The 55,221-nt window shown below is 71.6% G+C and carries 53 protein-coding genes and 2 tRNA genes (1 of these 55 cut by a window edge); 14 read left to right on the forward strand and 41 right to left on the reverse strand.

Annotated elements, in window-relative coordinates; genetic code table 11:
- Positions 1 to 18: 18 nt before the first annotated feature.
- The 3 genes from AB0J42_RS17285 to AB0J42_RS17295 all read right to left on the reverse strand — a co-directional run bounded on the left by AB0J42_RS17285 (position 19) and on the right by AB0J42_RS17295 (position 2,164).
- The gene (locus AB0J42_RS17285) at positions 19 to 1,182 is read right to left on the reverse strand and encodes an MFS transporter (RefSeq protein WP_364295241.1); all 1,164 of its coding nucleotides are present in this window, start codon (positions 1,180 to 1,182) and stop codon (positions 19 to 21) included.
- A complete protein-coding gene (locus tag AB0J42_RS17290; RefSeq protein ID WP_364295054.1) occupies positions 1,092 to 1,307 on the reverse strand; it encodes a hypothetical protein in 216 nt (71 codons plus the stop codon). Before AB0J42_RS17290 ends, AB0J42_RS17285 begins: the two co-directional genes overlap by 91 nt.
- Before the next feature lie 212 nt (positions 1,308 to 1,519).
- Positions 1,520 to 2,164: a TetR/AcrR family transcriptional regulator gene (locus tag AB0J42_RS17295; protein WP_364295057.1), complete on the reverse strand. Its 645-nt coding sequence runs from the start codon at positions 2,162 to 2,164 to the stop codon at positions 1,520 to 1,522.
- A 69-nt stretch (positions 2,165 to 2,233) separates the two neighbouring features.
- Here AB0J42_RS17295 and AB0J42_RS17300 point away from each other — a divergent pair, with 69 nt between their 5' ends.
- Positions 2,234 to 3,613: a DHA2 family efflux MFS transporter permease subunit gene (locus AB0J42_RS17300; RefSeq protein ID WP_364295059.1), complete on the forward strand. Its 1,380-nt coding sequence runs from the start codon at positions 2,234 to 2,236 to the stop codon at positions 3,611 to 3,613.
- Between the two features lie 45 nt (positions 3,614 to 3,658).
- Here the strand turns inward: AB0J42_RS17300 and araA are convergent, their stop codons facing one another.
- The 12 genes from araA to AB0J42_RS17360 form a co-directional block, all read right to left on the reverse strand.
- Positions 3,659 to 5,113, reverse strand: coding sequence for an L-arabinose isomerase (gene araA / locus AB0J42_RS17305; protein ID WP_364295062.1), 1,455 nt, complete (start codon positions 5,111 to 5,113; stop codon positions 3,659 to 3,661).
- Positions 5,110 to 5,757: an L-ribulose-5-phosphate 4-epimerase gene (locus AB0J42_RS17310; protein ID WP_364295065.1), complete on the reverse strand. Its 648-nt coding sequence runs from the start codon at positions 5,755 to 5,757 to the stop codon at positions 5,110 to 5,112. Before AB0J42_RS17310 ends, araA begins: the two co-directional genes overlap by 4 nt.
- Positions 5,754 to 7,463, reverse strand: coding sequence for a ribulokinase (araB, locus tag AB0J42_RS17315; protein ID WP_364295068.1), 1,710 nt, complete (start codon positions 7,461 to 7,463; stop codon positions 5,754 to 5,756). Before araB ends, AB0J42_RS17310 begins: the two co-directional genes overlap by 4 nt.
- A gap of 6 nt (positions 7,464 to 7,469) precedes the next feature.
- Positions 7,470 to 8,462, reverse strand: a complete 993-nt coding sequence (locus AB0J42_RS17320) for a LacI family DNA-binding transcriptional regulator (RefSeq protein ID WP_364295244.1) — start codon at positions 8,460 to 8,462, stop codon at positions 7,470 to 7,472.
- A gap of 82 nt (positions 8,463 to 8,544) precedes the next feature.
- The gene (mmsB, locus tag AB0J42_RS17325) at positions 8,545 to 9,807 is read right to left on the reverse strand and encodes a multiple monosaccharide ABC transporter permease (protein WP_364295071.1); all 1,263 of its coding nucleotides are present in this window, start codon (positions 9,805 to 9,807) and stop codon (positions 8,545 to 8,547) included.
- A gap of 6 nt (positions 9,808 to 9,813) precedes the next feature.
- Positions 9,814 to 11,355, reverse strand: a complete 1,542-nt coding sequence (mmsA, locus tag AB0J42_RS17330; RefSeq protein ID WP_364295074.1) for a multiple monosaccharide ABC transporter ATP-binding protein — start codon at positions 11,353 to 11,355, stop codon at positions 9,814 to 9,816.
- 59 nt (positions 11,356 to 11,414) lie between these two features.
- Positions 11,415 to 12,527: a multiple monosaccharide ABC transporter substrate-binding protein gene (gene chvE, locus AB0J42_RS17335; protein WP_364295077.1), complete on the reverse strand. Its 1,113-nt coding sequence runs from the start codon at positions 12,525 to 12,527 to the stop codon at positions 11,415 to 11,417.
- 197 nt (positions 12,528 to 12,724) lie between these two features.
- Complete coding sequence (gene yjfF, locus AB0J42_RS17340) at positions 12,725 to 13,711, reverse strand: galactofuranose ABC transporter, permease protein YjfF (protein WP_364295080.1); 987 nt, start codon at positions 13,709 to 13,711, stop codon at positions 12,725 to 12,727.
- Positions 13,708 to 14,721, reverse strand: a complete 1,014-nt coding sequence (locus AB0J42_RS17345) for an ABC transporter permease (protein WP_364295083.1) — start codon at positions 14,719 to 14,721, stop codon at positions 13,708 to 13,710. Before AB0J42_RS17345 ends, yjfF begins: the two co-directional genes overlap by 4 nt.
- Positions 14,721 to 16,229, reverse strand: coding sequence for a sugar ABC transporter ATP-binding protein (locus tag AB0J42_RS17350; RefSeq protein WP_364295086.1), 1,509 nt, complete (start codon positions 16,227 to 16,229; stop codon positions 14,721 to 14,723). The genes AB0J42_RS17345 and AB0J42_RS17350 overlap by 1 nt, the downstream gene beginning before the upstream one ends.
- Before the next feature lie 58 nt (positions 16,230 to 16,287).
- Positions 16,288 to 17,286, reverse strand: coding sequence for an ABC transporter substrate-binding protein (locus AB0J42_RS17355; RefSeq protein ID WP_364295089.1), 999 nt, complete (start codon positions 17,284 to 17,286; stop codon positions 16,288 to 16,290).
- A 73-nt stretch (positions 17,287 to 17,359) separates the two neighbouring features.
- Positions 17,360 to 18,343, reverse strand: a complete 984-nt coding sequence (locus AB0J42_RS17360; RefSeq protein WP_364295247.1) for a LacI family DNA-binding transcriptional regulator — start codon at positions 18,341 to 18,343, stop codon at positions 17,360 to 17,362.
- Between the two features lie 218 nt (positions 18,344 to 18,561).
- On the opposite strand from AB0J42_RS17360, the gene AB0J42_RS17365 reads away from it, so the two are divergent.
- Positions 18,562 to 19,119, forward strand: coding sequence for a hypothetical protein (locus tag AB0J42_RS17365; protein ID WP_364295092.1), 558 nt, complete (start codon positions 18,562 to 18,564; stop codon positions 19,117 to 19,119).
- Complete coding sequence (locus tag AB0J42_RS17370) at positions 19,032 to 21,278, forward strand: alpha-L-arabinofuranosidase C-terminal domain-containing protein (RefSeq protein WP_364295095.1); 2,247 nt, start codon at positions 19,032 to 19,034, stop codon at positions 21,276 to 21,278. The genes AB0J42_RS17365 and AB0J42_RS17370 overlap by 88 nt, the downstream gene beginning before the upstream one ends.
- A 41-nt stretch (positions 21,279 to 21,319) precedes the next feature.
- Here the strand turns inward: AB0J42_RS17370 and AB0J42_RS17375 are convergent, their stop codons facing one another.
- Positions 21,320 to 22,324: a LacI family DNA-binding transcriptional regulator gene (locus AB0J42_RS17375; RefSeq protein ID WP_364295098.1), complete on the reverse strand. Its 1,005-nt coding sequence runs from the start codon at positions 22,322 to 22,324 to the stop codon at positions 21,320 to 21,322.
- A gap of 274 nt (positions 22,325 to 22,598) precedes the next feature.
- On the opposite strand from AB0J42_RS17375, the gene AB0J42_RS17380 reads away from it, so the two are divergent.
- The 4 genes from AB0J42_RS17380 to AB0J42_RS17395 all read left to right on the forward strand — a co-directional run bounded on the left by AB0J42_RS17380 (position 22,599) and on the right by AB0J42_RS17395 (position 25,744).
- Positions 22,599 to 22,784: a hypothetical protein gene (locus AB0J42_RS17380; protein WP_364295100.1), complete on the forward strand. Its 186-nt coding sequence runs from the start codon at positions 22,599 to 22,601 to the stop codon at positions 22,782 to 22,784.
- Between the two features lie 270 nt (positions 22,785 to 23,054).
- Complete coding sequence (locus AB0J42_RS17385) at positions 23,055 to 23,198, forward strand: hypothetical protein (RefSeq protein ID WP_364295102.1); 144 nt, start codon at positions 23,055 to 23,057, stop codon at positions 23,196 to 23,198.
- Positions 23,191 to 25,026 carry a beta-L-arabinofuranosidase domain-containing protein gene (locus AB0J42_RS17390; protein WP_364295105.1) on the forward strand — a complete coding sequence of 612 codons (1,836 nt, stop codon included), beginning with the start codon at positions 23,191 to 23,193 and terminating at the stop codon, positions 25,024 to 25,026. The genes AB0J42_RS17385 and AB0J42_RS17390 overlap by 8 nt, the downstream gene beginning before the upstream one ends.
- A 97-nt stretch (positions 25,027 to 25,123) precedes the next feature.
- A complete protein-coding gene (locus AB0J42_RS17395; protein WP_364295108.1) occupies positions 25,124 to 25,744 on the forward strand; it encodes a hypothetical protein in 621 nt (206 codons plus the stop codon).
- Positions 25,745 to 25,748: 4 nt separating this feature from the next.
- Here AB0J42_RS17395 and AB0J42_RS17400 read toward each other — a convergent pair whose 3' ends face one another.
- From AB0J42_RS17400 to AB0J42_RS17415, 4 genes are all read right to left on the reverse strand, one after another.
- Positions 25,749 to 26,147 carry a TMEM175 family protein gene (locus AB0J42_RS17400; RefSeq protein ID WP_364295111.1) on the reverse strand — a complete coding sequence of 133 codons (399 nt, stop codon included), beginning with the start codon at positions 26,145 to 26,147 and terminating at the stop codon, positions 25,749 to 25,751.
- A gap of 60 nt (positions 26,148 to 26,207) precedes the next feature.
- Positions 26,208 to 27,560 (reverse strand): hypothetical protein, encoded by a 1,353-nt coding sequence (locus AB0J42_RS17405; RefSeq protein ID WP_364295114.1) that lies wholly within the window; start codon positions 27,558 to 27,560, stop codon positions 26,208 to 26,210.
- Between the two features lie 456 nt (positions 27,561 to 28,016).
- Positions 28,017 to 28,089 (reverse strand) — tRNA-Ala (locus AB0J42_RS17410).
- Between the two features lie 58 nt (positions 28,090 to 28,147).
- Complete coding sequence (locus AB0J42_RS17415) at positions 28,148 to 28,567, reverse strand: MarR family transcriptional regulator (RefSeq protein ID WP_364295117.1); 420 nt, start codon at positions 28,565 to 28,567, stop codon at positions 28,148 to 28,150.
- 46 nt (positions 28,568 to 28,613) lie between these two features.
- Between AB0J42_RS17415 and AB0J42_RS17420 the strand changes: the two genes are divergently transcribed.
- Positions 28,614 to 29,357 carry a dienelactone hydrolase family protein gene (locus AB0J42_RS17420; protein ID WP_364295120.1) on the forward strand — a complete coding sequence of 248 codons (744 nt, stop codon included), beginning with the start codon at positions 28,614 to 28,616 and terminating at the stop codon, positions 29,355 to 29,357.
- 153 nt (positions 29,358 to 29,510) lie between these two features.
- Here AB0J42_RS17420 and AB0J42_RS17425 read toward each other — a convergent pair whose 3' ends face one another.
- The 4 genes from AB0J42_RS17425 to AB0J42_RS17440 all read right to left on the reverse strand — a co-directional run bounded on the left by AB0J42_RS17425 (position 29,511) and on the right by AB0J42_RS17440 (position 32,281).
- Positions 29,511 to 30,731: an MFS transporter gene (locus AB0J42_RS17425; protein ID WP_364295123.1), complete on the reverse strand. Its 1,221-nt coding sequence runs from the start codon at positions 30,729 to 30,731 to the stop codon at positions 29,511 to 29,513.
- 170 nt (positions 30,732 to 30,901) lie between these two features.
- Positions 30,902 to 31,513, reverse strand: coding sequence for an SRPBCC family protein (locus AB0J42_RS17430; RefSeq protein WP_364295126.1), 612 nt, complete (start codon positions 31,511 to 31,513; stop codon positions 30,902 to 30,904).
- Positions 31,514 to 31,544: 31 nt separating this feature from the next.
- Positions 31,545 to 31,919: a hypothetical protein gene (locus tag AB0J42_RS17435; RefSeq protein WP_364295129.1), complete on the reverse strand. Its 375-nt coding sequence runs from the start codon at positions 31,917 to 31,919 to the stop codon at positions 31,545 to 31,547.
- Positions 31,916 to 32,281 (reverse strand): hypothetical protein, encoded by a 366-nt coding sequence (locus tag AB0J42_RS17440; protein WP_364295132.1) that lies wholly within the window; start codon positions 32,279 to 32,281, stop codon positions 31,916 to 31,918. Before AB0J42_RS17440 ends, AB0J42_RS17435 begins: the two co-directional genes overlap by 4 nt.
- Positions 32,282 to 32,343: 62 nt before the next feature.
- On the opposite strand from AB0J42_RS17440, the gene AB0J42_RS17445 reads away from it, so the two are divergent.
- Positions 32,344 to 32,838: a DUF523 domain-containing protein gene (locus AB0J42_RS17445; protein WP_364295134.1), complete on the forward strand. Its 495-nt coding sequence runs from the start codon at positions 32,344 to 32,346 to the stop codon at positions 32,836 to 32,838.
- 48 nt (positions 32,839 to 32,886) lie between these two features.
- Here the strand turns inward: AB0J42_RS17445 and AB0J42_RS17450 are convergent, their stop codons facing one another.
- The 3 genes from AB0J42_RS17450 to AB0J42_RS17460 form a co-directional block, all read right to left on the reverse strand.
- A complete protein-coding gene (locus AB0J42_RS17450; protein ID WP_364295136.1) occupies positions 32,887 to 34,455 on the reverse strand; it encodes a M28 family metallopeptidase in 1,569 nt (522 codons plus the stop codon).
- Positions 34,456 to 34,515: 60 nt separating this feature from the next.
- Positions 34,516 to 36,072: a M28 family metallopeptidase gene (locus tag AB0J42_RS17455; protein WP_364295139.1), complete on the reverse strand. Its 1,557-nt coding sequence runs from the start codon at positions 36,070 to 36,072 to the stop codon at positions 34,516 to 34,518.
- 107 nt (positions 36,073 to 36,179) lie between these two features.
- A complete protein-coding gene (locus AB0J42_RS17460; RefSeq protein ID WP_364295142.1) occupies positions 36,180 to 37,190 on the reverse strand; it encodes an ABC transporter substrate-binding protein in 1,011 nt (336 codons plus the stop codon).
- Positions 37,191 to 37,311: 121 nt separating this feature from the next.
- On the opposite strand from AB0J42_RS17460, the gene nhaA reads away from it, so the two are divergent.
- Both nhaA and AB0J42_RS17470 read left to right on the forward strand, forming a co-directional pair.
- Positions 37,312 to 39,135 (forward strand): Na+/H+ antiporter NhaA, encoded by a 1,824-nt coding sequence (gene nhaA / locus AB0J42_RS17465; protein ID WP_364295145.1) that lies wholly within the window; start codon positions 37,312 to 37,314, stop codon positions 39,133 to 39,135.
- A 20-nt stretch (positions 39,136 to 39,155) separates the two neighbouring features.
- Positions 39,156 to 39,575: a hypothetical protein gene (locus tag AB0J42_RS17470; protein ID WP_364295148.1), complete on the forward strand. Its 420-nt coding sequence runs from the start codon at positions 39,156 to 39,158 to the stop codon at positions 39,573 to 39,575.
- Here AB0J42_RS17470 and AB0J42_RS17475 read toward each other — a convergent pair.
- Positions 39,560 to 40,327 carry an NAD(P)H-binding protein gene (locus tag AB0J42_RS17475; RefSeq protein WP_364295151.1) on the reverse strand — a complete coding sequence of 256 codons (768 nt, stop codon included), beginning with the start codon at positions 40,325 to 40,327 and terminating at the stop codon, positions 39,560 to 39,562. The two genes, AB0J42_RS17470 and AB0J42_RS17475, sit on opposite strands and share 16 nt — an antisense overlap.
- 79 nt (positions 40,328 to 40,406) lie before the next feature.
- Between AB0J42_RS17475 and AB0J42_RS17480 the strand changes: the two genes are divergently transcribed.
- Positions 40,407 to 40,727, forward strand: coding sequence for a hypothetical protein (locus tag AB0J42_RS17480; protein ID WP_364295154.1), 321 nt, complete (start codon positions 40,407 to 40,409; stop codon positions 40,725 to 40,727).
- On the opposite strand, the gene AB0J42_RS17485 is transcribed toward AB0J42_RS17480, so the two are convergent.
- The 5 genes from AB0J42_RS17485 to nadD form a co-directional block, all read right to left on the reverse strand.
- Positions 40,724 to 41,653 carry a GNAT family N-acetyltransferase gene (locus AB0J42_RS17485; protein ID WP_364295157.1) on the reverse strand — a complete coding sequence of 310 codons (930 nt, stop codon included), beginning with the start codon at positions 41,651 to 41,653 and terminating at the stop codon, positions 40,724 to 40,726. The genes AB0J42_RS17480 and AB0J42_RS17485 overlap by 4 nt on opposite strands.
- 35 nt (positions 41,654 to 41,688) lie before the next feature.
- Positions 41,689 to 41,761 (reverse strand) — tRNA-Ala (locus AB0J42_RS17490).
- A gap of 55 nt (positions 41,762 to 41,816) precedes the next feature.
- Positions 41,817 to 42,473: a histidine phosphatase family protein gene (locus AB0J42_RS17495; RefSeq protein ID WP_364295160.1), complete on the reverse strand. Its 657-nt coding sequence runs from the start codon at positions 42,471 to 42,473 to the stop codon at positions 41,817 to 41,819.
- Positions 42,470 to 42,865: a ribosome silencing factor gene (rsfS, locus tag AB0J42_RS17500; RefSeq protein WP_364295163.1), complete on the reverse strand. Its 396-nt coding sequence runs from the start codon at positions 42,863 to 42,865 to the stop codon at positions 42,470 to 42,472. The genes AB0J42_RS17495 and rsfS overlap by 4 nt, the downstream gene beginning before the upstream one ends.
- Positions 42,866 to 43,000: 135 nt before the next feature.
- Positions 43,001 to 43,600 carry a nicotinate-nucleotide adenylyltransferase gene (gene nadD / locus AB0J42_RS17505; protein ID WP_364295166.1) on the reverse strand — a complete coding sequence of 200 codons (600 nt, stop codon included), beginning with the start codon at positions 43,598 to 43,600 and terminating at the stop codon, positions 43,001 to 43,003.
- 114 nt (positions 43,601 to 43,714) lie between these two features.
- Here nadD and AB0J42_RS17510 point away from each other — a divergent pair, with 114 nt between their 5' ends.
- Positions 43,715 to 44,728, forward strand: a complete 1,014-nt coding sequence (locus AB0J42_RS17510; RefSeq protein WP_364295169.1) for a M48 family metallopeptidase — start codon at positions 43,715 to 43,717, stop codon at positions 44,726 to 44,728.
- Between the two features lie 3 nt (positions 44,729 to 44,731).
- Here AB0J42_RS17510 and AB0J42_RS17515 read toward each other — a convergent pair whose 3' ends face one another.
- Together AB0J42_RS17515 and AB0J42_RS17520 are read right to left on the reverse strand one after the other, a co-directional pair.
- Positions 44,732 to 46,699, reverse strand: a complete 1,968-nt coding sequence (locus tag AB0J42_RS17515; RefSeq protein WP_364295172.1) for a protein kinase — start codon at positions 46,697 to 46,699, stop codon at positions 44,732 to 44,734.
- A gap of 100 nt (positions 46,700 to 46,799) precedes the next feature.
- Positions 46,800 to 46,961, reverse strand: coding sequence for a hypothetical protein (locus AB0J42_RS17520; RefSeq protein WP_364295175.1), 162 nt, complete (start codon positions 46,959 to 46,961; stop codon positions 46,800 to 46,802).
- A 229-nt stretch (positions 46,962 to 47,190) separates the two neighbouring features.
- On the opposite strand from AB0J42_RS17520, the gene AB0J42_RS17525 reads away from it, so the two are divergent.
- Positions 47,191 to 47,796 (forward strand): methyltransferase domain-containing protein, encoded by a 606-nt coding sequence (locus tag AB0J42_RS17525; protein WP_364295178.1) that lies wholly within the window; start codon positions 47,191 to 47,193, stop codon positions 47,794 to 47,796.
- A gap of 6 nt (positions 47,797 to 47,802) precedes the next feature.
- Here the strand turns inward: AB0J42_RS17525 and AB0J42_RS17530 are convergent, their stop codons facing one another.
- The 6 genes from AB0J42_RS17530 to AB0J42_RS17555 all read right to left on the reverse strand — a co-directional run.
- A complete protein-coding gene (locus AB0J42_RS17530; protein ID WP_364295181.1) occupies positions 47,803 to 49,083 on the reverse strand; it encodes a glutamate-5-semialdehyde dehydrogenase in 1,281 nt (426 codons plus the stop codon).
- 20 nt (positions 49,084 to 49,103) lie between these two features.
- Positions 49,104 to 50,219, reverse strand: coding sequence for a glutamate 5-kinase (gene proB / locus AB0J42_RS17535; RefSeq protein WP_364295184.1), 1,116 nt, complete (start codon positions 50,217 to 50,219; stop codon positions 49,104 to 49,106).
- Between the two features lie 30 nt (positions 50,220 to 50,249).
- On the reverse strand, positions 50,250 to 51,602 hold the full coding sequence (gene obgE, locus AB0J42_RS17540) for a GTPase ObgE (protein ID WP_364295187.1): 1,353 nt from the start codon (positions 51,600 to 51,602) through the stop codon (positions 50,250 to 50,252).
- 130 nt (positions 51,603 to 51,732) lie between these two features.
- Positions 51,733 to 51,990 carry a 50S ribosomal protein L27 gene (rpmA, locus tag AB0J42_RS17545; RefSeq protein WP_364295190.1) on the reverse strand — a complete coding sequence of 86 codons (258 nt, stop codon included), beginning with the start codon at positions 51,988 to 51,990 and terminating at the stop codon, positions 51,733 to 51,735.
- A 15-nt stretch (positions 51,991 to 52,005) separates the two neighbouring features.
- Entirely contained in the window at positions 52,006 to 52,308 is a 303-nt protein-coding gene (gene rplU / locus AB0J42_RS17550; RefSeq protein ID WP_364295193.1) for a 50S ribosomal protein L21, read from the reverse strand.
- Positions 52,309 to 52,528: 220 nt separating this feature from the next.
- Positions 52,529 to 55,221: the 3' portion of an Rne/Rng family ribonuclease gene (locus AB0J42_RS17555; RefSeq protein ID WP_364295196.1), read on the reverse strand. The gene runs 391 nt beyond the window's last position; the window shows 2,693 of its 3,084 coding nt (coding positions 392-3,084); its start codon lies beyond the right edge, outside the window — the gene reads right to left on this strand; its stop codon occupies positions 52,529 to 52,531.

Genomic DNA, 55,221 nt, shown 5'->3' on the forward strand with positions numbered 1-55,221 from the left:
TCCGTACAAAGGAGCCGTTCACGCGGAAGCCTTGGGAACGCGCAGGAAGCAGGCGACGAGCAGCCCCGCCACAACGGCGGCGGCGGCGTTGACGCCGATCGCGAAGCGGAGCCCGGGCAGCAGCGTCGTGGCCGCCCAGCCCGTGGCCAGCGCGGACATGACGGGGGTGCCGAGGGTGATGCCGACCTGCTGGCTCATCGTGACCAGCCCGGTGGCCAGTCCCTGCTGCTCGCCCGGGACGCCCGCGGTGGACGTCACGGTGTAGCCGACGATCGCGACGAGGTTCGCCACACCGCCGGCGAAGGTGACGATCAGCAGAGGCACGAGCCAGCCGCGGCTGTCACCGGCGAAGGCGAGGGGAAAGGTGGCGGCAGCCTGAACGACGAACCCGGCGACGATCGCGGCCTTCGCGCCGACCCTGCCGATGATCTTCGGTGCGACCAGGCCGCCGAGGACGGTCCCGGCCCCGAGGACGGCGAGGATCAGCCCGGCGGCCACCGCGGTGTAGCCGAGGATCTCCTGCAGATAGAGGGTCAGCAGGAACACCAGCGAAGTCTCGGTCGCGAAGGCCAGCAGCCCGGCGATGTTGCCCCAGGCGACGTTGCGCCGTTTGAGCAGGGCCGGCGCGATGAGGGGTGCCACGACCCGGGACTCGACGCCCCAGAAGACCGCGAACAGGACGATCGCCGCCAGGATCGGCCCCCAGGCCCCGACGCGGGTCCAGCCGCTGTGGCCGGCGGTGTCGATGCCGAGCACGAGGGCGGCCAGGGCCAGGGTGACGGTGATCGCGCCGAGGGCGTCGAGCTTCGGTCTGCGTCCGGCGGGTGGCTCGCGCAGCACGAACGGGGCGACGGCGAGCACGGCGGCGGCGATGACGACGTTGATGAAGAACGCCCACCGCCAGCTCACCGTGCCGGTGAGGACGCCGCCCAGCACGGCTCCCGTGGTGAATCCCGCGGCCATGAGGGCGCCGTTGAGGCCGAGTGCCCGGGAGCGGGCCGGGCCTTCCGGGAACATCGTGGTCATCAGCGACAGCGCGGCCGGGGTGACCATGACGGTGGCGATGCCCTGGCCGGCGCGGGCGGCCAGCATCAGGGCCGGTTCCTGGGCGAGCCCGCCGGCGAGTGAGGAGACGCCGAGCAGGACGACGCCGGCCAGGAAGAGCCGCCTGCGTCCGAACAGGTCGGCGGCGCGACGAACTCGGTCAGCCCGATCCCGAACCCGCCGACGCTGAGCGCGACCAACGCAGCCCTCCGATGACCGGCCGGCCGCTCCTCGATGTCCGCGCCCTCGATCCCCACAGTCATCGCCCTGCCTTCTCCTTCACTCGGGGTGGTCGGACTTGCCCGTCCACACTCCGCCCCGAGCGATACGGCAGCCAGCACTCTGCGCTGCCTAGCCTCGGCAGGGACACCCACGACAACGCGGAAACCCGTGCTCGCCCGGCTGGATCGCATGGAGTCTCATCTGAAGCAGATCCTGGCCGTCCTCGGCAGCACGCCGAACTAAAGGGCGCTTATCACCCGGCTCCATGGGGGCCGGGTTTTTCCGTGCCCACACCGTACGCGCGGAGGAAGGTGTCCACAGCGGCGTCGGCGATCCCGGCGAGGTCGTCGTCCGGCGGGGCGACCAAGGGCCAGCGCAGGTCGGCGGGGCCGGTGAGCAGGGCGAGGAGTTGCTCGGCCGCCACCGAGGGGTCGGCCGGGCGCAGGCGGCCGGCGAGGGCGAGGCGGGCCAGGCGGTCGGCGAGGGCTTCGGTGACGCGGTGGCCGGAGGGGCCGTGTACGAGAGAGAGCAGGTCCGGGAAGCGGGCCGCCTCGGCCGAGAGGAGGCGGCGGACGGCGCGGGCGCGTTCGTCGCAGTGGCAGCGGAGCAGGTCGAGCGCCACCTCCCGCAGGACGGGCTGGAGGTCGTCGCCGGGGTCGGTGAGGCGGTCGAGGGTGGCCAGGTGACGCCCGATGGCGGTGCGGGCGGCGGCGGTCATGGCCTCGCGGAACAGGGTGGCCTTATCGGTGAGGTGGTTGTAGACGGTGGGTTTGGCGACCCGGGCCTCGTCGGCGATTTCCTGGACGCAGGCCTGGTCGTAGCCGCGCCGGGCGAACACGGTGATCGCCGCGTCGAGGATGGCCTGCCGTTTGTCGATGCGGCCGCGAGGGGTGGGCATGGGCGCCATCCTACGTGGCTACTGAACTCGCCAGTTCAGTCTTACGGATCAGTACGTTAAGTTGAACCTATGAGTTCACTTTCCCGGTTAGTCGGAGTGGTCCTGCTGGGCGGGATGCTCGGCATCCTCAACAGCACGATGGTCGCCGTCGGGATCGACACCCTCGCCGCCGCTTTCGGCACGTCGCTCAGCGCGGCCGGCTGGATGTCGACCGGGTTCCTGCTGGCGGTGACCGCCGCCATCCCGGTCACCTCCTGGGCGGTCGACCGGTTCGGCGCCCGGCGGCTGTGGCTGTCCGGGCTGCTGGTGTTCCTCGCCGGGTCGCTCGGCGCGGGATCGGCCTGGGACGCGGGCAGCCTCGTCGGCTTCCGGGTGGTTCAGGGGCTGGGCACGGGTGTGCTGGATCCGCTGGTGCTCGTACTGCTCGCCCGCGCGGCCGGGCCGCGGCGGGCCGGGCGGGTGATGGGGCTGATGGGGGTGGTGCTCTCGCTGGGCCCGGTGCTCGGGCCCCTGGCCGGCGGGGCGCTGCTGGAGGCGTTCTCCTGGCGGTGGATGTTCCTGCTGAACGTGCCGGTCGGGGTGGTGGCCTACGCGCTGGCGCTGCGGGTGGTCCCGGACGATCCGCCGGACGGGCGGCGGGCGCGACTGGACATGATCGGCCTGGCGCTGCTCGCGCCGGGGTTCGCGGCGCTGGTGCTGGCGCTGTCGCAGGCGGCCGAGCAGGCCGCGTTCGGGGCGTGGCCGGTGCTCGTGCCGCTGGCGGCGGGGGTGGCGCTGCTGGCGGGGTACGGTCTGCACGCGCGGCGGGGGGAGCCGCTGATCGATCCGCGGCTGTTCGCCCGGCGCTCGTTCAGCGCGGCCGTGGTGGTCATGGGGCTGGTCGGGCTGGCCACGTTCGCCACCCTGTTCGCGCTGCCGCTGTTCTTCCGGCAGGTGCACGGAGTGGGCGAGCTGGCCGCCGGGATGCTGGTGGCGCCGGTGGGCGCGGGCGCGGCGGTGGCGATGCCGCTGGCCGGGCGGCTGTCGGACCGGCTCGGCGCGCGGGGCCTGGCGCTGGGCGGCGCGGTGGTGGCGGCGCTGGGCGGGGTCGCCTTCACGCAGGTCGGTCCCGGGACGGGGGTGGGGTGGCCGGTGCTGGCGGGCTGTGTCATGGGGCTCGGGCTGGGCTCCGTCGGCGCTCCGACGATGGGCTCGCTCTACCGGCTGCTGCCCGCGCCGCTGATCCCGCAGGGCAGCGCGGTGCTGTACATGCTGAACCAGCTCGGCGCGGCGCTGGGCATCGCGGTGGTCACGCTGATCGTGCAGAGGGCGGGCGATCCGGTGGGCGGGTTGCGCGGTGTCTTCTGGTTCGCCCTGGCGATGGTCGCGGTGATCCTGGCGGCGGCGCCACTGTTGCCCGGCCGCCCGGCTCCGGAGGCGCGGGCGGTCTCAGAAGACAGGGTGGGTTGAAAGGCGGGTCCCGGTGGCCGGCGGGCGGCCACCGGGACGGCCGGGTCAGAGACCCTGGGCCAGGCGGTAGTACGCCTGGTTCCAGCGGATCTCCTTGGCGAACTGGCGCGGGGTGGTGTCGGCGTCGATGACGAGGAGTTCGACGCCGAGCATCTCCGACAGGTCCGTCAGTTCCTCGACCCCGACGGCGGTGGTGAGCACCGTGTGGTGGGGGGCGCCCGCGGTGAGCCAGGACTCGGCCGAGGTGCGCAGGTTCGGGCGGGGCCGCCAGACGGCGCGGGCGACCGGGAGGCGCGGCAGCGGCTGCGGCGGCGCCACGACGTCGATCTCGTTGGCGACCAGCCGGAACCGGTCGCCCATGTCCGCCAGGCCGACGACGACCGCCGGCCCCGGTGCGGCGTCGAACACCAGCCGGACGGGGTCCTCGCGGTTGCCGATGCCGAGCGGGTGGATCTCGCACGACGGCGTCCCGGAGGCGATGGTCGGGCACACTTCGAGCATGTGCGCGCCGAGGATGAGTTCTTCGCCGGGCGTCAGGTGGTAGGTGTAGTCCTCCATGAACGAGGTGCCGCCGGGCGCCATCGCCTTGAGGGTGCGCAGCAGCACCGACGTCTTCCAGTCGCCTTCGCCGCCGAAGCCGTAGCCGTCGGCCATGAGCCGCTGCACGGCCAGGCCGGGGAGCTGGCGCAGCCCGCCGAGGTCCTCGAAGTTGGTGGTGAAGGCCTTGAAGCCGCCGCCCTCGAGGAAGTGGCGCAGGCCCAGCTCGATCCGGGCCGCGTAGCGCAGCGACTCGCGCCGTTCGCCGAGCAGCTCGGGCGCCACCCGGTAGAGCTCCTCGTACTCCTTGACCAGTTCGTCCACGTCGGAGTCGGCGGCGGCGTCGACGGCCTCGACCAGGTCGTTGACGCCGTAGGTGTTGACGGAGACGCCGAAGCGGAGCTGGGCCTCCACCTTGTCGCCCTCGGTGACGGCGACGTCGCGCATGTTGTCGCCGAACCGGGCCAGCTTGAGGGTCCGCAGCTCGGCCAGGCCGGTGGCGGCGCGCACCCAGGCGAGCACGCGCTCGGCCACGGCCGGGTCGCTGACGTGCCCGGCCACGGTCTTGCGGGCCACGCCGAGCCGGGTCTGGGCGTACCCGAACTCACGGTCGCCGTGGGCGGCCTGGTTGAGGTTCATGAAGTCCATGTCGATGGTCGCCCACGGCAGCTCCTGGTTGGCCTGCGTGTGCAGGTGGAGCAGCGGCTTGCGGAGCGCGTCCAGCCCGGCGATCCACATCTTGGCCGGGGAGAACGTGTGCATCCAGGCGATGACGCCGGCGCAGGTGTCGTCGGCGTTGGCCTCCAGCATGATCCGCCGGATGGCGGCGGCGTCCGTCAGGACCGGCTTCCACACCACGGGCATCGGCAGCGCCCCGGCGATGCGCTGCGACTGCTCGGCCACCTGCCGCAGCGTGTCCTCCCCGTACAGCCCTTGGCTGCCGGTCAGAAACCAGATGTTCAACGCGGGCTCCTCTGTCCGTAGACGTTCTGGTAGCGGTCGTAGAGGTGGTCGATGTGCTCCGGCTTGATCGGCAGGGGTTCGCCGAGCTGCCGGGCGACGTGGACGGTACGGGCGACGTCCTCGCACATCACGGCGGCCTTGACGGCGGCCTTGGGGTCCTTGCCGATGGTGAAGACGCCGTGGTTCTGCATGAGGACGGCGGGTGAGCGGTGCCCCTCGAGGGTGGCGACGATGCCCTGGCCGATGGAGTCGTCGCCGATCAGCGCGAACGGCCCCACCGGGATCTCGCCGCCGAACTCGTCGGCCATCGCGGTGAGCACGCACGGGATGGGCTCGCCGCGGGCCGCCCAGGCGGAGGCGTAGGTGGAGTGGGTGTGCACGACGCCGCCGACCTCGGGCATGTGGCGGTAGACGTAAGCGTGGGCGGCGGTGTCGCTGGAGGGGGCGTGGTCGCCTTCGACGAGGTTGCCGTCGAGGTCGCAGACGACCATGTTCTCCGGGGTCAGTTCGTCGTAGGCGACGCCGGAGGGCTTGATGACGAAGAGGTCCTCGCCGGGGATGCGGCCGGAGATGTTCCCGGCCGTCCAGGCGACGAGGTTGTAGCGGACCAGTTCCGCGTGGAGGGTCGCGACCTGGGTTCTCATGAGGCGGCCTCGTTCCTGATGGCGCGCAGGGTGTGCAGCATGCGTCCGTCTCCGAAGTGGTCGTGGAGGTTCTGGTATTCGGCGTAGAGGCGGTCGTAGGCGTCGGCTCTGGCCTGGTCGGGCACGTACGCGGCCTGGGTGCGCTTGCCCATGGCGGCGGCGGCCCGCTCGATGTCGGGGTAGGCGCCGGCGGCGACGGCGGCGTGGATGGCCGAGCCGAGGGCGGGGCCCTGGTCGGAGCCGATGGCGGAGAGGGGGCGGCGCAGCACGTCGGCGTAGACCTGCATGAGGAAGCTGTTCTTCAGCAGGCCGCCGGCGACGACGAACTCCCCGACCGGGACGCCGGCCCGTTCGAAGGTCTCGACGATCATGCGTGCGCCGAAGGCGGTGGACTCGATGAGCGCCCGGTAGACGTCCTCGGGCCGGGTGGCGAGGGTCTGGCCGACGATGACGCCGGACAGGTTGTGGTCGACGAGCACGGAGCGGTTGCCGCCGAACCAGTCGAGGGCGACCAGGCCGTGCTCGCCCACCGCCTGCTTCTCGGCGAGCGAGGTGAGGTATTCGTGGGCGTTCATGCCGAGGGCGGCGGCGGCCTCGGCGTACTCGGCGGGGAAGTGGGAGTCGGCGTACCAGGCGAAGATGTCGCCGACCGCGGACTGGCCGGCCTCGTACCCCCACAGGCCGGGGACGATGCCGTCGCGGACCACGCCGCACATGCCGGGCACCTCGGCGAGCTGGTCGCTGGGCATGATGTGGCAGGTGGAGGTGCCCATGATGGCGACCATCTGGCCGGGCCTGACGGCGTCGGCGGCGGCCGCGGTGACGTGCGCGTCGACGTTGCCGACGGCGACGGCGATGCCTTCGGGCAGGCCGGTCCAGGCGGCGGCCTCGGCGGTGAGGGTGCCGGCCAGGCCGCCGAGGGGGGCGAGGGTGACGCCGCCGATCTTCTCGCCGACCTGGCCGGTGGCGAGCTTGGCGGTGAAGCCGGCGAAGCCGGGGTTCAGCTCGGCCAGGAACTCCTCGGACGGGTAGGCCTCATCCTGAAAAATCCCCTTGTAGCCGGCGGTGCAGATGTTGCGGCTCTCCACCCCGGTGAGCTGCCAGATGATCCAGTCGGCGGCCTCGATCCACCGCTCGGCCCGGGCGTAGGTCTCGGGGTCCTCCTCCAGGACCTGCAGCGCCTTGGCGAACTGCCACTCGGAGGAGATCTTGCCGCCGTAGCGGGGCAGCCAGCGCTCGCCGCGCCGGGCCGCCAGCTCGTTGATCCGGTCGGCGTGCGGCTGGGCGGCGTGGTGCTTCCACAGCTTGGGCCAGGCGTGCGGCCGCTCGGGGGTCTGGGCGCAGAGGGGGGTGCCGTCGGCGGTGGCGGGCAGTACGGTGCAGGCGGTGAAGTCGGTGCCGATGCCGATCACGTCGCCGGCCTGGACTCCGGCGGCGGCGAGGGCGGCGGGCACGGCCTCGCGCAGCACGTCGATCCAGTCCTGCGGCGCTTGCAGGGCCCAGTCGGGGCCGAGCTTCAGGCCGGAGCCGGGCAGCTCGCGCTCGATGACGCCGTGCGCGTACTCGTGGACGGCGCTGCCCAGTTCGGCGCCGTCGGACACGCGGACGACGACGGCACGCCCGGACAGCGTGCCGAAGTCCACTCCGACCACGAATTTGTTAGCGTTCACACTGATCTCCAGGGGATGCGTACGGAGGCCTTGCATGCATTATCACGGCACCCGCGCAGCGGCGGCCGTGCTGGACCTGACGACGAACCCGGGCGGCACGACAAGTCGCTCGCACGTGTCCGCCCCCGCGTCGAGCTGCCGGAGCAGCACCTCGATGCAGTGCCTGCCCACCTGGTCGAAGTCCTGCCTGACCGTGGTGAGCGGGGGCGAGAAGAACGCCGACTCGGGGATGTCGTCGAAGCCCACGACGCTGATCTGGTCGGGTACCTTCACTCCTTCCTCCGAGAGCGCGCGCAGCACGCCCAGCGCCATCTGGTCGTTGGCCGCGAAGACGGCGGTGACGCCGTCCATCGCGGCCAGGATCCGGCCGGCCTCGTAGCCGGCGCGCGGGCTCCAGTCGCCGCGCAGCGGCTCGGGCACCGGCCGGCCCGCCTCCTCCAGCACCGACCGCCAGCCTTCCAGCCGCCCCTCGGTCTCCAGCCAGTCGGGCGGGCCGGTCACGTGGTGGACGGTCCGGTGGCCCAGCTCCAGCAGGTGCCGGGTGGCGAGCCGGGCGCCCTCGGCCTGGTCGATGCAGACCACCGAGACGTCGCCCCGCTGGGTGCCCTCGACCGCCACCGCGGGCGTGCCCGACGGCAGGCTCTCCAGCGCCGGGCCCGCCGAGCGCCGCGGCGCCACCACCACGATCCCGTCCACGCCCTGCTCGGACAGGTAGTCGATGGCGCCGCGGACGCTGTCGACGTCGAGCGTCTTCAGGCTCACGATGCTGACGAAGTAGCCGGCCGTCCGGGCCGCCTGCTCGATCCCGTAGATCGTGCTGGCGGGCCCGTAGAGGGTGGTGTCGAAGCTCACCACGCCGAGCATCCGCGACCGCTTGGTGACCAGCGCGCGGGCGGCCAGGTTACGGCGGTAGCCCAGCCTGCTGATCGCCGCCTCCACCCGGGCCCGGGTGTCGGGCCGCACGTTCGGATGATCGTTGAGCACCCGGGAGACCGTCTGGTGCGACACGCCGGCCTCCCTGGCCACGTCGGCCATCACCGGTGGCCGGCGCTTGGGTGACGCTCCCACGATCTCTCCTTTCGTACGGACGACTCGTACGGACGACTCTCGGCGATGCTCAGGCGGCGGCGCCCGCGCGGCGCTTGGTCCACACGTCGAAGGCGACGGCGGCCAGCAGCACCAGCCCCTTGACGAGCATGACCCGCTCGCTGGGCGAGCCGATGAGGGACATGCCGTTGTTGATCACGGCCATGATCAGGCCGCCGGTGACGGCTCCGACCACCTTGCCGACGCCGCCCTGGACGGCGGCGCCGCCGATGAAGGCCGCGGCGATGGCGTCCAGCTCGAACATGTTGCCCGCGGTGGGGCCCGCCTGGTTGAGCCGGCCGGCGAAGATGATGCCGGCGATGGAGGCCAGCACGCCCATGTTGACGAAGATCCAGAAGACGACCTTCTTGACCTTGACCCCGGACATGACGGCGGCCTGGAGGTTGCCGCCGATGGCGTAGATCTGCCGGCCGAACACGGTCTTGTTGGCCAGCAGCGAGTAGCCCAGCACCAGCACCGCGAGGAGCACCAGCACCCACGGCAGGTTCTTGAACCGGGCGAGCTGCACGACCAGGAAGAGGATGAGCGCGGACGCGGCGACCATCTTGAGCGCGAAGACCGCGATCGGCTCGACGGACTGGCCGTAGCCCGCCCGGGCGGCGCGGCTGCGCCACTGCGAGGCGACCATGCCGGCGATGGCGACCAGCGCCACCAGGAGGCTGAACAGGTCGGCGCCGCCGAGCGGGCCGAGGCCGATGTTGCCGAGGTAGCCGCTGGTGAACCCGTTGGCCAGGGTGCGGACCTGGTCGGGGAACGGGCCGATGCCCTGGTTGCCGAGGACGGTCAGGGTGAGCGCGCGGAACAGCAGCATGCCGGCCAGCGTGACGATGAACGCCGGGATGCCGAAGTAGGCCACCCAGTAGCCCTGCCAGGCGCCGATGGCGGCGCCGGCCGCGACCGTGATCAGCAGGGCCAGCGGCCATGCCACGCCCATGTTGACCATGAGCACGGCCGCGATGGCGCCGGTGACCGCCACCACCGAGCCGACCGACAGGTCGATGTGCCCGGCGATGATGACCAGGATCATCCCGATGGCGAGGATCAGGATGTAGGAGTTCTGAACGATGATGTTCGAGATGTTCTGCGGTGTGAGGAGAGCGCCGTCGGTGAGGATCGAGAAGAGCACGACGATCAGCGCGAAGGCGATGTAGATGCCGCTCGACCGCAGGTTGAGCGACATTCCGCCCAGAGAGACGCGGCCGGGCCGCTTGGGCTCTTCCGGTCCGCCGCCCTTGGCGCCGGCCTTGACGGCGGCGGGCGTGGTGCTGCTCATGTGGAGCTACTCCTGTCCCGTGGTCGTGGAATGGGTCATCAGTTGCATGAGGCGTTCCTGCGTGGCTTCCCGCCGCGGCAGTTCACCGGTGATCCGCCCCTCGGAGAGCGTGTAGACGCGGTCGCAGAGGCCCAGCAGCTCGGGCAGCTCCGAGGAGATCACGAGCACCGCCTTGCCCTCGTCGGCCAGGCGGTTGATGATCGTGTAGATCTCGTACTTGGCGCCGACGTCGATGCCCCGGGTCGGCTCGTCGAGGATGAGCACGTCGGGCTCGGTGAAGATCCACTTGGAGAGCACGACCTTCTGCTGGTTGCCGCCGCTCAGCTTGCCGACGACGCTCGACACGCTGGGGGCCTTGATGTTCATGCTCTTGTGGAAGCGCTCGGCGACCGCGTACTCCTCGTGCTCGTTCACCCAGCCGCGCCGCGCGAGCCCGCTCAGGCCGGCGGCGGAGACGTTGCGCTTGATGTCCTCGATGAGGTTGAGCCCGTAGCGCTTGCGGTCCTCGGTGGCGTAGGCGAGGCCGTGCTTGATCGCGTCCTGGACGTTGCGGATCTCGATGGGCCGGCCGTCCTTGTAGATCTTGCCCGAGATGTTCACCCCGTAGGTGCGGCCGAAGACGCTCATGGCCAGCTCGGTGCGGCCGGCGCCCATGAGCCCGGCCAGTCCCACGATCTCGCCCCGGCGCAGCGTGAGCGAGGCGCCGTCGACGACCTTGCGGCCGGGCTGGGTGGGGCTGTAGACGGTCCAGTCCTCGATGCGCAGCGCCTCTTCGCCGATGTTCGGCTCGTGCGGGGGGAAGCGGTTGTCGAGGGCCCGGCCGACCATCCCGGAGATGATCCGGTCCTCGGTCACCTCGTCGGTGGCCATGTCGAGCGTCTCGATCGTGCGCCCGTCGCGGATGATCGTGACGGAGTCGGCGATGTCGATGACCTCGTTCAGCTTGTGCGAGATGATCACGCAGGTGATGCCCTGGTCGCGCAGCCCGCGCAGCAGGTTGAGCAGGTGCGCGGAGTCGTCGTCGTTGAGGGCCGCGGTCGGCTCGTCGAGGATGAGCAGCTTCACCTCCTTCGACAGCGCCTTGGCGATCTCCACGAGCTGCTGCTTGCCGACGCCGACGTCGGAGACGACGGTGGTCGGGTTCTCCCGCAGGCCCACCCGCTCCATCAGCAGGCCGGCCTCGTAGTTGGTGCGGTTCCAGTCGATGAGGCCGCGCTTGGCGCGCTCGTTGCCGAGGAAGATGTTCTCCGCGATCGACAGCTGCGGGCTGAGCGCGAGCTCCTGGTGGATGATGACGATGCCGGAGCGCTCGCTGTCGCGGATGCCGCCGAAGGCGCAGCGCTGCCCGTCGAAGTGGATCTCGCCCTCGTACGTGCCGTGCGGGTAGACGCCGGAGAGCACCTTCATCAGCGTCGACTTGCCGGCGCCGTTCTCGCCGCAGATGGCGTGGATCTCACCGCGCCGCACGGACAGGTTGACGTCCTGCAGCGCCTTGACGCCGGGGAACGTCTTGGTGATCCCGGTCATCCGCAGAATGTGGTCGGTCATGTGTCGTGCCCCTCGGTCGGGGGCCCCGGGGGACGGGCCGTCCCCCGGGGCGCTGGTCCCTACTTGAGCTGGTCCTCGGTGTAGTAGTTGCCGCCGATGATGACCTCTTCGTAGTTGCTCTTGTCCACGATCACGGGCTCGAGCAGGTACGAGGGCACGACCTTGTTACCGTTGTCGTAGTCGGTCTCGTTGTTCACCTCGGGCTTCTCGCCCTTGAGCACGGCGTCGGCCATCTTGACGGTGACCTCGGCGAGCTTGCGGGTGTCCTTGAAGATCGTCGAGTACTGCTCGCCGGCGATGATCGACTTGACGGAGGCGAGCTCGGCGTCCTGGCCGGTCACGATCGGGTAGGGCTGGCCGCTGGTGCCGTAGCCGCTGCTCTTGAGCGCCGACAGGATGCCGATGGACAGGCCGTCGTACGGGGAGAGGACGCCGTCGACCTTGGTGTCACCGGTGTAGGTCTTGGTGAGGATGTCCTCCATGCGGCGCTGCGCGGTGGCCGGGTCCCAGCGCAGGATCGCGGCGGTCTTGAAGTCGGTCTGGCCGCTCTTGACCACGAGCGTGCCGTCGTCGATCTTCGGCTGGAGGACGGACATGGCGCCGTTCCAGAAGAACGTGGCGTTGTTGTCGTCGGGGGAGCCGCCGAACAGCTCGATGTTGAACGGGCCCTTCTCGCCCTTGTCCACGCCGAGGCCCTCCAGCAGGGAGGTGGCCTGCTGGACGCCGACCTTGAAGTTGTCGAAGGTGGCGTAGTAGTCGACGTTCGGGCTGTTGCGGATCAGCCGGTCATAGGAGATGACCGGGATGTCGTTGTCGGCGGCCTGCTGGAGCTGGGAAGTGAGCGCGGTGCCGTCGATCGAGGCCACGATCAGGAGCTTGGCGCCCTTGGTGATCTGGTTCTCGATCTGGTTGGCCTGGGTGGGGATGTCGTTCTCGGCGTACTGCAGGTCGACCTGGTAGCCGAGCTCTTCCAGCTGCTTCTTGACGTTGTCACCGTCGTGGATCCACCGCTCCGACGACTTCGTCGGCATGGTCACGCCGACGAGCGCTCCGGCGCTGCCGTCCGCTCCGGACGCCTCGGCGTCGACGGTCTTCTCGCTGGAGCCGCAGGCCGTCATGGTGGCGGCGAGCGCGATCGCGGCGACCGCGCCCCCGATCCGTCCCAACCTCATCGTTGTTTCTCCTTGCCTGAATGATCACGGCAGCGCGGAACGCCTTGGCTGCCCATGAGCGGTACGGTTCACACCAACGGGGGATGAACCGGAACAAAACTCTCGTAGTCCGCCTGGTGATTGTTATCGCTAACAACCACCATGTCAACGCCTGAGCGTAACCTCCCGATAACGTTCACATGGTCACTCCTCGCAGGTCAGGGGCGCGTCCGGGCCGAGAACAGGCGCTGCAGCAGGATGAAGACGAACAGCAGGAGGCCGATGACGATCTTGGTCCACCAGGAACTCAGCGTGCCCTCGAAACTGAGGATCGTCTGGATCAGGCCGAGCACCAGCACGCCCAGCACCGTGCCGAAGAGGAAGCCGCTCCCCCCGGTGAGCAGGGTGCCGCCGATGACGACCGCCGCGATCGCGTCCAGCTCCATGCCGACCGCGTGCAGCCCGTACCCGGAGAGCATGTAGAACGACAGCACCAGGCCGCCGAGCGCCGAGCAGAAGCCGGAGATCGTGTAGACCGCCACCTTCGTCCGGCCCACCGGCAGGCCCATGAGCAGCGCCGACTGCTCGCTGCCGCCGGTCGCGTACACCGCGCGGCCCAGCCGCGTGTAGTGCAGCACGTACGCGGCGGCCAGCACCACCACCGCCGCGATCACCACGCTCGGCGAGATCCACAGATCGCCGAACAGGTCGATCCTGGTCTGCGCGAACGCGGTGAACGTCGGGTCGGTGATCGGGATCGACTCGGTGCCGATCGTGTAGCAGAGCCCCCTGGCCAGGAACATCCCGGCCAGCGTGACGATGAACGGCTGGATGTCGAAGGCGTGGATCAGGTAGCCCATCACCAGGCCCAGGCCCGAGCCGACGAGCAGCACCAGCGGCACCACCACGTACGGCGGCCAGCCCGGCCCGGACATCAGGCTCGCCGCGATCATCGTGGACAGCGCCACCACCGAGCCCACCGACAGGTCGATGCCCCCGGTCAGGATCACGAACGTCATCCCGACGGCCACCACCAGCAGGAAGGCGTTGTCGATGAAGACGTTGAGCACGATCTGCCCGGTGGCGAAGCCGTCATAGCGGATCCCGCCCGCCACGAACATGGCGACGAACAGGCAGGCCGTCACCAGCACCGGCACGTACTTGGCGGGGATCGTCCGGCCACCGCCCAGGCTGAGCGTGGTCATGTGCTCACCCGTACCTTCTCCTCGGCCACCGGGCGGGGCGGCGCGGGCCGCCCGCGGCGGTGGAACACCTTGTCACGGAAGGCCTGCGACTGGATCAGGCAGACCGCGGTCACCACCAGCGCCTTGAACAGCAGCGTGGTCTCCGGCGGCACGCCGACGGAGTAGATCGTGGTGGTGAGCGTCTGGATGATCAGGGCACCGATCACCGTGCCGCCGAGCGAGAACCGGCCGCCCGCCAGCGAGGTGCCGCCGATCACCACGGCGAGGATGGCGTCCAGCTCGATCCAGAGGCCGGCGTTGTTGCCGTCGGCGCTGGACACGTTCGAGCTGATCATCAGCCCGGCCACGCCCGCGCAGAGGGCGGCGAACGCGTAGACCATGATGATGATCCCGCGCGACCGGATGCCGGCCAGCCGGCTCGCCTCGGCGTTGCCGCCGACCGACTCGATGAGCACGCCGAGCGCCAGCCGCCGCGTGAGGAACGCGGTGATGGCCAGCACGGCGAGCACGATGAGCACGCCGAACGGCACGGTCAGCAGGTAGCCGCCGCCGATGAGCTTGTAGCCGGGCTCGTTGACGGTGATGATCTGGCCGCCGGTGATGAGCTGGGCCAGGCCGCGCCCGGCCACCATGAGGATCAGCGTGGCGATGATCGGCTGGATGCCGACCGCCGCGACCAGGAACCCGTTCCAGGCGCCGAGCAGCATGGACAGCCCCAGCGCCAGCACCACGGCCACCAGCACGCCCTGCTCCTGGTCGATGAGCAGGCAGGCGAGCGCCCCGGCGATGGCCACGATCGAGCCGACCGACAGATCGATGCCGCCGGTCGCGATGACCAGCGTCATGCCCAGCGACACCAGGATCAGCGGCGCGCCGAACCGCAGGATGTCGATGAGGCTCCCGTACAGGTGGCCCTCGCGGAGCTGGATGGAGAAGAAGCCGGGCGTGAAGATCAGGTTGACCAGCAACAGCAGGGCCAGAGCGAGGATCGGCCAGAGCAGACGGCGCATCAGGTCCGCCCTCCGCTCGCGATGGTCTCCATGATCACGTCCTTGGTGAGGTCGTCGTCGTTGGGCAGCTCGGCGATCAGGCGGCGGTCGCGCAGCACCGCGACCTTGTGGCTGAGCCGCAGCACCTCCTCCAGTTCGGCGGAGATGAACAGCACCGCCACGCCGCCGCCGGACAGCTCGGCGACGAGCCGCTGGATCTCGGTCTTGGCGCCCACGTCGATGCCGCGGGTGGGCTCGTCCAGGATGAGCAGCCGCGGCTCCAGGATCAGCCAGCGGGCCAGCAGCACCTTCTGCTGGTTGCCGCCGCTGAGGTTGCGCACCGGGATCTCCGGGTCGGGCGGGCTGATCCGCAGCGCCTTGACGTACTTGCCGACCAGCTCGTCCTGCTGCTCGCGCGGCACCGGCCTGGCCCAGCCGCGGGTGGCCTGCAAGGCGAGGATGATGTTCTCGCGGACGGTGAGGTCCTCGATCAGGCCGTCGCGCTTGCGGTTCTCCGAGCAGAACGCGATCTTGTGGTTCATCGCGGCCCGGGGGGTGCGCAGCGAGACGGGTTCGCCCTTGATGGCGACCTGCCCGCCGCCGGCGTGGTCGGCGCCGAACAGCAGCCGGGCGACCTCGGTGCGCCCGGACCCGAGCAGCCCGGCGAGCCCGACCACCTGGCCTTCGTGGATGGTCAGCGTGAACGGCTCGATGGCGCCCGGCCGGCCCAGCCCGCGCGCCTCGACCAGCGGCTCGGCGACGCTGCCCGCCTCACCGTGCAGCTTGTCGAGCGCCTCCAGCTCCTGGCCGATCATCTTGGCGACCAGCTCGACCTGGCTGAGCTCGCTGGTGAGGTACTCCCCCACCAGCCGCCCGTTGCGCAGGATCGTCATCCGGTCGGTGATCTCGTACACCTGGTCCAGGAAGTGGGTGACGAACAGGATGGCGATGCCCTCGTCCTTGAGCCTGCGCATCACCCGGAAGAGCTGGCCCACCTCGTCGGCGTCGAGGCTGGAGGTGGGCTCGTCCAGGATGAGCACGCGGGCCTCGACGTCGAGCGCGCGGGCGATGGCCACCATCTGCTGGATGGCCAGCGAGTACGACGAGAGCGGCGCGGAGACGTCGAGGTCGAGCTCCAGCCGGGCCAGGAGGTCACGGGCGCGGGCCCGCATCCGCTTCCAGTCGATGCGGCCGAAGCGGCGCGGCTCGCGGCCGATGAGGATGTTCTCGGCCACCGACAGGTTCGTGCAGAGGTTGACCTCCTGGTAGACGGTGCTGATCCCGGCCTGCCGGGCCTCCAGCGGGCTGCCGAAGGCCACCGGTCTGCCGTCCAGCTCGATGGCGCCCTCGTCCACGCTGTGCACGCCGGTCAGCACCTTGATCAGGGTGGACTTGCCCGCGCCGTTCTCGCCCATGAGCGCGTGGACCTCGCCTGGCAGCAGGCGCAGGTCCACGCGGTCGAGGGCGCGCACGCCCGGGAACTGTTTGCCGATCCCGCTCATCCGCAGGACCGGCGCGGGTGCGTCCATGTGGCGCCCCCTCCCTTCCCGACCGGGCCGGCCGCGCGGCCGGCCCGGTCGTCAGCGGTCAGTACTGCCGGCTGGGCAGGGCCTCCTTGGCCTGCTCCTGCGTGAACGTGGTCTCCTCGGTGACGACGCGCTCGGGGACGCTCTCCCCCGCGACGACCTTCTTGGCCAGGTCCATCAGCTGGGGGCCAAGCAGCGGGGAGCACTCCACGATGAAGTTGATCTTCCCGTCGGCGAGGGCCTGCATCCCGTCCTTGACGGCGTCCACAGTGATGATCTTGATGTCCTGGCCGGGCACCTTGCCCGCGCCCTCGATGGCCTCGATCGCGCCCAGGCCCATGTCGTCGTTGTGGGCGTAGAGCACGTCGATGTCCGGGTGGGCCTTCAGGAAGGCCTCCATGACCTCCTTGCCCTTGGCCCGGGTGAAGTCGCCGGTCTGCGAGGCGATGATCTTGAACTTCGAATCCGCGCCGATGACCTCGGCGAAGCCCGCCTTGCGGTCGTTGGCCGGGGCCGAGCCGGTGGTGCCCTGCAGCTCGACGATGTTGACGGTGTCGGTGCTGTCCTTGTACTCCTCGACCAGCCACTGGCCGGCCTTCTTGCCCTCCTCGACGAAGTCCGAGCCGAGGAAGGTCCGGTAGAGGCTGGTGTCCGCCGAGTCCACGGCCCGGTCGGTCAGGATGACCGGGATGTTCGCGTCCTTGGCCTCCTTGAGCACGGTGTCCCAGCCGGACTCGACGACCGGCGAGAAGGCGATGACGTCCACCTTCTGCTGGATGTACGACCGGATCGCCTTGATCTGGTTCTCCTGCTTCTGCTGGGCGTCGGAGAACCGCAGGGTGATGCCCGCCTCCTTGGCGGCCTCCTCGATGGACTTGGTGTTCGCGGTGCGCCAGCCGCTCTCGGCGCCGACCTGCGAGAAGCCCATGACGATCGCGTCGTCGCCACCGCCTCCGGGAGCGCCTGCGTCCACGGAATCGCTGCCGCCCTGGGAGCCGCAGGCGGCCAGTGTCGCCGCCGCCATACCGGCGACGACGAGCATCGCAATTCTCTTCAACACGTGGGGGGTGTCCTTTCTTGTTGTGAACGCTAACACGGGGGATGTGCGAGCGCCTTCCTGACGGCGGCCGGGCTCAGGGCCCGGCCGTGCTGGCTCGGTGGACGAAGGTGGGCGGGACCACGAGCCGCTCGCTCGCCAGTGGCCCGCCGTTCTCGATCTGCCGGAGCAGCACCCCGATGCTCTGCCGTCCGACCGCGCCGAAGTCCTGTCTGATGGTGGTGAGCGGGGGCGAGAAGTACGCCGACTCCGGGATGTCGTCGAAACCGACGAGGCTCACGTCGCCGGGCACCCGCACCCCCTTCTCGATGAAGGCCCGCAGCACGCCCAGCGCCATCTGGTCGTTGGCCACGAAGACCGCGGTGACGCCGCTCATTCTGGCCAGGCTCTGCCCGGCCTCGTAGCCGGAGCGCGGGCTCCAGTCGCCCGCCAGCGGCTCGGGGACCTCCCGGCCGGCCTTCTCCAGCACGGACCGCCAGCCGGCGGCCCGGCCCTCGGCCTCCAGCCAGTCGCCGGGCCCGCGCACGTGCCAGACCGTCTCGTGGCCCAGGTCCAGCAGGTGCCGGGTGGCCATCCGGCCGCCCTCGACCTGGTCCACGCAGACGACCGGCACCTCGCCGGCCTCGCCGCCCTCGACCGCGACCACCGGGATGTCCAGCGGCAGGTCGACCAGCGCGCGGGCGGCCGACCGCTGCGGCGCGACCACCACGATGCCGTCGACGCCCTGGTCGGCCAGGTAGTCGAGGGCGTCGCGGACGCGGACCCGGTCGATGGACTTGAGGCTGACGATGCTGATGAAGTAACCGGCCGCCCTGGCCGCCTGCTCGATGCCGTACACCGTGCTGGCCGGGCCGTAGAGCGTGGTGTCGAAGCTGACCACGCCCAGCGTCCGGGAGTTCTTGGTGACCAGCGCGCGGGCGACGAGGTTGCGGCGGTAGCCCAGCTTGTCGATCGCCTCCAGCACCCGCATCCGGGTCTCGGTCCGCACATTGGGGTGGTCGTTCAGAACGCGCGAGACCGTCTGGTGGGAGACGCCGGCCTCTCGGGCCACGTCCGCCATCACCGGCGGGCGGCGTCCACGGTCAGCTCCCACGGCCGTGCTCCTTTCGGGCTTGGCACGACTGTGAACGTTAACAAGGCGGTCCGTCAAGGACCGGTTCGATTACGGTCGCGTCACGCGCCGGACTCTTGACGAGCTGCCGGAGGGCCCTTTAACTGATCGGTGTTAACGCTAAACCTCGGTTGTTAACGCTAACACCCCCCGACCCGAGGAGCTCCATGTTGCGACTCGCCACAGCCGTCCTGCTCCTCGCGGGACTGCTCACGGCGCCCGCGCACGCCCAGGCCGCGGAGCCGATCCCCGAAGGCGCTGCCGTCGACGGGTTCGACGGGCCCCCGCTCGGCCCCGGCTGGACCGTGCCGGCCCGCGACGACAGCCGCTGGTCGCTCACCGAGCAGCCCGGCGCGCTGCGCGTGCACGCCCTGCCCGGCGACACCTACCAGGACACCAACACGGCCAGGAACCTCTTCCTCATGGACATCCCGGCCGGCGACTTCGAGGTGGTCGCCGCCGTCCGCGCCCCGGTCACGCTGGACTTCCAGAGCGCCGGCATCCTGGCCTGGCAGGACTGGGACAACCACGTCCGGGCCTGTTCGCGCTGGCCGCGCAGAACGGCACCTCGTTCGCCGCCGACTTCGACTACTTCGCGGTCAAGGCGGCGCCGGGACAGCCGGTCGTGCCGGAGGGCATGTTCACGCTCCGGCACCAGGGCGAGGAGCGGTACCTGTCGGCCGACGCCGCCGACACGGTCCATGCGAGCGCGAAACCTCCGATGACTGGTCTCGCGCTCACCGCCGAGACCGACGGGCGGCTCAAGGACGCGGCGACCGGGAAGTACCTGGAGATCTCCCGCGACCGGGTCAGGCTCGGAACCACCGGATCGGTCTTCCGGCTCACCGACGCGGGCGGCGGCAAGGTCACCGTCAGCTCCGGCGACCGCCACCTCGCGGTCAGCCGGGGCAGATTGGTGACCGCGGCCGAGGGCGGCAGGTTCCGCGTCGAGGGCTACACGACCGGCGAGCTGACCGTCGACACCGCCGCGAAGGGCACGAAGGTCGGACCTCACCTGTACGGGGTCTTTTATGAGGACATCAACCACGGCGCCGACGGCGGGCTCTACGCGGAGCTGGTCCAGAACCGCTCGTTCGAGTTCGACCCGGCCGACGAGCCGAGCTATCACGGGCTGACCGCGTGGAGCGCGGTCGAGCGCGGCGGCACCGCCGCGGCGACGGTCTCCGGCGACCGGCCGCTGAACCCGGACAACCGCAACTACCTGCGCCTGGAGGTGACCGGCGGCCCGGCCGGGGTGCAGAACGCGGGCTTCAACAGCGGCCTGCCGCTGAAGCGGGGCGAGCGCTACGACCTGTCGTTCTGGGCCCGCCGCGACACGCCGGGCACGGTGACGGTCAGCGTGGAAAGCGGCTCGGCCACGTACGGGAAAACGACCGTCAAGGTGCGGGCGGGCGGCTGGACCAAGTATCGGGCCACGTTCCGCGCGACCGGCACCACCGACGCGGGCCGGCTCGTGCTGCTGGCGCCCGAGGGCCGGACCGACCTGGACATGGTCTCGCTCTTCCCTCGCGGCACCTTCAAGAACCGGCCGAACGGCATGCGCAAGGACCTGGCCGAGCTGATCGCCGAGCTGAAGCCACGCTTCCTGCGCTTCCCCGGCGGCTGCGTCACCAACGTCGGCACGTACGACCCGTACCGCGAGAACCTGGACCGGCGGCGCATCTACCAGTGGAAGGAGACGATCGGACCGGTCGAGGAGCGACCCACCAACTTCAACTTCTGGGGCTACAACCAGAGCTACGGGATCGGCTTCTACGAGTACTTCCAGTTCGCCGAGGACCTGGGGGCGGAGCCGCTGCCGGTGCTGTCGGTGGGCGTGAACGGCTGCGGCCAGGACCGGCCGCTGACCGACGAGGCCAAGCTGGACCGCTGGGTCCAGGACACGCTGGACCTGATCGAGTTCGCCAACGGGCCGGTCACCTCGACCTGGGGGAAGAAGCGGGCCGAGCTGGGGCATCCCAAGCCGTTCGGGATGAAGTACCTCGGGCTCGGGAACGAGGAGATCTATCCGGAGTTCTTCGACAACTACCCGAGGTTCGCCGACGCGGTGCGGGCGAAATATCCGGACATCAAGATCATCAGCAACTCGGGGACGACCTCGCAGGGCGCCTGGTTCGACCGCATGTGGGAGTTCGCCCGCGACCAGCAGGCCGACCTGGTCGACGAGCACTACTACAACAACCCCGACTGGTTCCTGACCAGCAACCGGCGCTACGACTCCTACGACCGTGAGGGCCCGAAGGTGTTCGTCGGCGAGTACGCCTCGCGCGGCAACACGTTCTTCAACGCGCTGTCGGAGGCGTCCTTCCTGACCGGCATCGAGCGCAACGCCGACGTGGTCGAACTGGCCGCCTACGCGCCGCTGCTGGCCAACGTCGACTACGTGGACTGGGCGCCGGACCTCATCTGGTTCGACAACGACGAGGCATACGGGTCGCCGAGTTATCACGTGCAGAAGCTGTTCTCGCGCAACGCCGGCGACACCGTGCTGCCGAGCACGTTCGAGGGCACCACCCGCCCGGTGGAGGACATCTCGGGCGCGGTCGGGCTGGCGTCCTGGAACACCTCGGTCCGGTACGACGACGTCAAGGTGACGGCAGCCGACGGGACCGTACTGCTGGAGGACGACTTCGCCGACGGCGCCGCGCGATGGCGGCCCGGCACCGTCGCCCTCGGCCGGGCGCGCGTCGGGCGGACGGCCACGGTCACCTCGCTGACCGGCGACCCCGCCGACGTGAACACCCTCGCCGAACCGGACCGGATCGCGCCGGTGGAGCACCGGGTGCCGGGCTTCTCCCGCTCGTTCACCTACGATTTCCCGGCCCACTCGGTCACGTTCATCCGGCTGAGCGGAGGCCGGTGAGCCGGGCGGCCCGGGCGGTGGCGCGCCGCCCGGACCGCCGGTCACATCCGGGCGGTGGAGTCCCTGATCACGAGCTTGCAGTCCATCTTGTGCACCCCCGGCGTCGCCTTGCCGCCGATCGCGGCGAACAGGTGCTGGGCCGCGGTGCGCCCCAGCCGCTCCAGGCTGGGGTCCACGGTGGTCAGCGGCGGCCTGGTCTCGGCGGCCAGCACCTCCCAGTTGTCGTAGCCGACCACCGCGAGGTCGTCGGGCACCCGCCGTCCCAGCTCGCGGGCCGCCTCCACGAACCCGGCCGCGATCTGGTCGCTGCCGCAGAACACCGCGTCCAGGTCGGGGGCGGTGTTCAGCAGCATCTCGGCGGCGTGCCGCCCCCACCGCTGCGACCACGTGCCCCAGAGCGTCTCACCGGCCTGCTCCACGCCCGCCTCGCCGAGCGCGGCGGCCAGCCCCTCGGCCCGGTCGCGGGCGGCCTTGTAGTCGGCCGGCCCGGTGACGTGGGCGATCCGGCGCCGCCCCAGCGCGAGCAGGTGGCGGGCCGCGAGCATCGCGCCGCCCACGTCGTCGGGGACGAACGAGACGTCCGCCGGATCTTCCGACGGCCCGTAGGCGTACACGACCGGCACCGGCAGGTCCTTGCTCACCGACGGCCGCGGGTTGGTGCTCTCGCCCACGACGATCAGCCCGTCGACGCGGCGCGACAGCAGCGCCCGCAGGTGGTGCTGCTCCCGGATCGCGTCGCCGCGGGCGTCGCAGAGCAGCACCGCCATCTCCCCCGCGCCGAACGCGTCCTCGGCGCCGAGCAGCACCGGGATGCTGAACCGCCCGGCGCTGTCGGAGGTGAGCAGCCCCACGGTGCGGGTCTGCCCGGACAGCAGCCCGCGCGCCAGCGGGCTCGGCTGGAAGGACAGCTCCTCGGCCGCCGCCAGCACCCGCTGGCGGGTCGAGGCCCGCACGTCCTGCCGCCCGTTCAGCGCTTTGGACGCCGTGGCGATCGACACCCCCGCCAGCGAGGCCACATCACTGATGGTCGCCCGCCTCATCGCCATCTCTCGAAACCCTTTTCTCTCCACGGACCAGCTAGAAGCGACCTTACACCGTTGACATGCCTCAGCGTTTCTTCTACGTTTTCCGAAAACCTTTCAGCTCGCGGGGAACCGGAGGAGTCACCATGAGACGACGGCTGACCGGAGCGGCCCCCCTCGCGCTGTTGACCCTCGCCGCCGACGTCATCTTCGTGCCCTACTACACCTCCCAAGGACTGTTCCTGGACCTCACCGACAAGATCGCGAGCCTGCCGTTCAAGGACGGCCTGGCCCCCACATGCGGCTCGGCACCCGCCAGTACACGCTGCCGCACACGCTCGACCCCGAGCAGGGACCGAAAACGCTTAAGGAGTTCGCCGAGCACGCCACCGCCGTCCAGGACGAGCTCGGCAAGGACGGCGAGGTGCACGGCACGTTCTTCGGTTCGTCACGCCGCTGGTGCTGGTGTTCTGGATGTCGCTGAACCGCTGGCCGCTGCTGGGGCAGGCGGCGTTCAACAGGCCGGACAACCACACGAAGATCGCCGGGTTCAACATGCTGATCCTCAGCGTCACCGGCTCCCCGCTCGCCTTCGACCAGTTCTTCATCTTCACCAACGGCGGCCCGGACAACAGCACGGTGTCGATGGTGATGGTGATCTACCGGGCCGCGTTCTTCCGCTTCGACCTCGGCGGCGCGGCGGCCATGTCGGTGGTGCTGCCGCTCGCGCTGGTCGGGCTGTGCCGTGGTCAGCATGACGTCGCGCACCATGGGCGCGATCGACTACGGCATGCTCCAGGCCGGCGTCATGGTCATGGCCGTCCCCTGTCTCATCCTGTTCGTCGTGCTGCAGCGCCACTACGTGCGCGGATTCATGTCAGGAGCTCTGCGTGGCTAACCCTGTCCTGCCCTCTTCGGGCGTGCTCTCCCCTCTCGGCCTCGACGCGGTACGGATCTCGCCCGGTTTCTGGGGAGACCGGGCGGCGCTCAACCGCGAGGTCACGATCGCGCACTGCCAGGAATGGATGGAACGGACCGGCTGGATCGGCAACTTCCGGGGGCAGCGCCCGCGCCGGGGCCGCGAGTTCTCCGACTCGGAGATCTACAAGCTGCTGGAGGCGATGGCCTGGGCGGACCATCCGGCGCTGCCCGAGCTGGCCGAGACCGTCGCCCGCGCCCAGGAGGGCGACGGCTACCTCAACACCCGCTGGAGCGGCAGCCGCTACACCGACCTGGAGTGGGGCCACGAGCTCTACTGCTACGGCCACCTCATCCAGGCGGGCGTGGCCCGGCTGCGCACGCACGGCGAGGACACCCTCACCCGGACGGCGGTGCGCGCCGCCGACCACGTGTGCCGCCGCTTCATGGAGGGCACGCAGACCGACGGCCATCCCGTGATCGAGATGGCGCTGGTGGAGCTCTACCGGGTCACCGGCGCCGAACGCTACCTGGAGATGGCCCGCCGGTTCGTCGCCCGCCGCGGGCTGCCCTCTCTCGGGGAGATCCATCTCGGGCGCGCATACTTCCAGGACGACGTTCCCGTACGGCAGGCTCAGGCGTTCCGCGGGCACGCGGTGCGCGCGCTCTACCTCGCGTGCGGCGCGGTCGACGTGGCGGTGGAGACCGGCGACGAGGAGCTGCTGAAGGCCGTCGAGTCCCAGTGGGAGCGGACGGTGGCCCGGCGCACCCACCTGACCGGCGGCATGGGCTCGCGGCACGCGGGCGAGTCGTTCGGCGACGACTACGAGCTGCCGCCGGACCGGGCCTACTCCGAGACGTGCGCGGGCATCGCCTCGATCATGCTGTCGCACCGGCTGCTGCTGGCCACCGGCGACGCCCGCTACGCCGACCTGGCCGAGCGGACCCTGCACAACGTGCTGGCCACCGGGGTGGCGCTGGACGGGCGGTCGTTCTCCTACGTCAACCCGCTGGCGGTGCGGGTCCCGGCGGAGACCCCGGACGGGATGGTCAGCCACGCGGCGGAGGGCGGGCCGCGCTCGCCGTGGTTCGACGTGTCGTGCTGCCCCAGCAACATCGCCCGCACGCTGGCGTCGGTGGCGGCGTACGTGGCGACCTCCTCCGGCGACGGGGTGCGGATCGACCAGTACACGCCGAGCGAGATCAGCCACGGCGGGCTGCGGCTGCGGGTGGAGACCGGCTACCCGTGGACGGGCACCGTGCGGGTCCGGGTCCTGGAGGGCGGCGCGGGCCGGATCTCGCTCCGCGTCCCCGTCTGGGCCTCCTCGGCGACGCTCACCTCGTCCCCCGGCGAGAGCCGGGCCGTCGCGCCCGGGTACGCGGGCGCCGAGAGGGAGTGGCGGCCCGGCGACGAGTTGGTGCTGGAGCTGCCGATGGAGCCCCGCTGGACCTACCCGGACCGGCGGGTCGACGCGCTGCGCGGCTGCGTCGCGGTCGAGCGGGGACCGCTGGTGTACTGCGCCGAAGCGGCCGGGGACGAGCCGCCGCTCGCCGAGGTCGCCGTCCGCCCCGGCTCGGCGCTGACCGAGCGGACCGGCGGCGAGGTGGTGGAGCTGGAGACGGAGGCCGTGCTCGGCGCCTCCGCGGCAAGCGCCTGGCCGTACGGAAGCGCCCCCGACGGGTGGCACGGATCCCACGGTGCCGGGCCCGGGGCGGCACTGCGGCTGATCCCCTACCACCGCTGGGGCAACCGCGGCCCGGCCACCATGCGCGTCTGGCTCCCCGTGGCCGGGGAGCCGTCAGGCTGACGTGGGGAGACCGGCTCCCGGGGCGTCCGGGGGCCGGTCTTCGGCCGAGCGCGCCACAGGATAGGACTTTCCCGGCTTAACACGTACGATCGGGAACATGTTCTTCGAACCGCCACCGACGCAGGAAGATTTAACCGGTCCTCCGCACCCGTCCCTCCCCGCCTGGCTCGCCCCGCCGGCGACGGAGCTGGGCACGTCGATGGCGATCGACCGGGTGCTGGTCCACAACTCCACCGTCGCCGTCGCCCTGTCGACGGTCCGCGCGTACTCCACCGGCTGCCTGCTGAACGTGGAGGTCGTGCTCCGCCAGAACGGCCTCTCCCCCGACGCCTTCTGGGACCTCCAGATGTCGCTCTACCCGCTGGCCCGCATCCGGTCCACGGGCGGCGACCGGCTGCCCGACAAGCTGCTCAGGTTCGGCGTCCGCTACGCCGACGGCACCAAGGCCACCACGGTCGCCGCGAACGCCGACCCCGCGGGCGAGCCGCCGAAGGACACCCGGCTCTCCTGGCTCCCGGGCGGCAGCACCCTGCGCAGCGGCCGCGATCTCGGCATCCACGAGGTCGCCCTCTGGCTGTGGCCGGTGCCCCCGGCGGAGCCCTTCGAGTTCGCCGTCGAGTGGCCCGTCGGCGGGGTCGGCCTGACCATCGTCGAGCTCGACGGCGCGCCCATCGCCTCCGCCGCCCGCCGCTCGACGACCTACTGGCCCAGCCCGTAGGAGATCAGGAACGCAGCCGCGACCAGAGCGCCCCGGCCGGCAGGGCGGCGCCGATCCAGCAGAACGGCGCCAGATGCGGAGCCGGGAAGGCCACCGGGATCGAGATCAGGAAGAAAGCCGGCACGACCGCGATGTCGGCGGACGTCCGCGCCACCCGCGGCCGGGGCAGGTCACGGCTGTGCGCGATCCAGAACCGGCCGATCACGGCGAAGCTCAGCGCGGCGCTGCCCAGGATCGGCAGCAGTCCCTCCAGGTGCGCGCCGAGCTCCTCGGGCGACAGCCCGGGAGGCACGTCGAGCCCCAGGACGAGGATGGTGATCGCGATGGCGAACACCCCGTCGCTGAAGGCCGGCAGCCTGCCCAGGTCCGCCCGCCCGGCCTCCAGGTCGTCCTCGCCTTTCATGGCTCCGGTGTAACAGCCGGGACCCGGCGGGGCACGGACGACATGCCCGCCGGGCGCAAGTCACTTCAGCCCGGCGAGGAACGGGCCGGCCAGCTCCAGCACGGCCTTCTTGGCGACGGCCGCCTCGAAGGCAGGCTCCTGATATCCGGGGGCACCGGCGACGCCGCCGCCGGTCGTGGTGCCCCGGAAGCTGAACTCGACCGTCCTGTCCCCGGTCAGCACCTTGACCAGGATCTCATGGAGGGCCGGCTCGTCCTCGTCGTACGGGCGGGTGGTCGCCGACACCACGGCGAACGCCTTCTCGCCGAGCCCCGGCAGCTCCTCGCGGGCCTCGAAGGTGGTGTGGGTGCGGTCGTTGCCGATGCCGCCCTTGGCCCGGTAGCGGTCGAACTTCTTGGCCTCCCGGTCGTACTGGAACTTCGCCCCCGGGCCGTCGCTCCCCCAGTCGGCCACGCGGACGGCCAGCCTGCCGCCGCGGGCGCTGAACTCCTGGCCGGGCGCGTGCTTGACCTGCTCGCGGATGTTCCAGGTGCAGGCGGTCTGCTTGACGCTGCCGTCGTTGGCGCTGACGGACGGCCCCGACACGGCCGGGAAGAACGCCGCCTCGACGTCCTTCACGGACAGGATCCCGCACGGCCCGGTGACCTTGACCTTCCCGGCGTCCTTGGCCATCTCCGCGGCGACGAGCTCGGCGACCTTGCCGGCCGCGGCCCGCGTCTCGTCGCCGCCCGGGTACTTGGCGCCGGTCCGGTTGGAGCCGCCGTACTCGACCTGGATCAGCCACGGCCCCTGCCGGACGTGCACGACGGTCTTCAGCCCGCTGTGGCCGATCGAGCTCTGGCTGTACGACTCGTCGCCGTATTCGAGCTCCCGGAGCTCGCCGAAGGACGAACCGGTCGTCTTCCCGTCGACCCGCTTGCCGTCGCGGACGTTCACCCGCTTCTCGTAGCGCTCCTTGTCGCGGGCGAACTGCTCGCGCGCGTACTCGACGGCGTCCTGCGTCTCTCTGCTGCGGGCCTGGACGGAGATGCCGAGCAGGCGGTAGCCGATGACGCCGCCGCCGACCTCCATCTTGTTGTTCCGCCACGAACAGGCGGCCCGCTTGTCGTCCGGGGCGGCCGAGGACGTGGACGCGTCCTTCCCGCCGTACTTGCCGTCGGTGACCAGGCTCTTGCGGAGGTCGTCCGGGACGGCGGCGCAGAGCTGATCGCCGGTGACCGGCCGCAGCTTCACCGCCGCCGCCTGCTTCTTCGCAGGCGACGGCGATGCCGACGGCTTCAGGTCGCGCCGCAGCGTCGGGAGGCCGTCGCCCTGTCCGGACGCGGCACCGGACTCCGGCTCATCGGTACGGAGCAGCGCCCAGGCGCCGGCCACCCCGCCGATCAGGAGGATCACGGCGAGCCCGGCGAGCACGGCGATGAGCGGCCCCTTGCCGCCGCCTCCCCCGTGAGGAGGCCGCCCCCCGCCGGGCCCGCCGATTCCCCCTGGCCCTCCCGGCCCGTAAGGCCCGAACCCCTGGGGCCCTCCGGGTCCCCCCGGCCCGTACCCCTCGGTTCCGTAGCTTCCTGGGTACGGCCCGCCTCCGGGAGGGCTGCCCGGTCTCGCGGCGCCCGGCCACCCTCCAGGAGGACCAGCCGGTCCGCCGTGGCCGGGACCTCGTCCGTGGCGAGGCGGATATGGGGTGGACATCTGCATCCTTTCGACTCGTTCGGCGGCAGGCATGCTCTGCCCTCAACGCCCATACCGTGGCTGGCAGCAAGCCTAGGCAGGCCCGGAACGCCGGCGTGTCAGGTGAACACCTGACAAAACGACCCCGATCGGAGGCATGAAAAAAGCCCACCCGATGTGCCGGGTGGGCCAGAAAGACTGTGGAGCTATGGGGATTCGAACCCCAGACCTCTTCCATGCCATGGAAGCGCGCTACCAACTGCGCCATAGCCCCTTGCGGATGCGTCGCCAAGTGTATCCGAATCTCCGGCCACCCGTGCCACGCCCGGCTGTCAGAGGCGGTCGGCGATGCGGGTGAGCACGGGCAGCGCCGCGGCCAGGCGTTCGCGCTCCTCCGGGGTGAGCGTCTCGACCGCGCGAGCCAGCCGGTCGGTGATGACCTGCTCCCGGCCGCCGAGCGCGGCGCGGCCGGCGTCGGAGATGGACGTGATGACGCGGCGGCCGTCGGCCGGGTCCGGGTCGCGGCGCACGAGCCCGCGCCGGTGCAGGCCCGTCAGCACCGTGCCGATGGCCTGTGCGGTGATGCGTTCGACCTGGGCGAGCTGGACCGAGGTGTGCGGCCCGTCGCGCTCCAGGCGGGAGAGCACGCCGAGTTCGGTGAACGACAGGTCGTCACCCGTGGCGTTGGTGTAGAGGCGGCGGATGCGGCGGGCCAGCAGCCCGACGGCGATCCGCAGGTTCTTCGCGAGCATATGCCAAGTCTAGCTTTATCAATCTAGCTTTGGTAGTTGTGGACCCATGTGTTACGACCACGACTCCGCACCACCCGCCTACGGCCCGCCCCTCACCGGGGTCCGGGCCGCCGACATCCGCCTGACGTCGGCCGACGGCTCCGCCTTCGCGGCCTACGAGGCCCGGCCCGAGGAGGTGCGGGGCGCGGGGGTAGTGATCCTTCCCGACTGGCGCGGGCTGCACGACTTCTACAAGCAGCTGGCCGTGCGCTTCGCCGAGCAGGGCCACCCGGCCGTGGCGATGGACTACTTCGGCCGGACGGCCGAGACCGACGACCGGGGCCCGGACTTCCCGTTCCGGGCCCACCTCGGCGGGCTGACCAGGGAGGGCATCCAGGCCGACCTCATGGCCGCGATCGACCGGCTGGGCAGGCCGGCGGTGGCGCTCGGGTTCTGCATGGGCGGCCGCAACGCGTTCTTCGCCGCCGCGCCGCGCTTCGGTCTCGCCGGAGTCGTCGGGTTCTACGGCGTGCCGGGCATCGCTCCCCCGTACGGGCCGGGGCCGGCCCAGCACGCCCGGGAGCTTCGAGCGCCGGTCCTGGGCCTGTTCGGCGGGGCGGACGAAGGCATCCCGGCCGAACAGGTGGCGGAGTTCGGCGCAGCGCTGTCCGAGGCGGGGGTGGAGCACGAGCTGGTGACCTATCCGGGGGCGCCGCACGGGTTCTTCGACGCCGCGCCCGGTGAGCACGCCGCCGCCTGCGAGGACGCCTGGCGGCGGGTGCTCGCCTTCCTCGCCGCACGCGGCGCCTGATCGGCTTCAGGGATCGACGCCTCGGGGCCGGTCGCAGCGCCAGGTGCGGCCGAGAGGGTGGAACGGGGTCTCGGCAGTGACGAGGCCGTGCCGCTCCCCCACCGGCACGGCCCCGACGATCACGAAAGGTGACAGCCGTCGAAGGCGCGGCTGTCACCTTGGCAGAGGCACCCTCCGCTCGTCCTCCACGTACCGGTCGCGTCCCGCGTACAGGCCCGCGCACAACTGCACGACCAGCACCACGAAGATCAGCAGGTACGGGAGCGTCCACCCGCCCGAGACCCCGCGCAGCACGCCGACCAGCAGCGGGCCGGCGCCCGCGAAGAGATAGCCGGCGCTCTGCCCGAAGGCGGAGAGCGAGGCGGTGGCCTCCGGCGTACGGGTGCGCACGGCGAGCATGGTGAGCGCCAGCGGGAACGAGCCCATGCCGAGCGCCACCAGCACCACCCAGACCGGGGCGGTGCCCGCGGGCGCGAGCCACAGCCCGAGGAACCCGGCCGTGTAGGCCGCCACCAGGCCGACGACCACCGGCCGCTGGTCGAGGAAGCGGCCGGCGAGGGCGGAGGCGAAGAACGAGACCGGAATGTTCAGCGCGGTGAAGAGGCCGAGGAGCATGCCCGCCTCGGCCACGGTATAGCCGCGGTCGGTGAGGATGACGGCGAGCCAGCCGAACATGATGTACGCGATCATCGACTGGGTGCCGAAGTAGGCGGCGACCGCCCAGGCGAGCCGGTTCCGCGTCAGGGCGAGCACGCCGCCGGAGGGCCCGTCGTCGTCGCGCTCCGGCTCGTCGCGCTGGAGCGCGATCCACGGTACGGCGGAGACGACGGCGAAGACCGCCCACACGCCGAGCGCCACGTGCCAGTCGCCCGAGGCCTGCTGGATCGGCACGGTGGCCGCGGCGGCGAGCATGGTGCCGACGGCCAGCGAGGTGGTGTAGACGGTGGTCATGGTCCCGATACGGGTCGGGAAGTGCCGTTTGATCAGCGTCGGGATGAGCACGTTGCCGACGGCCCCGCCCGACAGCGCGACGGCGCTGCTCAGCAGGAACACCTCCGCCGAGTCGACCATGACCCGCACCAGCATGCCCGCGCCGAGCGTGACCAGGGCGAGCAGGAGCAGCCGGTGCTCGCCGACGCGGCGGGCCATGCTGGGCGTGACCGCGCCGACGGTGGCGAAGGCGAGCACGGGGAGCGTGGTGAGCAGGCCGGTGCCGACGCTGGACATGCCGAGCGCGGCGGCGAGCTGGTCGAGCAGCGGGCCCACGCTGGTGACGGCGGTGCGCAGGTTCAGCGCCGCGAGGACGATCCCCAGCACGAGGAGCCAGGTCAGGGGGCCGGTTCTGGGTCTGACCTCCTGGGTGAGCACACTCATGCCGGGTAAATTCCTCCACTCATCAAGTCATAGGACGAATCCCCTAGCCTAACAGCTCCCAGCATGGGATCTATTCCGAAGCGGCGCTGGTCGGGGGCCCGGGATGGCGTCTATTCCAGGACAGAGCGAAGCCCCCGGAACGGTCCGGGGGCTCGGTGGGAGAACGGAGGCTAGAGAACCGGCCGGGGGCCCTGGGGCGGGTCGTCCCGGGGAGGGACGGGACCGGGGGCGGGGAGCGTGCCGGGATCCTGGGGGAAGCCGGTGTCGCCGCCGACCGTGCCGGGCGGGACCGGGCGGTCGGTGCCGCCGACCCCGGAGCCCTGCTGGTGCGGGCCGGGGACGTCGCCCCGCCACGCGCCCGTCTCGCCGCCGCGCGCCTCGACGTACCGCTTGAAGCGCTCCATGTCGCCCTTGACGCGCGACTGGACGATGTTCAGCCAGTCACCGGCCTTCTCGGCGAACCCCTCGGGGTCGTACTCCATCTGGAGCGACACCCGGGCGCTCTCCGGGCCCAGCCGGTGGAAGGTGACGACGCCGGCCTGGTGCGGCCGCTCGGTCGAGCGCCAGGCGATGCGCTCGTCCGGGTGCTGCTCGGTGATCTCGGCGTCGAACTCCCGCTTGACGCCCGCGATCTCGGTGATCCAGTGAGTGCGCGTGTCCGTGATCTGCTCGATGGACGCCACGCCTTCCATGAACTCGGGGAAGCTCTCGAACTGGGTCCACTGGTTGTACGCGACCCTGATCGGAACATTGACCTCTACGGCGTGCTCGATCGTACTCATGAGGCCCTGTGCTGCCCGGCCTCCCGGGCGCCTAACGTCGGCGCCACAGCCAGTAGAGGCCCACCAGCGGGAGGACGAGCGGAATGTACAGGTAGCCGCCACCGTAGGCCGACCAGACCGTTTCGTCGGGGAAGGCGGCCGGGTCGACCACGCTCGCGGTGCCGATGACGAGAACCCCCACCAGCTCGATGATCAGCGCCACCAGCGCGAGCCGCCGCGCGCCCCGCGCGAGCGCGACGGTGAGGATCAGGTAGACCAGCGCGGCGAACGCCGACAGCGAGTAGGCCAGCGGCGCCTCGTCGAACCTGGTGGCGATCTGCACCCCGGCACGGGCCCCCGCGGCGAGCGCGAACAGCCCGTAGAGCGCGATCAGCGCCCGGCCGGGACCTGAGCTTATGCCGGTCACGCGACGCCCTGCCAGATCTGCAGCAGCCGCCCGGTCATCACCGCGATCGCGAACCCGGCCACGACCAGGATGGCCGGGCCCCAGCGGCTCCGCTCGGCGAGCGCGAGGAAGACCCCGGCGGGCGGGATCAGCGCCTCGCCGATGAGATAGCCGTAGATCGTGAACGTCTCGCCCTCCGGGCCGTGCCCGCCGGCCATCGCCGCGATCACGAACCCGGCCTGCACCAGCACCGCCACTTCGAGCAGGGCGAACCCGGCGAGCAGGACCACGCCCATCGGGCGGTTGCGGATGGCGGTGATCAGGCTCGCCAGCGCCAGCAGCAGCGCGCCGACGATGACGACCGTGGCAACGGTGGTGTTCATCGCAGCACAGGTTATCGCCCGCACCGGCCGGTCCCGCTGGTGGCGCTCATAGGATCGGAGGCATGGAGAGGATCCTCGTGAGCGCCTGCCTGATGGGCCGCCGGGTCCGCTACGACGGGGGCGCCAAGACCAGCGCCGACGAGCGGCTGGCGGCCTGGCGGCGCGAGGGCCGGCTGGTGGCGTTCTGCCCGGAGGTGCAGGGCGGGCTGCCCGTGCCCCGGCCCGCCGCCGAGATCGAGGGCGGCGCGGGCGGGACCGCCGTGCTGGAGGGGCGGGCCCGGGTGCTGACCGCCGACGGATCCGACGTGACGGCCGAGTTCCTGGCGGGGGCGCGGGCCGCGCTGGCCGCCGCCCGGTCGGCGGGCGCGCGGCTGGCGGTCCTCAAGGAGGGCAGCCCGTCGTGCGGCACGCTGAGCGTCTACGACGGTACGTTCACCGGCCGCCGCGCCGCGGGCCAGGGCGTGACGACCGCCCTGCTGGAACGGCACGGCATCCGCGTCTTCAACGAGGACCACATCGAGGAGGCCGCCGCCTGCCTCACCGCCCTGGAGTCCTGAGCCCCGCACGGGCCAGGACAACCGCCGGAGACAGCAGCGAGCACCCTCCTAAGGAAGCGGTGGCAACGATTCGCTCCCGAGCGGAGCGGGCGTGGCCACCCGCTCCGCCGCCGGAGAGAGCGGGAGCACCGGGGTTCCCTGGCGAGTGATCGTGATGTCGTCGACCGCCGCTTCCACCAGGCTCGGGGTGTCCGCGTCGGCGGCCTCGACGATGACGCGCACCGTCTGCCCGGCGAAGGCGGAGAGGTCGGCGGTGGCAGTGGCCCAGGCGGCGTCGCGGTCCGTGGCCGCGCCGGTCTGTTCCACCACGGTCGCCGTCGTCGTGCCGCTCACCCGTACCCGGAAGTAGTCGGCGGCGGTGGCGTTGCCGCCGTGCGCGAGATACCACGAGAGCGACAGCCGCAGCGGGCCCTCCGCCGGGAGCGCGATCTCCGGCGACCGGGCGGTGGTGACGCCTCCGTCGATGTCGTGCGCGCCCGCGTCCGGTCCCGCGAGCGGGCCGGTGACCAGGGCGTTGACGCCGCTCGGGGTGGTGCCGAGCTGCTTGGGGCCGAGGTAGTCCGTGTCCTGCGGGTCGCCGCGTTCCCACTTGCCGGTGGTGGCGGTGTCGGTGCCGTCGGGGTTCGCGGTCCAGCCGGTGGCGGTCTCGAAGTCGTCGGACCAGACGGGCTGGGGCCGTTCGGCGGTGGCGAGGGTCCAGACGGCGTGCGCGATGGCGTCGGCGTTGCGGTCTAGCGCGATGTCGCTGATGTTCGCGGTGGTGTCGCAGGAGCGGTGGTAGCAGGGGTCGAACGGCTGCCCGGCGGTGCCGCCCCAGAGCTTCGCCTGGGCGGTCGTCTTGATGCCCTCGGCGCCGGTGAACAGCCCGCCCGCCGGGACGCCGGCCTTGATGAACGGCCCGTAGTCGGAGCGGCCGTCGAAGTCGCTGCCCTGGGTGGGCACGCCGATGCCCGCGAAGTAGCTCTGCAGGACCTGTTCCAGCTCGGCCGACCCGGCGGGTCCCGGCCCCGCTCCGGTGCGGTCGGAGTCGTCGCCGTCGTAGACGAAGTAACCGGCGTTGGGCGAGGCGATCATGTCGAAGTTCAGGTAGCCGCCGATTTTGGACAGCTCGCCGGCGGCCAGGCCGCCCACGTAGAAGCGGGAGCCGCCCAGCCCCAGCTCCTCGGCGCCCCACCAGGCGAAGCGCAGGTGCCGGTTCGGCCGCAGCCCCTGCCGGGCCACCTCCAGCGCGACCTCCAGGAGGGCGGCCGAGCCGGAGCCGTTGTCGTTGATGCCGGGGCTTCCGGTCACGCTGTCGAGGTGGGCGCCGACCATGAGCACGTCGCCGGGGTCGCCGCCGGGCCAGTCGGCGATGAGGTTGTAGCCGGTGGCGCCGTAGTGGGTGAACGGCTGGAGTGTGGTGGTGTACCCGGCGGCGTCCAGCAGGTTCTTGACGTAGTCGGCGGAGGCCAGGTAGCCGGGCCGGCCGTGCGCCCGGTCGCCGCCGTTGGCGGTGGCGATGGACTGCAGCCGGCTCAGGTGGGCCTTCACGTTCTCCAGCGAGATGTCGGGGACGGCCGCGGGTGCGGTGAGCACCAGCGGGACGGCGAGCACAGTGGCGTAGAGCGCCGCGAACATCACGGGATCCTCCGTGTGAGAGGGGGAGCGGCACACCGCGCCGCTCCCCCGTCAGAGCTGTCAGCGGGTGAGGCGGTGGTACCAGGAGTCCATCCCGGCCTGCGCCGCGGGCGGGGCTGCGGCGGCCGTGGCGGCGTTCGGGGCGCCGGGCAGGCGGCGGGCGTAGCCGTAGGTCACCGCGGCGTACACGATGGCGCCCGTGTTGTAGTGCAGAGCCCGCTTGCTGATGTTGCTGATGGTGTCGCAGGCCCGGTGGTAGCAGGGGTCGTAGGCGAGTCCCGCCACGCCGCCGTACAACTCGGCCTCTTCCTCGGTCTTGATGCCTTCTCCCCCGGTGAACAGCCCGCCCGCCGGGATGCCCGCCTCGATGAACGGCCCGTAGTCGGAGCGGCCGTCGAAGTCGGTGCCGCTGTGCGGCACCCCCAGCCCGTCGAAGTAACGCTGGAACAGCGCCTCGATCTCGGCGGATCCCGGCGGTCCCGCGGGCGCGCCGGTGCCGTCGGAGTCGTCGCCGTCGTAGATCCTGTAGACGGGGTTCGGCGAGGCGATCATGTCGAAGTTGAGGTACGCCTTGATCTTCGACCGCTCGGCGGGCGAGAGGTTCGCCACGTAGTGCCGCGAGCCGAGGAGGTTCAGCTCCTCGGCCCCCCACCAGGCGAAGCGGAGCTTGTTGACGGTCGTCAGCTTGGACAGGGTCAGGGCGGTCTCCAGGATGCCCGCGCTGCCGCTGCCGTTGTCGTTGATGCCGGGACCGGCGGTGACGCTGTCGAGGTGCGCGCCGAACATGACGACGTTGCGCGGGTCGCCGGACGGGGAGTCGGCGATCACGTTGTAGGTGGTACGGGTGTCGCTCTCGGTGTTCGTGGCCAGGCGCACCACGGTGTCGTCGGCGGCGAGCTGCTGCCCGGCCTCGAAGCTCGCGCCGACGACGGGGATGGTGACCGCGGGCCTGCCGAGCGTGCCCTGGACGGTCGCGGTCCGGCCTGCCTGCCCCTCGTTGAAGATGATCACGCCGACGGCGCCCGCGGCCTGGGCGTTCTCCGCCTTGACCCGGAAGTCGCAGCTGCCGCGCTGGATCAGCGCGATGTTGCCGGGCGTGAATCCGGCGAAGTCCGCCGGCTCGCACCCCGAGGTCGAGCCGGGCACGTCGGGCGGCGGGAGCTGCAGGTCGACGCTCTGCACGTCCGCGGTGATGTTCCCAGCGCCGGAGTAGGTCATGGTCGCGAAGTCGCCGACCGCGCTGCCGTCCGGCGGGGTGGGGGTGAAGGTCCGCGGGTCGGGCACGATCCGCTGCAGGACGGCCGTGGCCTTCTCGATGAAGAAGGGGAACTCGAACGGCTGGATCCTCACCTTGTATCCGGCCTCGCGCAGCTTGCCTGCCACGTAGTCGCGGGAGGCGTCGTAGCCGGGCGTGCCGGAGGCCCGGGTGCCGCCGTGGGCGTCGGCGATCCGCTGGAACTCCTCCAGGTGCTGGACGATGTCTTTGATCTTGACTGCCCGGGCCAGGGCGGACGGGCCGGGATCCGCCTGCGCGGGGGCGACGTAGGCGAGAGGAAGGGCGAGGACCACTGCCAGGGTGACGGCTCGGGCCATGCCCTTGGGGAGGTGGAAGCGCATTCGGCTCCTCCGCAAGGATGCTGGTCGGGACTGTTTCCCCCCGATTGAAGTCGCTCTGCGCTGTTAACCAGAGCAAGGCATCCTGAAAAGACCCAGAATTTGAACACTCAATCCACTACGTCGTCCTTAGCTGCTTCCAGGTTGGTCTTCACCTCCTCCATCACCTTCGCGTAACCGAGGTAGCTGTAGCGCTCGGCCGCCCGCCACGGGTAGACCTGGCCGGCCTTGACCGCGGGCAGGTCGCTCCAGGTCGGCTTCTCCGCCATCTCCTCGGTCTTCATCGACTGGGCGCGGGCGTCGACCAGGATGACGTCGGCGTCGTACTTGTCGGCGTTCTCCCAGCTCAGCACCTCCCAGAAGCCGCCCTCGCTCTCCGTCGGCGCGGCCGGGGAGACGATGTCGAGGCCCAGTGCGGCGTAGTGGGCCAGGTCGGGGTGGTCGGGGACGTACGCGACGTACAGGCTCTCGGGGGTGGCCGTGACCACCATGACCTTCAGCCCGGGCTTGGCTTTCGCGAGGTCCCTCAGCCGCTCGCTCGCGGTCTCGAAGCGGGCCTTGGCCTCGGTTACGGGCGCCGCGGCGGGGTCGGCGCCCAGCGCCTCGGCGAGGGAGGCGTACCGTTCGATGATCTCGGTGAGCTTCTTGCCGCCGAGCTGGACGCCCAGCGTGGGGGCGACCTCCTCGATGGCGGCCGCCGACTCCTCGGGCACGTACCAGAGGGTGTCCTTCAGGTACATCCCCGCGACCAGCAGGTCGGGCTTGAGCGAGATGTACTTCTCGACGTTGAACTCGCCCCACACGTTGCCGATCGGCTCGACCTGGTCGATGTCGACCTCGCCCACCTCGGGGTCGCGCCCACCGTCCTTGAGCCGGTGCGGGCCGAACACGCCGACCGGGCGCACGCCGAAGTCCCACAGCGCCGCCGCGGACGCGGACTGGGCCACGACCCGCTCCGGACGCGCCGGGAGGGAGATCTCCTTGCCTCGGTCGTCCGTCCACGTCCACGGCTCCTGCGCGTCCGCGGCCGGCGCGGCCGTCTCCGGCGCGCCGCACGCGGCGATCCCCAGCAGGACGGCCGCGGCGAGGGCGGTGAGACCGCGACGCTGGACGGTGACCATGGCTACTCCTCCAATACACGGTTTTGGACGGCACATTAGCTTAGCCTTACCTAACCTGGAAAGGTCACCGCGCGCACCGGTCCCCGGACCTTAAGATCGGGCGCAGGAGGTGGAGCCGCCGATGCTGAGGGCGATCTTGAAGACCGAGGCAGGCAGCACCACCTTGCTGCTGGCCGCCACCCTCCTGGCCCTGATCTGGGCGAACTCCCCCTGGGGCGACACCTACGAGGCGTTCTGGCACCTCCAGGCCGGGCTCAGCTTCGGCGACGCCACCTTCTCGCTCGACCTGCGCCACTGGGTGAACGACGGGCTGATGGCGATCTTCTTCTTCGTCATCGGCCTGGAGATCTCGTACGAGATACGGCTCGGGCAGATGCGCGACCGGCGGCTGGTCGCCGTGCCGGCCCTCGCCGCGCTCGGCGGGCTGATCGTCCCGGCCGGCATCTACCTGCTGTTCAACGCGGGCGGGCCGGGCGCCGCGGGCTGGGGCGTGCCGATCGCCACCGACACCGCGTTCGTGCTGGGGCTGCTCGCCGTGGTGGGGGCGCGCTGCCCGGACCCGCTGCGGGCCTTCCTGCTCACGCTGGCGATCGTGGACGACGTCCTCGCCATCACGATCATCGCGCTCTTCTACACGGCGAGCCTGTCGTTCCCGGCGCTCCTCACCGCCGTCGCGCTGCTCGCCGCGATCATGTTCCTCCGCTACCTGCGGATCTGGCGCTCGCCCGCCTACGTCGTGCTCGGCTTCGCGCTCTGGGTGGCGACGCTGGAGAGCGGCGTGCACCCGACGATCGTCGGGATCGCGCTCGGCGTGCTGGTGTTCGTGTACGCGCCGAGCGACCAGAAGCTGCTGCGGGCCGGGGAGGCCGTGCAGGAGCTGACCTACTCGCCCAGCCCCCGGGCGGCCGTGGAGGCGACCCGGCTGGTGCGCATGTCGGTCTCCGTCAACGAGCGCCTGCAGCTGCGGCTCCACCCCTGGAGCAGCTACGTGATCGTGCCGATCTTCGCGCTGGCCAACGCCGGCGTCCGGCTCGACGGTGAGACGCTGAGCGCTGCGATGACCTCGCCGATCTCCATCGGCGTGGCGCTGGGCCTGTTCGCCGGCAAGCTGCTGGGCATCACCGCCGGCACGTGGCTGCCGCTCCGGCTCAACTGGGGTTTCCTGCCGGGCAACCTGGTGTGGGGGCAGGTGCTGGGCGGGGCGGCGGTGTCCGGCATCGGGTTCACGGTCTCGCTGTTCATCGTGGAGCTGGCCTTCGACGACCCGCTGCTGATCAGCGAGGCCAAGATCGGCATCCTCGCCGGGTCGCTCATGTCGGCGCTGCTCGGCTGGGTCATCTTCAAGCTGGCGTGGAACCGGGGCGGCGTGTGCGCGCCGCCGGACGCCCCGGCCGAACCCCCGGAGTCGGTGCCGGTGCTGCTCACCGCCCCGGTCGGGCCGGACGACCACGCGCGCGGCCCCGCGGACGCGCCGGTCACCGTGGTCGAGTACGGCGACTTCGAGTGCCCCTTCTGCGGCCGCCTCCACCCGATCCTGGACGAGCTGCGGCGGCGTCACCCCGACGTGCGGATCGTGTTCCGCCACTTCCCGCAGCGCCAGCTGCACCCGCGCGCGGTGCCCGCCGCGCTGGTTGCCGAGGCGGCGGCCCGCGCCGGCCGGTTCTGGGAGATGTACGACAAGCTCTTCACCCACCAGCGGGCCCTCGGCGACGACGACCTGGCGCGCTACGCGGCCGAGCTGCGGGTCGACCTGTCGGCGCCGATCGCCGAGCGCGCCGCCAGGATCGAGCGGGACGAGCGGTCCGGCCGGGCGAGCGGCGCCCGGGGCACGCCCACGCTGTTCATCAACGGCGTACGCTACCAGGGCAGACTGGACCTCCAAGCGATCATCGAAGCGGTGGAGCAGGCCCGCGCCGCCGCCTCCCCTCCGAAAAAGGCACCCTGAAACGGACGGAGACCCCCCGTATGGCCGGCACCTTCCTCAGCATGCTGCTCCCGTTCCTGTCCACCGTGGTGGCCGCCGTCGGCATCGTGCTCACGGCCAGGGGCCGCGGCACCCACGGGCGCGCGGCGGTCATCGGCATGCTGGGCTGCGTCGCGCTGCTGCTGAACGGCCTGCTCCAGATCCTTCAGGCGATTCTCCTGAACGTCGTGATCGAGAGCGTCGGTCTCGCCGCGATGGGCATCGTGATCATGGTGCTGAACCTGCTGTACTTCCTGCTGACGACGACCGGCGTCGCGCTGCTGATCTGGGCCGTGGTCGCCCGCCGCGCCCCGCAGCCCCAGCCCGGCCCCCAGCAGCCGGGCTGGCACCAGCAGCCGCCCGCGCCCTACCAGCACCCGCAGCAGGGCTGGCAGCAGCCCCCGTCCTACCCCTCCAGGTAGTCCCGCCAGGTGATCTCCCCCTTCGGCAGGGCCGAGGTGGTCAGGTGCCCGGCCCTGAACGCCCGCCCCAGCCTGCCCGGGACGCGCACCCGCAGCAGCGGGCGGCGCGACCCCCGGGCCCGCAGCCAGAGCCGGGCCGCCTCGGCCATCGTCAGCACCTCGGGTCCGCCGTACTCCTCGACCTCCTCCGACGGCCCGCGCCTGATCAACGACACCAGGCGGCCGGCCACGTCCCGGACGTCCACCGGCTGGAAGGGGATGCCGGGGTCGGCCACCACCACCCCCAGGCGGGCCGTCGCGGCGATCGCGCCGGCGGCGAACTCGTGGAACTGCGTCGCCCGCAGCGTCGTCCACGGCACCCCGCCCTCCCGCACCAGCCGCTCGGCCGCCAGCTTGGCGCGGTAGTAGCCCAGCGGCACCTGGTCCACCCCCACGATCGAGACGTAGAGCAGGTGACCGACACCGGCCGCGCGGGCCCGCGTCAGCAGCCGGCCGGTCCCGTCCAGCTCCACCCGGCGCGTGTAGCGGCCCCGGTAGGGCGCCGACGCCAGGTGGACGACCGTGTCGGCGCCCGCCACCGCCTCGGCCAGGCCCTCCCCCGTGGTCAGGTCCGCCGTCATCCAGCGCACCCCGCCGTCGTCCGCGCGTCCGGTACGGCTCAGCGCCCGCACCTCGAATCCCTCGGCGGCCAGCAGGGCGGTCACCGTCCTGCCGAGCCGTCCGCTCGCTCCTGTCACCGTCACAGTCGTCATACCGGATGGACGGGGCGAAGGCCTCGAATGTGACACCCTTGGAGCGCACCGCCACCATCGCCGCGCGTTCGAGGAGATCATGAATCCAGAGCAGCCCGGCGGTCCCGAGGGCGACATGACGATCAGGCGTCCCCGGCCCCGCCCCGCCCCGCCCCCGCCGCGGAGCGAGACGTCCCCGTACCCCCTGCCGCCGCCGCGGAACGCGGCACCCCTCTTCCCGCAGCCGCCCCCGCAGGACGAGCGGACGCGCCGCCTGGACTACCCGCAGGACCTGCTGCCCGACGTCGCCTACGAGACCGGCAAGTCCAGGTCGGGCTGGTGGTGGCTGGTCGTGATGGGCGGGCTCCTGCTGCTGGTGGCGGCGGTCGCCGTGGCCGTGGTGCTGCGGGCGGGAGCCTAGGTCCGCCTCATGACGTGGAACCGCCGGGTGACCCGGTAACCGGCTCTGCCGTACAGACGTGCGGCGGGGCCGGTCTCCCCGGTCCACAGGAACCACGACGCGCGCAGCCCCTCGGCCCGCATCCGGGTCATGGCCGCGTCGAGCAGGACCGCCCCGAGCCCCGTGCCACGCTCCACCGGGTCGACCCCGAACGGCCCGAACCTCTCGGGCGTCTCCCGATACGCCCCGTACGCCGCGAACCCCACGATGCGCTCCCGCCGGGCGACGATCAGCCGCCCCGGGTCCGCCCGCCTGATCGCCTCACCCCAGTCGGGGCTGAACGTCCCGGCCGCGAACCGGATCAGCTCGGGCAGCTCCCCGTCGGCCGGAGCGCGGAACACGTACCCCTCCCGCTCCCGCGCCGCCCGCAGCTCACCCACCGCCTCCGGGGCGACGTAACCGTCCAGCGAGCGGTCCATGGCGACCGGCGTGGAGACGGTCCGGAAGCCGAGCTTCTCCAGCAGCCGGCGCGCCTGCGGGTAACGCTCCGGGTCCACGCCCGGCAGCACGTAGTTCGGCGTGTACGGGGCGAACTCCACGGTCGTGCGCCCGTGCGCGGCCAGGAACGCCAGCGCCTCCTCCAGCAGCCGCCGCCCCAGCCCGCGCCCCCGATGTTCGGGGGTCACGAAGAAGAACGGGATCCACCCGGTACCCGGCTCCAGATCGGTCGACGGGGCCGGCGGAATGAGCCTGCGCACTCCGTACGCGCACCCGGCGAGCCGCCCGTCCACCACGGCCACCCGCAGCCCCTCGGGATCGAAGTTGGGGTCGAGCAGCACGCGCTCGCGCAGCCAGGAGGGAGTCGCCGGGTCGGTGGGAAGGCTGCGGTTCCAGGCCGCGACGAGCGGCCCCTCATCGCCGGCGGCGAACGCCCGGACTGTGGTCATCCGTCTCCCCCGGGCCCTGAGGGTGAGAGAAAAGGTGGAGCTATGGGGATTCGAACCCCAGACCTCTTCCATGCCATGGAAGCGCGCTACCAACTGCGCCATAGCCCCTGATCACGGCTCGCGAACGAGCCTCCGAGAGCATATAGCCATCCTCGCGATTCGCCTAATCGCGGGCGGGCTGGGTCGGCTGGCGTCCTTGGGCGTCGGGACTGTCGTCGCTGCGGATCGGCTCGGGGAGGGTGCCGGCGTTGTGCTCCAGCAGCCGCCATCCCCTGCGCCCCTCGTGGAGCACGGACCACGCGCAGTTGCCGAGGCCGCCGATGGCGGACCAGTGTTCCTGCGGCAGCCCGAGCAGCTCGCAGATGCCGAGCCGCAGCGCCGCCCCGTGGGAGGCGATGACGAGCAGCCCGTCGTCGTCGAGCTTGGCCGCCCAGCGCCGCATGGCGGCGGCGACCCGCGCGGCGACGTCGGCCACGTCCTCGCCGCCCGGCGCCTCCCAGGCGACGTACTCGCGGGGCCAGCGTTCGGCGATCTCGGCGTTGGTGAGACCCTCCCACTCGCCGCCGCCGCGCTCCCTGAAGTCCTTGTCGACCGCCACGTCGAGGCCGGTGACGCGGGCGAGGGCCAGCGCGGTGTCGTGGGCCCGTTCGAGATCGGAGGACACGATGAGGGTGGGCCGCAGAGAGGCGAGCAGGGAGGCGGCCCGGGCCGCCTGGGCCACGCCGGTCTCGTCGAGCGGGATGTCGGAGTGGCCCTGGAAACGGTTCTCCACGTTCCAGCGGGTCTGCCCGTGGCGGAGGCAGACGATGCGTCTGCTCAACTGCTGGCCCTCTGGGTGTTGGCCTGCGTGACGCTCTCCGGCAGGGCGATGGCCGGGCAGTCCTTCCACAGCCGCTCCAGGGCGTAGAAGGTGCGGTCTTCCTCGTGCTGGACGTGGACGACGATGTCCATGTAGTCGAGGAGGACCCAGCGGCCCTCGCGCTCACCCTCGCGGCGCACCGGCTTGACGTCGGCCTCGGTGCGCAGCCTCTCCTCGATCTCCTCGACGATGGCGCGGACCTGGCGGTCGTTGTTCGCGGAGCAGAGCAGGAAGGCGTCGGTGATGACGAGCTGGTCGCTGACGTCGTAGGCGAGGATGTCGTCGGCCAGCTTCTCGGCGGCTGCTTCGGCGGCGATGCGGACGAGCTGGACTGCGGTCTCAGATGCTGTCACGGTGCGGGTCGGTCCTCCTGTGTCGGCGACATGCCTATACCAGAGGGTACCCGTTACGGCCGTCCTGCCCCACGTGCTGTCCTGTTCCTCTTCACACGTGCACCGCGGCAGAGCCCGCGCTCGGCTTTCCCCATCTCACGCGTGCCCGAGGTAGAGCCCTCGTTTGTTGATGTACTGGACGATCCCGTCGGGCACGAGATACCAGATGGGCTCGCCCTTGCTCACCCGCTGCCTGCACTCCGACGACGAGATGGCCAGCGCCGGGATCTCCAGCAGCGTCACCCGGCCCTCGGGCAGCCCGGGGTCGTGCAGGTGGTGGCCGGGCCTGGTGCAGCCGACGAAGTGGGCGAGCTGGAAGAGCTCGTCGGCGTTCTGCCAGTCGAGGATCGCGCCGAGCGCGTCGGCGCCGGTGATGAAGAAGAGCTCCGCCTCCGGCCCGTAGATCTCGGAGATGTCGCGCAGGGTGTCGATGGTGAAGGTGGGCCCCGGCCGGTCGATGTCGACCCTGCTGACGGAGAAGCGAGGGTTGGACGCGGTCGCGATGACGGTCATCAGATAGCGGTCCTCGGGCGCGGACACCTCGCGCTCGGACTTCTGGTACGGACGACCGGTGGGCACGAACACGACCTCGTCGAGCTCGAAATGGTGGGCCACTTCGCTGGCGGCGACCAGGTGGCCATGATGGATCGGGTCGAACGTGCCGCCCATGACGCCCACGCGTCGCTTCCCCTGCATACCAGGCGCGTTCATCATGGAACGGACCTTACGCGGAGGACCCGGTGCGGCATGACGCCACCCCCCTGCCCGATGGCCGCGCATCGCTCCCGTTACGGACGTAGCATGCCGGGCATGACGACCACCCCGGACCGCAGCCGCGTCCAACTGCCCGGCATCTCGTCCCGCGCCTACGAACACCCCGCAGACCGGTCGGCTCTGGTCGCTCTGCGCAAGTTGAGCGGGTTCGACACAGTTCTCAAGCAGATGTCCGGCCTTGTGAGCGAACGCCGCCTGCGCCTCATGTACCTCGCCTCGGCCGTACGCGTGAGCGAGACCCAGTTCCGCTCCCTCTACGACATGGGCCGGGACGCCGCCTACGTCCTCGACCTGCACCGCATCCCGGAGATCTACGTCCAGCAGGACCCGCAGGTCCAGGCGAAGGCCATCGGCTTCGACGACCCGTTCATCGTGGTGACGACCGGCCTGCTCAACCTGATGAACGAGGAGGAGCAGCGCTTCGTCATCGGCCACGAGACGGCCCACATCCTGTCGGGCCACGCCGTCTACCGGACCATGCTCGACATCCTCACCCGCCTCGCGACCCGCGTCGCCTGGATCCCGCTGGGCTACATCGGCCTGCGCGCGATCGTGGCGGGCCTGGAGGAGTGGTACCGCAAGTCGGAGCTGTCCTCCGACCGCGGCGGCCTGCTCACCGGCCAGGACCCGGAGGCCGCCAAGCGGGCGCTGATGAAGCTCGCCGGCGGCGACTACACCCACGAGATGAACATCGAGGCCTTCCTGGAGCAGTTCGCCGAGTACGACACCGCGGGCGACCTGCGCGACGGCTTCCTCAAGGTGCTCAACCTGCTCGGCACCACCCACCCGTTCGCCGTGGTCCGCGTCGCCGAGCTCGACAAGTGGCACCGCGGCGGCGACTACGACCGCATCATCGGCGGCGACTACCCGCGCCGCGAGGACGACCCGAACGCCCGCGTCAGCGACGAGGTCAAGGCGGCCGCCGAGTCCTACCGCAGGTCCTGGTCGGAGTCCCAGGACCCGTTCATCGGCGTGCTCCGCGACGTGGCCGAGGGCGCCGTCAACGCCGGCGAGCGCATCTTCAACCGGTTCGCGCGCCGCGACGGCTGACCCTCACAGCAGCAGGGCGATCGCGCGCACGGCTGCCGCGCACAGGGCGACGAACCCGCCCAGCACGGCCAGTGCGCGCAGCCCTTCCCTGCGCAGGTCGGGCAGCCGCGCCCCGACCCGCTCGATCTCCCGACCGGTGATGCCCCCGCACAGCATGCCGAACACGACGGCCGCGGCGGTGACCGGAGCGGGCCGCTGCCACCACGTCTCGGGGTCGATCTCACCCCCGCCGGTGATCCAGAGCGCCCCGGCGGCCGCGACGGTGACGGGCACCCCCGGCCACACGGCCGCACTCACCAGCGACCCCGTCAGCGCGAACGGCAGCGTCACCACCCGCATGACGGCCCGCGCCCACCCTTCCGCCCGGTTGCGCACCATCCAGTGACTCATCCACAGCGCCCTGGTCAGCACCACGAACGCCGCCGTGATGCCGATGGAGGCGACCGGCCACATCACCGACGCCACCACGCACGGCACCGCCAGGACGGCGAGCAGCAGCAGCGCGGTGTTCCCCGCGGGCAGCGTCGTCGCCCCTTCCGCCCGGCTCGCGGCACTCCTGGCCTTCCCCGACGTGCCCGGCGTCCTGACCCTGGCCTGCGCCCTGGCCCGCACCGCGCCCTCGCCGCCGCGCCCGCGCCCGGCCGCCGCCTCCGCGGCCCGCCGCCCGGCGCCGCCCTTCCCCCGCCCGCCGACCCCGGCAGCCGCGGCCTCGCCACGCCGGGCCGCCCGGCCCGCCCCGTCGCCGCCGCGCGGCACCGGCACCTCACCGGCCCGCCCCCGCGCCGTCCCTTCACCTGTACGTGAACGCGGCGGCACACTGTCACCCGTACGACCCCGGGGCGGCACACTGTCACCGGAACGCCCCCTGGACGCCGCGGCCTCACCGGAACGCCGTGACCCCGCCTCATTCGTACGGGACCGCGACGGCACCCCGCGCGACGCCGCCTCGCCCGTACGAGACCGGGACGACACCCCGTCACCGGAGCGCCCGCGAGAGGCCGCCTCGCCCGTGCGGGAGCGCGGCGGGACGCTGTCGGCCGGGCGTCCGCGCGGCGCCGGCACCTCCGAGGCACGGCCACGCGCCGGAGAGGGCTTGCTGTCGGAGCCGCGCCCGCGCGGCGGCGGGACGTTGCCCTCCAGGCGCGCCGAGTCGCCCGCCTCGTCCGGCTCGTCCAGCCCGCTCGCCTTGGCCAGCCGGGCCAGCCGGTCGGCCAGCAGCGCGGCGGTGGGCCGTTTACGCGGCTCCCGGTTGAGCGCCGCCCGCACCAGGGGCAGCAGCTCCACGGGCACGCCCTTGAGGTCCGCCTGCCCGTTGAGCACCGCGTACATCTGCGCCTCGGCCGTCCCCCGTCCGAAGGCGGGCCGCCCGGTCGCCGCGAACGCCACCGTCGCCGCCCACGCGTGCACGTCGGCCGGCGAGTCCACCTGCTCGTCGGCGAAGATCTCCGGAGCGGTGTAGCCGGGAGTCCCGAGGAAGGTGCCGGTCATGGTGAGCCGGGTGGCGTCGTGCACCTGCGCGATGCCGAAGTCGATCAGCACCGGCCCGTCGGCGCCCATGATGATGTTGCCCGGCTTGAGGTCGCGGTGGACCACCCCGGCGGCGTGGATGATCGCCAGGGCCGCGGCGATGCCCTGCGCGAGCCGTACCAGCTCCGGCAGCTCGAACGCGCCGTCCTGGCGCACCCGGTCGAGCAGGGTGGGGCCCTCGATGTGCTCCATCACCAGGTAGGGACGGTCGCAGGACAGGTCGGCGTCGAGGACGCGCGCCACGTACGGGCTCTCGACCCGCCGCAACGCCCGCACCTCGCGCTCGAGCCGGATGCGTGCGGAGTCGTCCTCGGTCAGGTCGTGCAGGACCTTGACCGCGACACGCTCGCCACGGCGGACGGTGGCGAGGTAGACCTCACCCATACCGCCCCGGCCGAGCCGTTCGAGCAGGGTGTACGGCCCGACCTTGCCGAGCTTGCTCACCGTCCCTCCCCGCTCGGCGCGCCCATAAGGGACACAACCCTAGCGCTGTGACGCCTGTGGACGTCTGAGGCACGCCGATACTTTTATCGGCGTGGCCCGTTCAGGACAGCAGGCTGTCGAGCGCGGCCCGGGGTTCCCGCCGCAGATCCCTGCGGCCCTTCCTGCGCCAGTGGACGTGACCGCGCCGCTCCAGCCAGAGCATCAGCCGGTCGGCGCCGACCAGCACCACGGCCGCGGACACGAGGGCGATGACGAGCTCCATGCCCCCACTCAAGGCAGACCCCGCCGCCCCGCCGCCACCGACACCCCGCCTCCCGACCCGATCGGACCCCTACCCTGACCCACCGATGACCGTCCACACCCTTCCGACGCCCCGCAACACCACGCGCCCCTCTGATGCTCCCCGCATCCTTTCAGCGCTCCGCACCCCGTCCGGCACTCCCCTACGCCGTCCGCGCCCTTCCGGTGCTGCGCTACGGGAGAATACGGGCATGGCTGAACAGAGCATCTGGATGCAGAAGGTCGCCGCCGACCCCGGTCACTCCACGTGGTACATCGAGCGCTTCCGCACCATGGCCCGCGCCGGCGAGGACCTGGCCGGGGAGGCCCGCCTCGTGGACGCGATGGTGCCGCGCGGAGCCCGCATCCTCGATGCCGGCTGCGGAACCGGCCGGATCGCCGGCGCGCTCGCCGAGGCCGGTCACGACGTGGTCGGCGTCGACGTCGACCCGGCTCTGATCGAGGCCGCCGAGCAGGACTACCCGGGCCCGCGCTACCTGGTGGGCGACCTGGCCGAGCTGGACCTTCCCGCCCGGGGCATCACCGAGCCGTTCGACGTGATCGTCTGCGCCGGGAACGTGATGACGTTCCTCGCCCCCAGCACCCGGCACGAGGTGCTGAAGCGTTTCCGCGCGCACCTCGCGCCGGAGGGCCGGGCCGCGGTCGGCTTCGGCGCCGGCCGCGGCTACGAGTTCGACGAGTTCCTGGCCGACGCGGCGGCCGCCGGGCTCGAACCCGACCTGCTGCTGTCGACCTGGGACCTGCGCCCGTTCAGGGACGACTCGGACTTCCTGGTCGCCCTGCTGCGCCCCGCCTGACGCGCCCTACTGCGCGGACTTGGCGATGACCGTGCCCTCGGCGGTGCGCAGGTGGCCCTCGCCGGTGTAGATCCACTTGGTGGAGGTCAGCTCGGGCAGCCCCATCGGCCCGCGCGCGTGCAGCTTCTGGGTGGAGATGCCGATCTCGGCGCCGAACCCGAACTCGCCGCCGTCGGTGAACCGGGTCGAGGCGTTGACCGCCACCGCCGCCGAGTCGACCAGCGACACGAACCGCCGGGCGGCCTGCTGGGAGCGGGTGACGATGGCGTCGGTGTGGCCGGAGCCGTACCGCCGGATGTGGGCCACGGCGTCGTCCAGCGAGTCGACGACGGCGGCGGCGAGGTCGAGCGAGAGGTACTCGTCGGTGAGGTCGGCCTCCGTCACCGGGACGACGTCGCCGTAGCGGGCGATGCGCTCGTCGCCGTGGACGGTCACCCCCGCCGCCTTCAGCGCCTCCAGCGCCTTGGGTACGAACGCGTCGGCCGCGTCGGCGTGGACCAGGAGCGTCTCGGCGGCGTTGCACACCGAAGGCCGCTGCGTCTTGGCGTTGACCAGGATCTCCAGGGCCAGGTCGAGGTCGGCCCCGGCGTCGACGTACACGTGGCAGTTGCCGGTGCCGGTCTCGATGACGGGCACCGTGGACTCCTCCACCACGGAGTTGATCAGCGAGGCGCCGCCGCGCGGGATGAGCACGTCGACCAGCCCGCGGGCGCGCATGAGCTGCTTGGCCGAGTCGCGGGTGAGCCCCGGGACGAGCTGCACGGCCCCGGACGGCACCTCGGTGGCGGCCAGCGCCTCCTGCATCACCCTGACCAGGGCGGTGTTGGAGTTGTAGGCGCTGGAGGAGCCGCGCAGCAGCACCCCGTTGCCGCTCTTGAGGCAGAGCGCCGCGGCGTCGACGGTGACGTTGGGGCGGCCTTCGTAGATGATGCCGATGACGCCGAGCGGCACCCTCACCTGGCGCAGCTCCAGCCCGTTGGGCAGGGTGGAGCCGCGGACCACCTCGCCCACCGGGTCGGGCAGGTCGGCCACCTCGCGCACGGCCTCGGCGATGGCCTTCACCCGGCCCTCGTCGAGCCGCAGCCGGTCGATCATGGCTTCGGCGGTGCCCTGCGCCCTGGCCTGCTCGACGTCCTTGGCGTTGGCCTCGACGATCTCGGCGGCGTGCGCGACCAGAGCATCGGCGATGGCGCGCAGGGCGCGGTCCTTGGGCGCCCGCGGCAGCGGGGCCAGCTCGGCGGCGGCCTCTCGTGCCGCGTGGGCGACCTTCAGGAACTCTTCGGACATCGCGTATCTCCTCGGCGCGGTCAGTTGTGGGACTCCAGTATGACGATGTCGTCGCGGTGGATCAGCTCGCGTTCATATTCCGGACCGAGCTCGGTGGCCAGGTCACGGGTGGAGCGCCCGAGCAGGCCGGGGATCTCCCCCGCGTCGAAGTTGACCAGCCCGCGCGCCACCACCCGGCCGCGCGGCCCGCACAGGTCGACCGGGTCGCCGGCGGCGAACTCGCCCTCCACCGAGGTCACGCCGGCCGGCAGCAGCGACTTGCGCCGCGTGACGACGGCCTCGACCGCCCCGGCGTCGAGGTGGAGCCGGCCGCGCCCGGTGGTGGCGTGGGCGAGCCAGAGCAGGCGCGTGCCGGGGTGGCGGCCCTGCGGGTGGAAGAAGGTGCCGACGTCGTCTCCGGCCAGCGCGTGCGCGGCGTGGGCGGCGGCGGTCAGCACGACCGGCACGCCCGCGCCGGTGGCGATCCGCGCCGCCTGCACCTTGGTGATCATGCCGCCGGTGCCGACGGCGCCGCCCTTGCCGAGCTGGACGCCGGCCAGGTCCTCGGGGCCGCGGATCTCCGCCAGCCGCCGCGCCCCGGGCCTGCTGGGCGGCCCGTCGTAGAGCGCGTCCACGTCGGACAGCAGCACCAGCGCGTCGGCCCGGATGAGGTGGCTGACCAGCGCGGCCAGCCGGTCGTTGTCGCCGAAGCGGATCTCGTCGGTGGCGACGGTGTCGTTCTCGTTGACGACGGGCACGATGCCGAGTTCCAGCAGCCGGTCGAGGGTGCGCTGGGCGTTGGCGTGGTGGGTGCGCCGCATCATGTCGTCGGCGGTGAGCAGCACCTGGCCGACGCGGAGCCCGTAGCGGGCGAAAGAAGACGTGTAGCGGGCGACCAGCACGCCCTGCCCGACGGACGCCGCCGCCTGCTGCGTGGCCAGGTCGCGCGGTCGTGCGGGCAGCCCCAGGGGGCCCAGGCCCGCCGCGATGGCGCCCGAGGACACCAGCACGAGCTGGGTGCCTGCCCGGCGGCGCGCGGCCAGCACGTCCACGAGCGCGTCGACCCTGTCGACGTCGATCATTCCCTGGGGGGTCGTCAGCGACGACGAGCCGATCTTGACGACGACCCTCGACGCTGCCCCGATCTGTTCCCGCACGACCAAACCCTATCCGAGCATGGCAAACGGTCAGCCCAGCCGGTTGTCGGTTCCGCGCGGCCCCTGGCGGAGCGCCTCCTCGCCGAGCGTCGGATGCCAGTCGAAGACGTAGCCGCCCTCCATCGGCCCGATCACCACCTCGGCCCCGGCGGTGGCCCCGGCCTTGGCCAGCGCGTCCTCGACGCCGAGCCGCTCCAGCCGGTCGGCCAGGTATCCGACGGCCTCGTCGTTGCTGAAGTCGGTCTGCCTGATCCACCGCTCCGGCTTCTCGCCGGTCACCTGGAACAGGTTGTCGTTGACCTTGCGCACCTTGAACCCGGCCTCGCCGAGCTGCTTGGGCCTGATGACGAGCCTGGTCGGCTCCTCGATGGGCCTGACGGCCCGGGCCGCCGCCACCCACTCGCCCATCGCGTACGTGAGCTCACGCAGCCCCTCACGGGTCGCCGCGGACACGGTGAACACCCGCAGCCCGCGCTCCTCGAAGGAGGATCGTACGAGGTCGGCCAGGTCACGGGCGTCGGGCACGTCGGCCTTGTTGAGCACGACCATGCGCGGACGGCCCTCCAGCTTGCCGTAGGCGTCGAGCTCCGCCTCGATCACCTCGTAGTCGGTGACGGGGTCGCGGCCCGGCTCCATGGTGGCGCAGTCGATGACGTGCACGAGCATGTCGCACCGCTCGACGTGGCGCAGGAACTCGTGGCCGAGCCCCTTGCCCTGGGACGCGCCGGGGATCAGGCCGGGCACGTCGGCCACGGTGAACACGGTGTCGCCCGCGGTGACGACGCCCAGGTTGGGGATGAGCGTGGTGAACGGGTAGTCGGCGATCTTCGGCTTGGCCGCGCTGATCGCGGCGATCAGCGACGACTTGCCCGCGCTGGGGAAGCCGACCAGCGCCACGTCGGCGACGCTCTTCAGCTCCAGCATGACGTCCAGCGCCTCACCCGGCTCGCCGAGCAGCGCGAAGCCGGGCGCCTTCCGCCTGGCGCTGGCCAGCGCCGCGTTGCCGAGCCCGCCCTGGCCGCCCTTGGCGATCACGTAGCGGGTGCCGGCGCCGACGAGGTCGATGAGCACCTCACCGGTCGCGGCGTCCTTGACCACGGTGCCGTTCGGCACGGGCAGCACCACGTCGGCCCCCTTGGCGCCGTCGCGGTGGGAGCCCTGGCCCTGCCGGCCGTTCTCGGCCTTGCGGTGCGGGCGGCGGTGGTAGTCGAGCAGCGTGGCGGTGTTGGGGTCCACTTCGAGGATGACGTCCCCGCCGCGCCCGCCGTCGCCGCCGTCGGGGCCGCCGAGCGGCTTGAACTTCTCCCGGTGGATGGAGGCGCAGCCGTTCCCCCCGTCACCGGCCCTGACATGCAGGATCACCTGGTCCACGAAGTCTGGCATGCGGTCCTTCTCCTCCACGGGCCCGCGCACGGGCCCCCTCTGCACCCCAGCCCGGCTGGGGTCGGAAAAACGCACAAGGGGCGGATCGGCAGGCGATCCACCCCTTGTGTCAACCCGTTCCGACGGAGATTTACTCCGCGACGGGGACGATGCTCACGGCCCGGCGACCGCGCTTGGTGCCGAACTGGACGTGACCGGCGGTCAGCGCGAACAGCGTGTCGTCGCCGCCGCGGCCGACGTTGTCACCCGGGTGGAAGTGGGTGCCGCGCTGGCGGACGATGATCTCACCGGCGTTGACCAGCTGGCCGCCGAACCGCTTGACGCCCAGGCGCTGTGCATTCGAGTCGCGGCCGTTGCGGGTGGACGCCGCGCCCTTCTTGTGTGCCATCTGTCAATCTCCCGATCAGGCCTGGTCGATACCGGTGATCTTGACCTGGGTGTACCGCTGGCGGTGGCCCAGGCGCCGCTTGTAACCGGTCTTGCTCTTGTACTTCAGGATGTTGAGCTTCGGGCCCTTGATCTCGCCGAGAATCTCGGCGCTGACCGTGTAACGGCCCGCCTCCGTGGTGACGTCGCCGTCGTTGACGACGAGCACCGTCGGCAGCGAAACCGAAGAGCCGACCTCGCCGGCGACCTTGTCCACCTCGAGGACGTCACCGACGGAGACCTTCTGCTGCCTGCCGCCGCAACGAACGATCGCGTACACCGCGGAACCCTTCTACTGACTAGCTGTTGTCGATGCACCGGCCACCCCTGGCGGGACGGCCGCTGACTCCGAATGCTGCGCCCGGCATCCGGCTCATCCAGAACCGACGAACCGAGGGGCGCGCCAACAGGGCACGCCACCTGACGCACCGGTCCACTAGATTACCGGAAGACCGGCGTCCCTGGCGAACCGGACGACCCATCGGATCGCCGCCGAGCGGTCACTCTGCGGACTTGGCTCGGCGGGAACGTCGCCGCCCCCTGCCGGAAGACTGACCGGCCTGATCGTCCTCATGCGGGACATCGTCAAGCGCACCGGTCACCGTATCACGATTCGAGGAGTCCTTCGCCGCCGAGACCTTGTCCGCCAGCTTGTCGCTGACCGCCTTCTCGACCGCCATCTTGCCCTGCGTGCCCCGCGGCTCCTGCCGGCTGTCGACCGGCTCGGTGGAGACGATCAGGCCGCGCCCGTTGCAGCACTCGCACGGCGTCGAGAAGGCCTCCAGCAGGCCCTGGCCGACCCGCTTACGGGTCATCTGCACCAGGCCCAGCGAGGTCACCTCGGCCACCTGGTGCTTGGTCCGGTCGCGGGCCAGGCACTCCAGCATGCGCCGCAGCACCAGGTCGCGGTTGGACTCCAGCACCATGTCGATGAAGTCGATGACGATGATGCCGCCGATGTCGCGCAGCCGCAGCTGGCGCACGATCTCCTCGGCCGCCTCCAGGTTGTTGCGGGTGACGGTCTCTTCCAGGTTGCCGCCCTGGCCGGTGAACTTGCCGGTGTTGACGTCGACGACGGTCATCGCCTCGGTCCGGTCGATCACCAGCGAGCCGCCGCTCGGCAGCCACACCTTGCGCTCCAGCGCCTTGGCGAGCTGCTCGTCGATCCGGTACGACTCGAACACGTCGCCCTGGTCGCCGTCCCACTTCGTCAGCCGCTCGGCCAGGTGCGGCGCGACGTACTTGACGTAGTCCTCGACGGTGTTCCAGGCCTCCTCGCCCTGCACGACCAGCGAGCTGAAGTCCTCGTTGAAGACGTCGCGCACCACCCGGATCGTCAGGTCGGGCTCGGCCGACAGCAGCTCGGGCGGGCTGGCCGACTTGGCCTTCTTCTTGATGCTCTCCCACTGCGCCGACAGGCGGGCCACGTCGCGGGCCAGCTCCTCCTCCGAGGCGCCCTCCGCGGCCGTACGCACGATCACACCGGCGTTCTCCGGCATGACCTTCTTCAGGATGCTCTTGAGCCGGGAGCGCTCCTTGTCGGGCAGCTTGCGGCTGATGCCCGTCATCGACCCGTCCGGCACGTACACCAGATAGCGGCCGGGCAGGCTGATCTGCGACGTCAGCCGGGCGCCCTTGTGGCCGATCGGGTCCTTGGTGACCTGCACCAGCACCGACTGGCCGGACTTCAGCGCCGACTCGATCCGCTTGGGCTGGCCCTCCAGGCCCGCGGTGTCGAAGTTCACCTCGCCCGCGTACAGCACGGCGTTGCGGCCCTTGCCGATGTCGACGAACGCCGCCTCCATCGACGGCAGCACGTTCTGCACCTTGCCGAGGTAGACGTTGCCGACGTAGGACTGGCTGGCCTCGCGGTTCACGTAGTGCTCGACGAGGACGCCGTCCTCCAGCACCGCGATCTGCGTGCGGTCGCCCTGGCGGCGCACCACCATCATCCGGTCGACGGACTCGCGGCGGGCCAGGAACTCCGACTCGGTGATGATCGGCGGGCGCCTGCGGCCCAGCTCGCGGCCCTCGCGCCGGCGCTGCTTCTTGGCCTCCAGGCGGGTGGAGCCGCGCACGCTCTGCACGCCGTCCGACGAGACGTCCTGGGCGGCGGCCCGGCCGGAGCGGGGCGCGCGGATGCGCACGACGGTGTTCGGCGGGTCGTCGGGCGTCGGCTCGGCCGTGTCGTCGTCGTCCCCGCCGCGCCGGCGGCGCCTGCGGCGGCGGCGCGAGCTGGAGCCGCTCTCCTCCTGCTGCTCCTCGGCCTGCTGCTCCTCCGTCTCTCCGTCGTCGTCGTCGGAGTCGTCGTGGTCGTCGGACTCGTCGCGCTCACGGGACTTGCCGCGCCCGCGCCCGCCGCGCCTGCGGCGGCGGCGCCGGCTGCCGGTCCCCTCCTGCTCGTCGGAGCTGTCGGTGTCGTGCTCGTCCTCGCCGGACTCCGCGACGACCTCCTCGTCCGCGGCGGCCTCCGGCTCGGGTTCCGGCTCCGGCTCCGGCTCGACCGGCCGTACGGGCTGCGCCTTCGTCGGGTCGGGCGCCTGGAACAGCGGCGCGAAGATGGGCGCCGGGCGCTGGAACACGGCGCCGCCGGATTCGTCGTCGCGGCGGGCGTTCAGGCCGAACGGGTCGGCCAGCAGGTTGACCTTGAAGTCGTCCTCGTCGAGGTCCTCCCCGGCGGGCTCGTCGTCGAGCGGCTCGTCCTCGGGCAGCACCTCGATGATCTCGTCCTGTTCGTCGGCCTCGGCCACCTCGTCCGCTTCGGCCTCCGCCGGGGTCTCCGCCCCCGTAACAGCGGCTGCCGCGGTGTCGTCGGCGTCCGCACGGGCCGCCTCCGCCAGACCGGCGTCCGTACGATCGACGTCCACTCGACCAGCGTCCGCCTGACCCGCGTCGGCGCGGACCGCGTCCGTCTGACCGGCGTCCGCCTCCGGCTGACCGGTGTCGGCGGGGGCGGTGGCTGTCGCGGCGGGCTGGGCCTCTTCGGTAGTCTGCGCGGGCTCGGCCTTCTTGCGGGTCCGGCGCCGGGTGGTGGTGGCTTCCCGTCCGTTGGCGGAGGGCTCGGCGGCGGGCTCCGTTTCGGCGGCGGGGGCCGAGGTGGTGGTGGCGGTGGCCGCGATAGGCGCTCCCGCCGCCTCAAGGGTGTCTGAGACGGCCTCGTGGCCGGTGGCCGCTTCCGGGGTCTCGGGGACTC

The sequence above is a fragment of the Nonomuraea sp. NPDC049649 genome (genome assembly GCF_040675175.1).
GTDB lineage: Bacteria > Actinomycetota > Actinomycetes > Streptosporangiales > Streptosporangiaceae > Nonomuraea.

Coding starts and splice junctions, on each gene's coding strand:
- AB0J42_RS17375 (WP_364295098.1), bottom strand. CDS start 22,324: ATGGCGATGAGGCGGGCGACCATCAGTGATGTGGCCTCGCTGGCGGGG.
- AB0J42_RS17385 (WP_364295102.1), top strand. CDS start 23,055: ATGACGTCGCGCACCATGGGCGCGATCGACTACGGCATGCTCCAGGCC.
- AB0J42_RS17450 (WP_364295136.1), bottom strand. CDS start 34,455: ATGTTCGCGGCGCTCTACGCCACTGTGCTCGCCGTCCCGCTGGTGCTC.
- mmsB (WP_364295071.1), bottom strand. CDS start 9,807: ATGAGCAGCACCACGCCCGCCGCCGTCAAGGCCGGCGCCAAGGGCGGC.
- araB (WP_364295068.1), bottom strand. CDS start 7,463: ATGCAAGGCCTCCGTACGCATCCCCTGGAGATCAGTGTGAACGCTAAC.
- AB0J42_RS17350 (WP_364295086.1), bottom strand. CDS start 16,229: ATGGACGCACCCGCGCCGGTCCTGCGGATGAGCGGGATCGGCAAACAG.
- AB0J42_RS17440 (WP_364295132.1), bottom strand. CDS start 32,281: ATGAACACCACCGTTGCCACGGTCGTCATCGTCGGCGCGCTGCTGCTG.
- AB0J42_RS17525 (WP_364295178.1), top strand. CDS start 47,191: ATGGCTGAACAGAGCATCTGGATGCAGAAGGTCGCCGCCGACCCCGGT.
- AB0J42_RS17425 (WP_364295123.1), bottom strand. CDS start 30,731: ATGAGTGTGCTCACCCAGGAGGTCAGACCCAGAACCGGCCCCCTGACC.
- AB0J42_RS17470 (WP_364295148.1), top strand. CDS start 39,156: ATGGCCGGCACCTTCCTCAGCATGCTGCTCCCGTTCCTGTCCACCGTG.
- AB0J42_RS17415 (WP_364295117.1), bottom strand. CDS start 28,567: ATGCTCGCGAAGAACCTGCGGATCGCCGTCGGGCTGCTGGCCCGCCGC.
- AB0J42_RS17445 (WP_364295134.1), top strand. CDS start 32,344: ATGGAGAGGATCCTCGTGAGCGCCTGCCTGATGGGCCGCCGGGTCCGC.
- AB0J42_RS17365 (WP_364295092.1), top strand. CDS start 18,562: ATGTTGCGACTCGCCACAGCCGTCCTGCTCCTCGCGGGACTGCTCACG.
- rpmA (WP_364295190.1), bottom strand. CDS start 51,990: ATGGCACACAAGAAGGGCGCGGCGTCCACCCGCAACGGCCGCGACTCG.
- AB0J42_RS17290 (WP_364295054.1), bottom strand. CDS start 1,307: ATGACTGTGGGGATCGAGGGCGCGGACATCGAGGAGCGGCCGGCCGGT.
- AB0J42_RS17395 (WP_364295108.1), top strand. CDS start 25,124: ATGTTCTTCGAACCGCCACCGACGCAGGAAGATTTAACCGGTCCTCCG.
- AB0J42_RS17520 (WP_364295175.1), bottom strand. CDS start 46,961: ATGGAGCTCGTCATCGCCCTCGTGTCCGCGGCCGTGGTGCTGGTCGGC.
- AB0J42_RS17300 (WP_364295059.1), top strand. CDS start 2,234: ATGAGTTCACTTTCCCGGTTAGTCGGAGTGGTCCTGCTGGGCGGGATG.
- nhaA (WP_364295145.1), top strand. CDS start 37,312: ATGCTGAGGGCGATCTTGAAGACCGAGGCAGGCAGCACCACCTTGCTG.
- yjfF (WP_364295080.1), bottom strand. CDS start 13,711: ATGACCACGCTCAGCCTGGGCGGTGGCCGGACGATCCCCGCCAAGTAC.
- AB0J42_RS17485 (WP_364295157.1), bottom strand. CDS start 41,653: ATGACCACAGTCCGGGCGTTCGCCGCCGGCGATGAGGGGCCGCTCGTC.
- mmsA (WP_364295074.1), bottom strand. CDS start 11,355: ATGACCGACCACATTCTGCGGATGACCGGGATCACCAAGACGTTCCCC.
- AB0J42_RS17510 (WP_364295169.1), top strand. CDS start 43,715: ATGACGACCACCCCGGACCGCAGCCGCGTCCAACTGCCCGGCATCTCG.
- AB0J42_RS17295 (WP_364295057.1), bottom strand. CDS start 2,164: ATGCCCACCCCTCGCGGCCGCATCGACAAACGGCAGGCCATCCTCGAC.
- AB0J42_RS17455 (WP_364295139.1), bottom strand. CDS start 36,072: ATGCGCTTCCACCTCCCCAAGGGCATGGCCCGAGCCGTCACCCTGGCA.
- nadD (WP_364295166.1), bottom strand. CDS start 43,600: ATGCAGGGGAAGCGACGCGTGGGCGTCATGGGCGGCACGTTCGACCCG.
- AB0J42_RS17370 (WP_364295095.1), top strand. CDS start 19,032: ATGTTCACGCTCCGGCACCAGGGCGAGGAGCGGTACCTGTCGGCCGAC.
- AB0J42_RS17460 (WP_364295142.1), bottom strand. CDS start 37,190: ATGGTCACCGTCCAGCGTCGCGGTCTCACCGCCCTCGCCGCGGCCGTC.
- AB0J42_RS17320 (WP_364295244.1), bottom strand. CDS start 8,462: ATGGCCGACGTGGCCAGGGAGGCCGGCGTGTCGCACCAGACGGTCTCC.
- AB0J42_RS17360 (WP_364295247.1), bottom strand. CDS start 18,343: ATGGCGGACGTGGCCCGAGAGGCCGGCGTCTCCCACCAGACGGTCTCG.
- AB0J42_RS17420 (WP_364295120.1), top strand. CDS start 28,614: ATGTGTTACGACCACGACTCCGCACCACCCGCCTACGGCCCGCCCCTC.
- AB0J42_RS17400 (WP_364295111.1), bottom strand. CDS start 26,147: ATGAAAGGCGAGGACGACCTGGAGGCCGGGCGGGCGGACCTGGGCAGG.
- chvE (WP_364295077.1), bottom strand. CDS start 12,527: ATGAGGTTGGGACGGATCGGGGGCGCGGTCGCCGCGATCGCGCTCGCC.
- obgE (WP_364295187.1), bottom strand. CDS start 51,602: ATGCCAGACTTCGTGGACCAGGTGATCCTGCATGTCAGGGCCGGTGAC.
- AB0J42_RS17430 (WP_364295126.1), bottom strand. CDS start 31,513: ATGAGTACGATCGAGCACGCCGTAGAGGTCAATGTTCCGATCAGGGTC.
- AB0J42_RS17380 (WP_364295100.1), top strand. CDS start 22,599: ATGCGGCTCGGCACCCGCCAGTACACGCTGCCGCACACGCTCGACCCC.
- AB0J42_RS17310 (WP_364295065.1), bottom strand. CDS start 5,757: ATGAGAACCCAGGTCGCGACCCTCCACGCGGAACTGGTCCGCTACAAC.
- AB0J42_RS17480 (WP_364295154.1), top strand. CDS start 40,407: ATGAATCCAGAGCAGCCCGGCGGTCCCGAGGGCGACATGACGATCAGG.
- AB0J42_RS17345 (WP_364295083.1), bottom strand. CDS start 14,721: ATGCGCCGTCTGCTCTGGCCGATCCTCGCTCTGGCCCTGCTGTTGCTG.
- AB0J42_RS17530 (WP_364295181.1), bottom strand. CDS start 49,083: ATGTCCGAAGAGTTCCTGAAGGTCGCCCACGCGGCACGAGAGGCCGCC.
- AB0J42_RS17475 (WP_364295151.1), bottom strand. CDS start 40,327: ATGACGACTGTGACGGTGACAGGAGCGAGCGGACGGCTCGGCAGGACG.